The 57671-nt window shown below is 66.5% G+C and carries 48 protein-coding genes and 1 tRNA gene (2 of these 49 running past the window's edge); 30 read left to right on the top strand and 19 right to left on the bottom strand.

Annotation, left to right across the window (positions count from 1 at the left end):
- The 3 genes in view from QFZ54_RS02335 to QFZ54_RS02325 are tightly spaced (each overlapping or abutting the next) and all read left to right on the top strand, a layout consistent with a single transcriptional unit that may run on beyond the window.
- Positions 1 to 560, top strand: the 3' portion of a protein-coding gene (locus QFZ54_RS02335) for a shikimate kinase (protein WP_307084062.1). The gene continues 4 nt to the left of window position 1, outside the view; 560 of the gene's 564 nt are visible here — the last part of the coding sequence; its start codon lies off the left edge, out of view; the stop codon is at positions 558 to 560.
- Positions 557 to 1657 (top strand): 3-dehydroquinate synthase, encoded by a 1101-nt coding sequence (gene aroB, locus QFZ54_RS02330; protein WP_307084060.1) that lies wholly within the window; start codon positions 557 to 559, stop codon positions 1655 to 1657. Before QFZ54_RS02335 ends, aroB begins: the two co-directional genes overlap by 4 nt.
- On the top strand, positions 1657 to 1797 hold the full coding sequence (locus tag QFZ54_RS02325; RefSeq protein WP_082444318.1) for a DUF2256 domain-containing protein: 141 nt from the start codon (positions 1657 to 1659) through the stop codon (positions 1795 to 1797). The genes aroB and QFZ54_RS02325 overlap by 1 nt, the downstream gene beginning before the upstream one ends.
- Before the next feature lie 82 nt (positions 1798 to 1879).
- On the opposite strand, the gene QFZ54_RS02320 is transcribed toward QFZ54_RS02325, so the two are convergent.
- From QFZ54_RS02320 to radA, 7 genes are all read right to left on the bottom strand, one after another.
- Positions 1880 to 2209: a DUF423 domain-containing protein gene (locus QFZ54_RS02320; protein ID WP_307084055.1), complete on the bottom strand. Its 330-nt coding sequence runs from the start codon at positions 2207 to 2209 to the stop codon at positions 1880 to 1882.
- On the bottom strand, positions 2206 to 3969 hold the full coding sequence (locus QFZ54_RS02315; protein ID WP_307084052.1) for a cation:proton antiporter domain-containing protein: 1764 nt from the start codon (positions 3967 to 3969) through the stop codon (positions 2206 to 2208). The genes QFZ54_RS02320 and QFZ54_RS02315 overlap by 4 nt, the downstream gene beginning before the upstream one ends.
- Positions 3969 to 4400, bottom strand: coding sequence for an iron-sulfur cluster assembly scaffold protein (locus QFZ54_RS02310; RefSeq protein ID WP_307084050.1), 432 nt, complete (start codon positions 4398 to 4400; stop codon positions 3969 to 3971). Before QFZ54_RS02310 ends, QFZ54_RS02315 begins: the two co-directional genes overlap by 1 nt.
- Entirely contained in the window at positions 4397 to 4963 is a 567-nt protein-coding gene (locus tag QFZ54_RS02305; RefSeq protein WP_307084048.1) for a CvpA family protein, read from the bottom strand. The genes QFZ54_RS02310 and QFZ54_RS02305 overlap by 4 nt, the downstream gene beginning before the upstream one ends.
- Positions 4964 to 5019: 56 nt before the next feature.
- Positions 5020 to 5580, bottom strand: a complete 561-nt coding sequence (locus tag QFZ54_RS02300) for a YkgJ family cysteine cluster protein (protein ID WP_307089223.1) — start codon at positions 5578 to 5580, stop codon at positions 5020 to 5022.
- Between the two features lie 48 nt (positions 5581 to 5628).
- Positions 5629 to 5961: a hypothetical protein gene (locus QFZ54_RS02295; RefSeq protein WP_373458577.1), complete on the bottom strand. Its 333-nt coding sequence runs from the start codon at positions 5959 to 5961 to the stop codon at positions 5629 to 5631.
- 467 nt (positions 5962 to 6428) lie between these two features.
- On the bottom strand, positions 6429 to 7799 hold the full coding sequence (gene radA, locus QFZ54_RS02290) for a DNA repair protein RadA (RefSeq protein ID WP_307084044.1): 1371 nt from the start codon (positions 7797 to 7799) through the stop codon (positions 6429 to 6431).
- A gap of 103 nt (positions 7800 to 7902) precedes the next feature.
- Between radA and QFZ54_RS02285 the strand changes: the two genes are divergently transcribed.
- Positions 7903 to 9054, top strand: a complete 1152-nt coding sequence (locus QFZ54_RS02285) for a glycosyltransferase family 4 protein (protein ID WP_307089221.1) — start codon at positions 7903 to 7905, stop codon at positions 9052 to 9054.
- A 129-nt stretch (positions 9055 to 9183) separates the two neighbouring features.
- Here the strand turns inward: QFZ54_RS02285 and QFZ54_RS02280 are convergent, their stop codons facing one another.
- On the bottom strand, positions 9184 to 9474 hold the full coding sequence (locus QFZ54_RS02280; RefSeq protein WP_307084042.1) for a DUF2218 domain-containing protein: 291 nt from the start codon (positions 9472 to 9474) through the stop codon (positions 9184 to 9186).
- Positions 9471 to 10055, bottom strand: a complete 585-nt coding sequence (locus QFZ54_RS02275) for a PadR family transcriptional regulator (RefSeq protein ID WP_307084040.1) — start codon at positions 10053 to 10055, stop codon at positions 9471 to 9473. The genes QFZ54_RS02280 and QFZ54_RS02275 overlap by 4 nt, the downstream gene beginning before the upstream one ends.
- Before the next feature lie 299 nt (positions 10056 to 10354).
- On the opposite strand from QFZ54_RS02275, the gene QFZ54_RS02270 reads away from it, so the two are divergent.
- The 3 genes from QFZ54_RS02270 (at position 10355) to QFZ54_RS02260 (ending at position 12656) form a co-directional block, all read left to right on the top strand.
- Positions 10355 to 11674, top strand: coding sequence for a replication-associated recombination protein A (locus QFZ54_RS02270; protein ID WP_307084037.1), 1320 nt, complete (start codon positions 10355 to 10357; stop codon positions 11672 to 11674).
- Positions 11667 to 12539 (top strand): hypothetical protein, encoded by an 873-nt coding sequence (locus QFZ54_RS02265; RefSeq protein WP_307084036.1) that lies wholly within the window; start codon positions 11667 to 11669, stop codon positions 12537 to 12539. Before QFZ54_RS02270 ends, QFZ54_RS02265 begins: the two co-directional genes overlap by 8 nt.
- Positions 12540 to 12580: 41 nt before the next feature.
- Positions 12581 to 12656: transfer RNA gene (locus QFZ54_RS02260), tRNA-Thr, on the top strand.
- 174 nt (positions 12657 to 12830) lie between these two features.
- On the opposite strand, the gene QFZ54_RS02255 is transcribed toward QFZ54_RS02260, so the two are convergent.
- Positions 12831 to 15935, bottom strand: a complete 3105-nt coding sequence (locus QFZ54_RS02255) for a TonB-dependent receptor domain-containing protein (protein WP_307084034.1) — start codon at positions 15933 to 15935, stop codon at positions 12831 to 12833.
- Positions 15936 to 16181: 246 nt separating this feature from the next.
- On the opposite strand from QFZ54_RS02255, the gene QFZ54_RS02250 reads away from it, so the two are divergent.
- From QFZ54_RS02250 to nagE, 6 genes are all read left to right on the top strand, one after another.
- Positions 16182 to 17156, top strand: coding sequence for a N(4)-(beta-N-acetylglucosaminyl)-L-asparaginase (locus QFZ54_RS02250; protein ID WP_307084031.1), 975 nt, complete (start codon positions 16182 to 16184; stop codon positions 17154 to 17156).
- Entirely contained in the window at positions 17153 to 17953 is an 801-nt protein-coding gene (locus QFZ54_RS02245) for a copper homeostasis protein CutC (RefSeq protein WP_307084029.1), read from the top strand. The genes QFZ54_RS02250 and QFZ54_RS02245 overlap by 4 nt, the downstream gene beginning before the upstream one ends.
- Positions 17954 to 18034: 81 nt before the next feature.
- The gene (locus QFZ54_RS02240) at positions 18035 to 19111 is read left to right on the top strand and encodes an SIS domain-containing protein (protein ID WP_307084027.1); all 1077 of its coding nucleotides are present in this window, start codon (positions 18035 to 18037) and stop codon (positions 19109 to 19111) included.
- Positions 19108 to 20250 carry an N-acetylglucosamine-6-phosphate deacetylase gene (nagA, locus tag QFZ54_RS02235; RefSeq protein WP_307084025.1) on the top strand — a complete coding sequence of 381 codons (1143 nt, stop codon included), beginning with the start codon at positions 19108 to 19110 and terminating at the stop codon, positions 20248 to 20250. The genes QFZ54_RS02240 and nagA overlap by 4 nt, the downstream gene beginning before the upstream one ends.
- Before the next feature lie 77 nt (positions 20251 to 20327).
- Positions 20328 to 22823, top strand: coding sequence for a phosphoenolpyruvate--protein phosphotransferase (gene ptsP / locus QFZ54_RS02230; RefSeq protein ID WP_307084023.1), 2496 nt, complete (start codon positions 20328 to 20330; stop codon positions 22821 to 22823).
- Positions 22820 to 24523, top strand: coding sequence for an N-acetylglucosamine-specific PTS transporter subunit IIBC (gene nagE, locus QFZ54_RS02225; RefSeq protein WP_307084021.1), 1704 nt, complete (start codon positions 22820 to 22822; stop codon positions 24521 to 24523). Before ptsP ends, nagE begins: the two co-directional genes overlap by 4 nt.
- 48 nt (positions 24524 to 24571) lie before the next feature.
- Here nagE and galA read toward each other — a convergent pair whose 3' ends face one another.
- Together galA and QFZ54_RS02215 are read right to left on the bottom strand one after the other, a co-directional pair.
- Complete coding sequence (galA, locus tag QFZ54_RS02220; protein WP_307084019.1) at positions 24572 to 27484, bottom strand: beta-galactosidase GalA; 2913 nt, start codon at positions 27482 to 27484, stop codon at positions 24572 to 24574.
- Positions 27485 to 27506: 22 nt separating this feature from the next.
- Positions 27507 to 28244, bottom strand: a complete 738-nt coding sequence (locus QFZ54_RS02215) for a GntR family transcriptional regulator (protein WP_307084017.1) — start codon at positions 28242 to 28244, stop codon at positions 27507 to 27509.
- A gap of 251 nt (positions 28245 to 28495) precedes the next feature.
- On the opposite strand from QFZ54_RS02215, the gene QFZ54_RS02210 reads away from it, so the two are divergent.
- From QFZ54_RS02210 to QFZ54_RS02165, 10 genes are all read left to right on the top strand, one after another.
- Positions 28496 to 30817 (top strand): beta-N-acetylhexosaminidase, encoded by a 2322-nt coding sequence (locus QFZ54_RS02210; protein ID WP_307084014.1) that lies wholly within the window; start codon positions 28496 to 28498, stop codon positions 30815 to 30817.
- A complete protein-coding gene (locus QFZ54_RS02205) occupies positions 30817 to 33402 on the top strand; it encodes a beta-mannosidase (protein WP_307084012.1) in 2586 nt (861 codons plus the stop codon). Before QFZ54_RS02210 ends, QFZ54_RS02205 begins: the two co-directional genes overlap by 1 nt.
- The gene (locus tag QFZ54_RS02200) at positions 33399 to 35795 is read left to right on the top strand and encodes a glycoside hydrolase family 3 C-terminal domain-containing protein (RefSeq protein ID WP_307084010.1); all 2397 of its coding nucleotides are present in this window, start codon (positions 33399 to 33401) and stop codon (positions 35793 to 35795) included. Before QFZ54_RS02205 ends, QFZ54_RS02200 begins: the two co-directional genes overlap by 4 nt.
- Positions 35792 to 35935, top strand: coding sequence for a hypothetical protein (locus tag QFZ54_RS02195; RefSeq protein WP_307084008.1), 144 nt, complete (start codon positions 35792 to 35794; stop codon positions 35933 to 35935). Before QFZ54_RS02200 ends, QFZ54_RS02195 begins: the two co-directional genes overlap by 4 nt.
- An 11-nt stretch (positions 35936 to 35946) precedes the next feature.
- Positions 35947 to 37377: a glycoside hydrolase family 125 protein gene (locus QFZ54_RS02190; protein WP_307089220.1), complete on the top strand. Its 1431-nt coding sequence runs from the start codon at positions 35947 to 35949 to the stop codon at positions 37375 to 37377.
- The gene (locus tag QFZ54_RS02185) at positions 37374 to 39671 is read left to right on the top strand and encodes a GH92 family glycosyl hydrolase (RefSeq protein WP_307084006.1); all 2298 of its coding nucleotides are present in this window, start codon (positions 37374 to 37376) and stop codon (positions 39669 to 39671) included. Before QFZ54_RS02190 ends, QFZ54_RS02185 begins: the two co-directional genes overlap by 4 nt.
- Before the next feature lie 19 nt (positions 39672 to 39690).
- The gene (locus tag QFZ54_RS02180) at positions 39691 to 41613 is read left to right on the top strand and encodes an alpha-L-fucosidase (protein WP_307084004.1); all 1923 of its coding nucleotides are present in this window, start codon (positions 39691 to 39693) and stop codon (positions 41611 to 41613) included.
- Positions 41614 to 41664: 51 nt separating this feature from the next.
- Complete coding sequence (locus tag QFZ54_RS02175) at positions 41665 to 41958, top strand: DUF1330 domain-containing protein (protein WP_307084002.1); 294 nt, start codon at positions 41665 to 41667, stop codon at positions 41956 to 41958.
- 128 nt (positions 41959 to 42086) lie between these two features.
- Positions 42087 to 42377 (top strand): hypothetical protein, encoded by a 291-nt coding sequence (locus QFZ54_RS02170; protein WP_307084000.1) that lies wholly within the window; start codon positions 42087 to 42089, stop codon positions 42375 to 42377.
- Positions 42378 to 42455: 78 nt separating this feature from the next.
- Positions 42456 to 43007, top strand: coding sequence for a glycine zipper 2TM domain-containing protein (locus QFZ54_RS02165; RefSeq protein ID WP_307083998.1), 552 nt, complete (start codon positions 42456 to 42458; stop codon positions 43005 to 43007).
- Positions 43008 to 43141: 134 nt separating this feature from the next.
- On the opposite strand, the gene QFZ54_RS02160 is transcribed toward QFZ54_RS02165, so the two are convergent.
- Entirely contained in the window at positions 43142 to 45271 is a 2130-nt protein-coding gene (locus QFZ54_RS02160) for a prolyl oligopeptidase family serine peptidase (RefSeq protein ID WP_307083996.1), read from the bottom strand.
- A 57-nt stretch (positions 45272 to 45328) separates the two neighbouring features.
- Here QFZ54_RS02160 and QFZ54_RS02155 point away from each other — a divergent pair, with 57 nt between their 5' ends.
- A complete protein-coding gene (locus tag QFZ54_RS02155) occupies positions 45329 to 46744 on the top strand; it encodes an MFS transporter (protein WP_307083995.1) in 1416 nt (471 codons plus the stop codon).
- Between the two features lie 157 nt (positions 46745 to 46901).
- On the opposite strand, the gene QFZ54_RS02150 is transcribed toward QFZ54_RS02155, so the two are convergent.
- Positions 46902 to 48641: a DUF885 domain-containing protein gene (locus QFZ54_RS02150; protein ID WP_307083993.1), complete on the bottom strand. Its 1740-nt coding sequence runs from the start codon at positions 48639 to 48641 to the stop codon at positions 46902 to 46904.
- A gap of 125 nt (positions 48642 to 48766) precedes the next feature.
- Here QFZ54_RS02150 and QFZ54_RS02145 point away from each other — a divergent pair, with 125 nt between their 5' ends.
- Positions 48767 to 49591 carry an alpha/beta fold hydrolase gene (locus QFZ54_RS02145; RefSeq protein ID WP_307083992.1) on the top strand — a complete coding sequence of 275 codons (825 nt, stop codon included), beginning with the start codon at positions 48767 to 48769 and terminating at the stop codon, positions 49589 to 49591.
- Positions 49592 to 49767: 176 nt separating this feature from the next.
- Here the strand turns inward: QFZ54_RS02145 and QFZ54_RS02140 are convergent, their stop codons facing one another.
- Positions 49768 to 50094: an FtsB family cell division protein gene (locus QFZ54_RS02140; RefSeq protein ID WP_307083990.1), complete on the bottom strand. Its 327-nt coding sequence runs from the start codon at positions 50092 to 50094 to the stop codon at positions 49768 to 49770.
- A 205-nt stretch (positions 50095 to 50299) separates the two neighbouring features.
- Complete coding sequence (gene eno, locus QFZ54_RS02135; RefSeq protein ID WP_307083987.1) at positions 50300 to 51580, bottom strand: phosphopyruvate hydratase; 1281 nt, start codon at positions 51578 to 51580, stop codon at positions 50300 to 50302.
- Positions 51581 to 51743: 163 nt separating this feature from the next.
- Between eno and QFZ54_RS02130 the strand changes: the two genes are divergently transcribed.
- The 5 genes from QFZ54_RS02130 (at position 51744) to QFZ54_RS02110 (ending at position 53713) form a co-directional block, all read left to right on the top strand.
- Positions 51744 to 52247, top strand: a complete 504-nt coding sequence (locus QFZ54_RS02130; RefSeq protein WP_307083985.1) for a hypothetical protein — start codon at positions 51744 to 51746, stop codon at positions 52245 to 52247.
- A 4-nt stretch (positions 52248 to 52251) separates the two neighbouring features.
- Positions 52252 to 52605 (top strand): phage holin family protein, encoded by a 354-nt coding sequence (locus tag QFZ54_RS02125; protein ID WP_307083984.1) that lies wholly within the window; start codon positions 52252 to 52254, stop codon positions 52603 to 52605.
- Positions 52602 to 52874, top strand: coding sequence for a phosphatase (locus QFZ54_RS02120; protein ID WP_307083982.1), 273 nt, complete (start codon positions 52602 to 52604; stop codon positions 52872 to 52874). The genes QFZ54_RS02125 and QFZ54_RS02120 overlap by 4 nt, the downstream gene beginning before the upstream one ends.
- Before the next feature lie 67 nt (positions 52875 to 52941).
- Complete coding sequence (locus QFZ54_RS02115) at positions 52942 to 53421, top strand: hypothetical protein (protein ID WP_307083980.1); 480 nt, start codon at positions 52942 to 52944, stop codon at positions 53419 to 53421.
- 64 nt (positions 53422 to 53485) lie between these two features.
- On the top strand, positions 53486 to 53713 hold the full coding sequence (locus QFZ54_RS02110; protein WP_187504180.1) for a DUF4170 domain-containing protein: 228 nt from the start codon (positions 53486 to 53488) through the stop codon (positions 53711 to 53713).
- A 594-nt stretch (positions 53714 to 54307) separates the two neighbouring features.
- Here QFZ54_RS02110 and QFZ54_RS02105 read toward each other — a convergent pair.
- From QFZ54_RS02105 to carB, 3 genes are all read right to left on the bottom strand, one after another.
- Positions 54308 to 54958, bottom strand: coding sequence for a rhomboid family intramembrane serine protease (locus tag QFZ54_RS02105; protein ID WP_307083977.1), 651 nt, complete (start codon positions 54956 to 54958; stop codon positions 54308 to 54310).
- Positions 54959 to 54962: 4 nt separating this feature from the next.
- Positions 54963 to 55439 (bottom strand): transcription elongation factor GreA, encoded by a 477-nt coding sequence (gene greA, locus QFZ54_RS02100; RefSeq protein ID WP_056052861.1) that lies wholly within the window; start codon positions 55437 to 55439, stop codon positions 54963 to 54965.
- A gap of 75 nt (positions 55440 to 55514) precedes the next feature.
- Positions 55515 to 57671 carry the 3' portion of a carbamoyl-phosphate synthase large subunit gene (carB, locus tag QFZ54_RS02095; protein ID WP_307083975.1) on the bottom strand. 1176 nt of this gene lie beyond the right edge of the window, so 2157 of the gene's 3333 nt are visible here — the last part of the coding sequence; the start codon falls outside the window, past its right edge; the stop codon is at positions 55515 to 55517.

The raw sequence follows: 57671 nt of genomic DNA, 5'->3' as shown, positions 1-57671 counted from the left end.
TGCAAAGCCACAACCCTTCCGGCGGGCCTTCAGGCGGTCGCCGCCCTGCCCCGATCGATCGCCCGATCGTGCTCGTCGGGTTGATGGGCGTCGGCAAGACCACCGTCGGCCGGCGCCTCGCGCTGCGCATGAACCTGCCGTTCGTCGATGCCGACCATGAGATCGAGGCAGCGTCGGGCATGACCGTCGCCGAAATCTTTGCCAAATACGGCGAGGAATATTTCCGCGACGGCGAGCGCCGCGTGATCGCACGGCTGATCGACGGCACGCCGAAGGTCATCGCAACCGGCGGCGGCGCGTTCATCAACGACGACACGCGCGAGCTGATCCTGCGCGACGCGGTGTCGGTGTGGCTCAGTGCGCATCCCGACATCCTGGTCGAGCGCGTCGGGCGGCGCGACACGCGGCCGCTGCTCCGCAACCGCGATCCGGGCAAGGTGCTCGCCGAACTGGCGCGCGTCCGCAACCCGATCTACGCGCAGGCGCACATCCATATTGTCAGCAACAAGACGCCGCACGAAGCGACCGTCGCCGCTATCCTGAAGGCGCTAGGCCGATGAAGACCGTTACCGTCGAACTGGGTGCGCGGACCTATCCGATCCATATCGAGGCCGGCTTGCTCGCGCGGGCCGGCGAGTTCCTTGCGCCGCTTGCGAAGAGTCGCCGCGTAGCGATCGTTACCGACAAGAATCTGGCGATCCACCTGGTGACGTTGCAGACGTCGCTGACGGAGGCCGGAATTGCGTCCGAGGCGATCGTCCTGGCGCCGGGCGAAGGCAGCAAGAGCTGGGCGACGCTGGAGATGCTGTGCGACCGGCTGCTCGAACTGGGTGTCGAGCGCGGCGATCATGTCGTGGCGCTGGGCGGCGGCGTGATGGGGGACCTCGTCGGGTTCGCGTGTTCGGTCCTGAAGCGCGGCTGCAACTTCGTGCAGATCCCGACGAGCCTGCTGGCACAGGTCGACAGCTCGGTCGGCGGCAAGACCGCGATCAACACGAAGGCCGGCAAGAACCTGATCGGCGCGTTCCACCAGCCGGTGATGGTGCTGATCGACCCGGAGGTGCTCGACACGCTGCCGATCCGCGAGTTGCGTGCGGGGTATGCAGAGGTCGTGAAATACGGACTGATCGACGACTTCGCGTTCTTCGAATGGTGTGAGGCGAACGGGGCCGCGTTGCTGGCGGGCGACCTGGCGCTGCGCGAATACGCGATCGCGCATAGCGTTTTGGCGAAGGCACGGATCGTCGCGGCGGACGAGCATGAGACGAATGGGACGCGCGCATTGCTCAATCTGGGGCATACGTTCGGACATGCGCTGGAGGCGGAGACCGGGTTCTCGCAGGCGCTGATCCACGGCGAAGGTGTCGCGGCAGGCTGTTCGCTGGCGTTCGCGTTTTCCGCATCGCAGGGGATTTGTTCGGGCCAGGATGCACAGCGTGTCGCGGCGCATTGGCGTGACGCGGGTCTGCCGGACGGTCTCGCGGCGGCGGGTATCAGCGCGAGCGGTGCGCGGCTCGTCGATCACATGCGGCACGACAAGAAGATGGCGGCGGGGACGCTGCCCTTCCTGCTAGCGCGCGGGATCGGCCAGACCTATCTCGACAAGACCGTCGACCTCGCCGATGTCGAAGCGTTCCTCGACGCGCAGCCCCGCTGATGCCGAACGGGGTCGCCAAGCAGAACCTGCCGACCAAGGTGTGCCCGGCGTGCGAGCGGCCGTTCACGTGGCGGAAGAAATGGGCCCGGGATTGGGACAGCGTGATCTACTGCTCCGACGCTTGTCGGAAGAAGCGCTGACGTTGAACTAGTAAAGTATATTGTTCACCGGCGAAGGCGGGTGCCCAGTCTGGGCACCCGCCTTCGCCGGTGAACAAGAAGGTCAGGGTCGCGCCGCACTCCAAGCCAGCCAAAGCCAGCCGCCGATCAGCAGCGCCCCGCCAATCGGCGTGATCGCCCCGAACCAGCGTGGTGCCCCCAGCGCCATCGCGTAGAGCGTCAGCGCAAAGATCGCCGCCCCAACCACGAACAGCCACGCCGGCCCCCGCGCGTCCATCCGGACCGCCACCAGCGCCGCAACCACGTGCACAAGCTGATACTGCGCACCGGTCTTCAGCCACTCCGCCGCCGATCCGCTGGCACCGTGCGCTCCGAACGCTCCCGCCGCGACCGCGACCGCGCCCGACAAGGCTGCAAGAACAACGATGATCATTGCGAATCATTTCCCCAGGGAAAGCGCTTGGCGGTCTCGGCACGTGCCGCCCGCATGTCGCCCGAATCGATCTGGAGCTGCAACCGCTCCTTGTCGCGCGCGCGGTACGTTTCCTCCGCACGATCGATATCGGCAGGCGCGATCTCGAGCCCGCGCATGATCAGGCGCGCCATTTTCACCGCCGATTCGAGCACCTCGCGCACAACCGCGGTCGCGGACGTGTTCTTCAGCTTCACCAGCGCGCGGCGATCGAACGCACGGACATATATCGCGGCGTTCGGAAATGCCTCGTGCACACCCTCGATCGTGTCTGGATCGAGCTGGTCGCCGTCCATGCAGAAGCAGATGATCTCGGCCTCGGCCGCACCCGCCTGCCGCAACAGGTCCAGCCGCGTGCCGTCGCCGTAGTAGACCTTTGCGCCGAACTCGCCGGCGATGTCGATCATCTCGATATCGGTGTCGATCAGCGTCACCGGGATATCTTGCGCGAGCAGCATCTGGCCGACCGTCTGGCCGAACCGCCCATAGCCGACGATGATCGCATTCGCGCCGTCCACCTTGGGGCCGTCGCGCTCCTGCCCCTCGGCGATCGGCTCGGTGCGGAAGCGCTTCGTGATCCCCATCAGGAACGGCGTCGTCGCCATCGACAGCGTGATGATCGCGCCGAACAGGCTCGCCGCCTGCGGTTCGATCAGCAGCCCGGCCTGCGCCTGCGCGAACAGGACGAAGCCGAACTCGCCGCCCTGGCTCAGTAACAGGCCAAGCGCGAACGCCTGCCGCCACGTCATCTTGAACGCCATGCCGATCAGCGTGATCACGCTAGTCTTGGTCGCGATCAGCGCCGCCGCCATCGCCATCACGAAAATTGGCCGCTCGGCGATCGCGTTCAGATCGAGCACCATGCCGACCGCCAGGAAGAACAGGCCCAGCAGAATCGAGCGGAACGGCTCGACATCGGCCTCCAGTTCATGACGATACGGACTGTCCGCGAGCATCACGCCGGCGATGAACGCACCGAGCGCGGTCGACAGCCCGAGCCATTCCATGATCGCGGCGCTGGCGATCACCGTGAAGAGGCCGGCGAACACGAACATCTCGCGCTCGCCAAGATTGCCGATCAGCCGGAAGAACGGACGCAACAGGAAGCGCCCCGCGACGACCAGCCCGACAACTGCGAGCACGGTGTAGATCGCCAGCAACCAGCCGGGAGGCGCGTTGGCATCGGCGGGGTTGCGGCTCATCGCCGCGACGATCGTGATCAACGGCACGATCGACAGGTCCTGGAACAACAGGATCGAGAAGGCGCGCTCGCCGAACGGCGTCCGCATCCGGCCCGAAGACCGCAGCATCGGCAGAACCTGCGCGGTCGACGACAGCGCGAGCGGGAGTCCGAGCGCGAGCGCTGCGGGAAGCGAAAACTTCGCGCCGACCCAGACGATCGCAGTGATCGCCAGCCCGCAGATCACGACCTGGAGCAGGCCGAGACCGAAGATCTCCTCCTTCATCTTCCACAGGCGTGACGGATTGAGTTCGAGCCCGACGATGAACAGCAGGAGCGTAATACCGAGTTCGGCGAACCCGAGTTTGGACTCGGCATCGCCAACCAGCCCGAGCACATGCGGCCCAACGACCGCGCCTGCGACCAGATACCCGAGTGTTGCGCCGAGCCCGAGCCGCCGGAACAACAGCACGAACATCAGTCCGAAACCGAGCAGTACGACGCCGTCGCGAAGCAGCGACGGTGCCGTGCCCTCAGCCATCAGACTTTCGCCTTTGCAGCGGTGTCGGCAGCCTCGGCCGCGGCTTCGAACGCGAGCCGGATCGAGGGGTGGCGCGCGGTGTAGTCGAGCGCGGGGGTGAAGATGTCCATTCCCGGCCAATCGGGCGCATCGCCCTCGCGCGCAAGCCACGCGGTCAACGCATCGCGGGTGGCGGCGAGTTCGGCGGGCGTGCGGCCTAGGATGTTGGACGCCAACAACGACGACGACGCCTGCCCGAGCGCACACGCGCGGACCAGCAAGCCAACCTCGCTGACGCGCCCCTCATCATCGACCGCGACGTCGATTGTGACGCGACTGCCGCAAATCGGCGAGCGTTTCTCCGCGGTCGCCATCGGCTCGGGCAGGCGTTCGTGGTGCGGGATCGTCGCGGCAAGGCGCAGGATATCGGCATTGTAGAGGGGCGCGCTCATGGCTTCGGCTCGCTTGCATTATCGGAAGAGGAAGGCGGTGTATTGGCGCCGAAGACGGGTTTGCCGCGACGGCGGCGGTCGACGAAATCGGCGATGCTCGCGCTGGTCGCGTTGAGCAGCGGGTAGGTGCGCGATGTCGTCATCCAGCCGGGCCGGCGCGAGGCTCCGCCGCCCATCGTGTCGATGACGAGCGTCGCGAGCAGGAAGACGAGACTGGCGAGGATCAGCCCCTTCAGCGCGCCGAACCCGAACCCGAGCGCACGATCGACCGGGCCCAGGATCGAGGTCCGCGTCCGCGCGCCGATCGCGTTGGCGACCAGCCGCCCGCCGATATAGGTGACGCCGGTGATGATCGCGAAGGCGAGCACCGCGGCGCCGCCGACGGTGCCGACCACCGACGACAGCGCGGCGGCGAGCGGGATGTGGAACAGCTTCAACATAGCGACCATCGCCACCCAGGCGAACATCGACAGCACCTCGGTCACGAACCCGCGCACGAGCCCCAGCACCGCGGAGCCGGCGACGGCGATCAGGACGACGATGTCTAGGGCAGTGAGGTTCATGCGCTCTGGAATAGGGACGCGGGCGGCGAACCGCTAGTGCATGCCGAAACCAGGGCTTAGCCGTTCGCCCCGAAAACACCGTAGCGTTCGCGCCATGCGGCGACTTCGTCCTGCAGATGCGCGGGGGCGGGGTCGCCCGAGAGAACGAAGCGAGCGACGTCGCTATCGGGATGCATCAGCATTTTCTTCGACCCGTCGCTGAACCAGACCGGGACCAACTGGTCGCACACGCTGTCCAATACGGTCGCCGCCATGCCGTTCGCGATCGCGTCGCTGCCAGCGAGCACGCGGACGTTGATCGAGACGCCTTCCAGGCAATTCTGCGGTTGGCTGACGAAATTGAGCGAGACGAGCAGCCCGGACCGATCGGGCCGTGCTTCGTCAGGCAGGCTCGCTACCCGTCGCCAGGCACAGAACCAAGTTCGGCAGATGCGCGGCCGGATTGCGTGGATTCCGCACCCCTGGCCGGACAGATGGACGCACGGCGTTCCCGCGGGTTTGGCGAACTCGGGCGTATCTACCGTCAGTTCGGTGCAGCACGCGGTGCAATCCCCGCACTCCCGATCTGGCAGGATCGGCCCCAGCAGCGTGGTTTCCAGATCGGTGTGGGGCTGCATCCGCGTGCGCGCGTCCGTCGGGGTCGGGGTTTCACGCCGATCCACGGTTCAATTCCCTTCGGAATCCACCGTGAAGACCATCGGCTTGCCCCGCGACATCGGCTCCCAACCCGCGGCCAACGCTGCCCGCACCCCGCGGGAAATCGTCGCGTCGTCGATCTGGAGCCGTCCGCGCGGCAAGCCCTTCAACAGGCGTTTCGGCGCGGGGAACTCGAGCAGGGCTTCGCGTTTGGCATCGTCCTGCAACAGCGAGATCGTCATGCCCTTCCAGCCATCGGCATCCGTGTGCTGCGGCTCGCGCTGGAGGTGCCAGTCGTATCGGGTGCCGTCGACCTCGACGGTACCGGTATTGCTTCGCGTGTTCGCCATGCGGGTGGCCATAGCATAGCTGTCGCGAGAGGCCATGCGTTCGGGTTCTCGCGGATTTGCCGACTGGGATGCCGTTGTGTGCATGATCGACCGGTGCCTGACGAACGCAGTCAGTGCACCACCCCTAATGCTCCACCCCGGCGGAGGCCGGGGCCCAGTTGGAAAGGTCGTGGTAATTAAGCGCAGCGGTCGCCAGCAACGTCCCCCAATTGGGCCCCGGCCTCCGCCGGGGAAGTGCTTTTCTTTTCGTATCCTTGCCAATCACGTCCGCGATGATGCGGTACGCTGGTTTGGAACGCATCTATTCGGATCGGAAATGTGCCCGAAGCTCAACACAGTCACGACCGCCCCCCTGTTCTCCCGCGAAGGCGGGAGCCCAGTCTGGATCCCCGCCTTCGCGGGGAAACACGCTTTGCCCATAGGAGAGGGTACCCGCTCCAAGAATACCAATCCCGCGCCGCCGCCGCCGACGCCCCCGCCTACCCACGCCCCATCATGTGATCGACGAACGACGCCAGCGTCTTGAACCCCGAGAGTTTCATCCCGCTCTTCTCCCCGGTCATAGACGCCGGCACCAAAGCACGTTCGAAGCCGAGCTTGCTCGCCTCCTTCAACCGCAGCGGGCCATGCGCTACCGGACGAATCTCGCCCGACAGCGCAACCTCGCCGAACGCGACCGCGTCGACCGGTACCGGCCGCTCCGACATCGCCGAGATCAACGCCGCCGCCACCGCGAGGTCCGCCGCGGGGTCCTGGACGCGGTAGCCGCCCGCGATGTTGAGATACACTTCGGCGTTGGAAAAGCTCAGCCCGCACCGCGCTTCCAGCACCGCGAGGATCATCGCGAGCCTTCCCGAATCCCAGCCGACCACTGCGCGCCGTGGCGTCGCGCCCGACGCCAATCGCACGGTCAACGCCTGGATCTCGACCAGCACCGGCCGCGTCCCCTCCAGCGCCGGAAACACCGTCGCCCCGGTCATCGCATCGTCGCGGTGCGTCAGGAACAGCGAGGAGGGGTTGCCGACCTCCGCCAGTCCTTCGGTTTGCATCGAGAACACGCCGATCTCGTCCGTCCCGCCGAAGCGGTTCTTGATCGCGCGAAGGATTCGGTACTGGTGACTGCGCTCGCCTTCGAACGACAGCACCGTGTCGACCATGTGCTCCAGCACGCGCGGTCCGGCGATCGAGCCGTCCTTCGTCACGTGCCCGACCAGCACTACCGCCGTGCCGCGCTCCTTGGCGAAACGGATCAGCTCCTGCGCCGACGCCCGCACCTGGCTGACCGTCCCCGGCGCACCCTCGATCAGGTCGGAGTGCATCGTCTGGATCGAATCGATCACCAGCATTGCCGGCGGCTTCGTCTGCAACGTCGTCAGGATGTCTCGCGTCGAGGTCGCCGCCGCCAACTGGACCGGCGCGTTGCCGAGGCCAAGCCTTCGCGCACGCAAACGAACTTGGTCCGCTGCTTCCTCCCCGGAGACGTACGCGACCGACTGCCCCGCCAGTGCCATCTTCGCCGCCGCCTGCAACAACAAGGTCGACTTGCCGATCCCGGGATCGCCGCCGATCAGCGTCGCCGAACCCTCGACGAAACCGCCGCCCAGCGCCCGATCGAGTTCGGCGATGCCGGTGGCCATCCGGTCGGGCAGCTTGATCTCCGCATCGAGCCCGACGAGCTGGATCGCACGCCCCCCTGTCTGGAGATTATGCTTCGAATGGAACGGCGTAGCGGCGGTGTTCGCCTCCTCGACCATCGTGTTCCACTCGTTGCAATCGGCGCACTGCCCCGCCCAGCGGTGCGAAACCGATCCGCAGGACTGACACACGTAACGTTTCTGGGGTTTCGCCATGCGCCCGATGTACGAGAACGATACGGGAACATCAATGGCAGCCCGCCGGGCTATGTTACAGATTCAGTGGCGCTTGACGGCACACCGCGTTATCCGCGCGACGATGCACGCCACCGACCTGCGCATCGCCCTGTTCAGCGGCAACTATAATTACGTTCGCGATGGCGCAAACCAGGCGTTGAATCTGCTCGTCGGTCATCTGCTGTCGAAGGGCGTGACGGTGCGTGTCTATTCGCCGACCAACGCCAAGCCGGCCTTCCCGCCGACCGGCGATCTGGTCGCGGTGCCGTCGCTGCCGCTGCCGGCGGGGCGAGGTGAATACAAGATGGCGCGTGGGCTTCCTGCGGCGATCCGGCGCGATCTTGATGCGTTCGCACCGAACATCGTCCATGTGTCGGCGCCCGATTTCCTCGGCCATCGCGCGATCAGTTATGGCCGGCGCAACGGCATCGCCACGGTCGCGTCGTTGCACACGCGCTTCGAGACGTATTTCCGCTATTACAAGATGGCGTTCTTCGAACCGATCATGGTGAAGATCCTGACGCGCTTCTACAACCGCGTCGACGAAGTGCTGGTGCCGGGGCGCGGCATGGCGGAGATCGTCCGCGACTGGGGCGTGACGACGCCGACCGCGATCTGGTCACGCGGTGTGAACCACGATCGCTTCACGCCGACGCGTCGCGACCTGGCGTGGCGACGCGCGCGCGGGATTGCCGATGGCGAAGTCGCGGTCGGGTTTCTAGGGCGGCTGGTGAAGGAGAAGGGTCTCGACGTCTTCGCCGACGTGATCCGGGAGTTGGAGCAGCGTGGCGTGCCGCACAAGGTGCTGGTGATCGGCGAAGGCCCCGCGCGCGACTGGTTCGCCGCCCGCGTGCCCGGCGCGGTGTTCGCCGGGTTCCAGTCGGGTGACGATCTCGGTCGCGCCGTCGCGTCGATGGATGTGTTCTTCAACCCGAGCGTTACCGAGACGTTCGGCAACGTGACACTGGAGGCGATGGCGGCAGGCGTTCCTGTCGTCGCGGCGCGCGCGTCTGGCGCGGTCGGGCTAGTCGACGACGGGGTGACCGGGTTTCTGGTACCGCCGACCGACATCTCCGGATATGCTGACGCGATCGGGCGGATCGTTTTTGAGCCGGGGCTGCGCGAGACGATGGGCTGGGCCGGGCACGACAAGGCGGCCGGGTATCTGTGGGATACGATCAACCAGACCGTGCTGGACACGTATCTAGAGGTGATGACGCGGCGGGGAGCGTAGCTCACGTTGCTCCCCCCTGGAAGGGAGGGGTTGGGGGTGGGTCGGGTTCCGCGAATTCGAGGCTTGGTGGCTCAGACCGGCCTACCCACCCCCAGCCCCTCCCTTTCAGGGAGGGGAGCAGGTTGTGCCTCAGACGGTCGCCCAATCGAACGTCAGCGGCGCCTCGCGAAACGCAAACCGGTCGAGGTGGCTCGATACCACCCCGCGCATCCGGTCGACGTCCTCGCCCTCCGGCACCGTCAGCGCGACGTCGAGCGTTTCGCTGTCGGCACGCATCTCCAGCACCGCGCCGTTCGGGAAGGCGATGCGGCCCTCTTCCTCCGAGGAGGTGACCTCCATCTTGTGGCTCCAGTGCTTCGCCAGTTGCTGGAGATACTTGCTGGCCGAATGCGTCGGCACGCGTGCGACCGAGACGCTCATTTGAGGCGCTCGATCTTCTGCGCGGCCTCGTCGAGCAGCGCTGCGACGTCGTGCAGCGTGTCCTCGTTGACGTCTTCGCTCATCAGCCGGTGCTGGAGCACCTGCCGAAGATTGCCCATCGCCCGCCGAATCGGCGCACCATCGGTCCGCTCGGACTCCGCCCCGACTGCGGCCAACCGCGCAAACAAACCGTCCACCACGGCCGCGTTCTCGGCCAGGTGCGCTCGCCCCTCGTCGCTCGCCGCAAAGCGCTTCTTCGCGCCTTCCGACTGCTGCTCCTCGATCATCCCCATTTCGTCGAGCATGCTGAGCGTCGGGTAGACGACGCCCGGGCTCGGCGCATAGCCACCGCCCGTGAGCCCCTCGATCTCGCGGATCAAGTCGTAGCCGTGGCGCGGCGCATCCGCGATCAGCTTCAGCATGACGAGCTTCAATTCGCCGCCGTCGAACAGCCGCCGCCGACCACCGGGGCCGCCGCGATGGCCGTGGCGACCATGACCTTCGTGGCTTCCCCGGCCGCGGCCTTCACCGTCGGCGCGCGGGCCGCCGGTCCAGGCTCCATATCCCATACCAAAACGCATTTGAGTGTTCTCCGATATATCTTCGTTCGTAGGTGCCGATATATCGCAGACTGTTTCGGGGTCAAGGGGGCGGGCGCGAAAACATCCGCCTGCTTGAGTCCGTCATCCCCGCGGAGGCGGGAACCCAGACCCTCGGACCGAGCAAACTGGCATTGCCGTCAGCCAGTATGGATCCCCGCCTGGGCGGGGATGACGGCTGGTTCAGGGTGACGACACGATTATGAGGCGTGGGAGAATGACGAGCGCGCGTGGAGTGCGGATGGATGGGCAAACCGGCCCCCCGCCCCTATCTTCCAAGCATGGCCGACCTCTTCGCGGGCTTCGAACCCGCCGCCCCCACCGAAACGCACCCCGAAAACGCGCCGCTCGCCGACCGCCTGCGCCCGCGCACGCTGGACGAGGTGGTCGGGCAGGATCACATCACCGGCCCCGAAGGCGCGATCGGCAGGATGGTGTCCGCGGGACGTTTGTCCTCGATCATCCTCTGGGGCCCGCCCGGCACCGGCAAGACCACGATCGCGCGGTTGCTCGCCGACGCGGTCGACCTGCGGTTCGTCGCGATCTCGGCGGTGTTCTCCGGCGTCGCGGACCTCAAGAAATCGTTCGCCGAAGCGCGCGAGCACGCCAAGATCGGCAAGCGCACCTTATTGTTCGTGGACGAGATCCACCGCTTCAACCGCGCGCAGCAGGACGGTTTCCTGCCCTATGTCGAGGACGGTACCGTCACGCTCGTTGGCGCGACCACCGAGAACCCGTCGTTCGAACTCAACGCCGCACTGCTCAGCCGCGCGCAGGTTTTGATCCTCGAACGCCTCGGCCGCGGTGCGCTCGAACTGCTGCTCGACCGGGCCGAGACGGAGATGGAGCGCCCCCTGCCCCTCACCCCGCCTGCCAAGGACGCGCTGATCGCCAGCGCCAATGGCGACGGCCGCTTCCTGCTTAACCAGGCTGAGACGCTGTTCTCGGTGAACATGCCCGAACCACTCGATCCCGCAGGTCTCTCGAACTTCCTGCAACGCCGCGTCGCGGTGTACGACAAGGATCGCGAGGGGCATTACAACCTCATCTCCGCGCTCCACAAATCGATCCGCGGGAGCGATCCACAGGCTGCGCTCTATTATCTCGCGCGGATGCTGACGGCGGGCGAGGAACCGCTGTTCCTGCTTCGTCGCCTGACGCGGGCGGCGGTCGAGGATATCGGCCTCGCCGACCCGCAGGCGCTGGTCCAGTGCATCGCCGCCAAGGACACCTACGACTTTCTCGGCAGCCCCGAAGGTGAACTCGCGATCGCGCAGGCCTGCCTGTATCTCGCCACGGCGCCCAAATCGAACGCGGTCTATCAGGCGCAGAAGGCGGCGTGGAAATCGGCGCGCGAGACGGGGTCGCTGATGCCACCCGCATCGATCCGCAACGCGCCGACCAAGCTCATGCGCGATATCGGCTACGGCAAGGGTTACGCGTACGATCACGATGCGGAGGATGCGTTCTCCGGCTCGGACTATTGGCCAGAAGAGATGACCCCGCAGACATTCTACACACCGACCGAACGCGGCTTCGAAAAGCGGCTGTCCGAGCGGCTCGCCTATTGGGACGGCCTGCGCGCCGAGAAGAATGGCTGAACCACGGTTTTCGCGGTTTGCGGCGATCGATTGGTCCGGCGCGCAGGGGCATCGTCACAAGGGCATAGCGGTCGCGGTTTGTGCGACGGGCGACGCCGCGCCGACTTTGGTCGCCCCGCCAGGCGCCAGCGCATGGTCGCGCGACGACGTCCTGGACTGGTTGCTCTGTCAGGATACGTCGACGCTGATCGGGCTCGACCTCTCCCCCGCCTTCCCGTTCGTAGACCAGGACGGGTACTTCCCCGGCGCGCCCGACAGTCCGCTCGACGCCCGTGCGCTATGGAAGATGGTCGACGATGCCTCAGCCGCCGATCCGCATCTCGCCGTCTCCAGCCTGCTGACCGACCCGGAAATCCGTCGTCATTTCCGCCAGCATCGCGATTGCGGCGACCTGTTCCCCGGCGGCGCAGGCCGCATGCGCGTCTGCGAACACGGCCAGCGCACAATGGGCCTGTCGCCGACGAGCTGCTTCAACCTCGTCGGTGCGGCGCAGGTCGGCAAGTCGAGCCTCACCGGCATGCGCGTACTGCACCGCCTCGCCGGCCGCTTGCCCGTCTGGCCATTCGATCCGCTGCCACCGCATGGTCCAGCAATCGTCGAAATCTACACCACGATCGCCGCCCGCGCCGCCGGCATCCGCAAGGGCCTCAGCAAGATGCGCGACGCGGTCTCGCTTGATACGGCGCTCGCGAACCTCGGCAGCCAACCGCACCGGCCGCTCGCCCGCTACGACGATCATGCCACCGACGCGATACTCACCGCCGCCTGGCTGCGTGCAAACGCCGATCGCGCCGAACTCTGGCGCCCGCAGGCAATGACACCGCATATTGCCCGAACCGAGGGCTGGACCTTCGGCGTTTCTTGAAGCATTGGGGCGCGACGCACCGGGCAGCGCCCGACGCAAGGGCCGGTTTAGCTCAGTTGGTAGAGCGCCAGTTTTGTAAACTGGATGTCGCGGGTTCGATTCCTGCAACCGGCACCATTTCCGATACATGACGCAGCACGACCGCTACCGCGCGTAGCCGAGCGCCTCGGTGTCCATGCCGTAACGCCAATATCGACAGGCACGAAAAATCCCCCGCGCCCGGAGGCACGGGGGATCTTCATTCGACGCCCATGGCGCGTGTCGATCGACACGCGCCGTGTCACGCAAGCATCAGAACCGAACGGTCGCACCGACCGCGAGGTTGCGGCCCAGCGAGTCGTAGCGCTGCGGGATCGTGTTCGTGCGCGCGAGGGCGACGTTGTACGAGTCCGGAACGATCGGCGCGCTCTTGTCGAGCAGGTTGTTGGCGATCAGGCGCAACGAGAACTGCTTGTCGATCGCGAAGTTGAGCGCGAGGTCGAAGTAGCTCTTCGGCGAAACCCGGTAGTAGCTGGTCCGCTCCCGCTCCGGCGTGCCACCGATCGCCGGATCACCCGAATTGTCCGCGTTGGTCAGCGAACCGACGTAACGCCAGTTGAACGAAGCGCTGAAGCCGCGGTCGACCGTCGTGTAGGTCGCGCGCAGGCCGTGCGACCATTTCGGGAGCAGCTGACCGCAACCGTTGCCGTAGTAGCCCGCGCAGTTGCGCTCCGGCTGGACCGGCGAGTCCTGGCCACCGGCGAAGGTCGCCAGCGACCCGTTGAAGTTCCAGTCGATCTTGCCGGCGCCGGCAAGGTCGAGCGTGTACTGCGCCTGGAAATCATAGCCCCGCGCGATCGACGTGTAGTAGTTCGTCGTGCCCTGGCGGATGAAACCGGTGGTCGGGTTGCTTCCGGCGGTCGAATACAGCGTACCGGTGCCGGGATTTCGGACGATGCCCTGGCAGAAGAACGCATCGCCGTTCGAACGCTGGCAGCCATCGGTGTAATAGCTGAAGTCGTTATAGCCGAGCGAGTCGTTGATCTTGATCTGGTAGCGATCGACCGAGAACACCAGCCCCCGCACGAACCGCGGCTTCACGATCAGGCCGTAAGTCTGCGTGTAGGCAGTCTCCGGATCGGCGGTGAAGCCACCCGAGCGTACCGTGCACGCCGCCGAGCCGTTCGGGGTCGTGCCGTTGCTGCACAGCAAAGTCTGGCTGCCGTAGAGCGCATCGGACAGGCCGGTTGCACGACACACTTCACGCGACGCGATCGGCGCGCCGTATCGGATCGTACCATCCGGGTTGTTGACGACAGTACCATCGGTGTTCCGGATGGCGGTGGGTGCGCAGAAATCGTTGAACGTGCCTGCACCGCCGGACGCGAAGTCGACGTTGGTCGCCTGCCGGATTTCGGTCACCGTCGGTGCGCGCTGCGCCTTGTTGAACGACGCGCGGAACGTCAGGTCGCTGATGGGCGCGTAGATGCCCTCGACCTTCCACGTGTTGAACGTGCTCGAATTGCTGTTGTACTTCGACACGCGGTAGCCGCCGTTCACCTGCAACAGGTCGGCAAAGCGCTTATGCTCGACCAGCGGCGCCTGAACCTCGATGTTGGCCTCCCAGACGTCCTGCTTCAGATAGCTGTCGGTGCCGCCAAGTCCTGCGCGATACACGCTGTCGGCCGTCGATTTGAGTGTGTCCTTGCGATATTCCGTACCCAGCGCGATCGCGACGCCCTGCTCAGCGAACGGCGACGTGATGCCGTATTTGCCGAGGTCGCCGGTGAGGTTGGCCTGCACGTCGTACAGCGTGCCGGTGGTCGCCGACGTGCCCTGGTCATACAGATAGTCGATCAGAGCAGGATTGGTGTTGCCTGCGCTGAAAATGTCGAAGGGAACGCAGGCGGCATCCGTGGTAGTGGCGCAGGTCGGTGCTGCACGCGTGCCACCGACGTTGATCGAGTTCTGCAGGTTGGCCGCATTGACGAAGCTGGGCGTGTAGTCCTGATGATTGCGAGCGTAGACGCCGCCCACGTCGTACGTCCACGCGCTGCCGACCTTACCGCGAACGCCGCCTGTCAGGCGAACACCGGTGTTCAAATAAGAATCGGGCTGATCGTTGCCCTCGCCGAGACGATAGCGCAGGTCGATCGGAACGGACGTCCCCGTGCCCGCATTGGCGCCGCAAAGCGCGGTAGCCTGAGAACCCGACAGGAATGGGTTGCTGCAGTTTACCTGAACCTTCCCGCCCGCGATCGCCGGGTAATTGTTGTACGATTTGTCACGGAACCAGATACCTGATGCATAGACTTCGGCGTCTGGCGCGATGTCCAAGCTCACAAAGCCACCCGCATTTATGCGTTCGGACGGACGCTGATAGGCATAATTGCTGAAGTAGTTTGAGGCGTTGCCGGCGCCCGGACCGAAGGGCACGAAATCCCGCGTCCCATTCGGATTATTGACGTACTGCGGCCCCAGCTGATTGCCCTTCGCGTCCAGAGGCGAAATGAGGCCGCTCGTCGAGCTGTTCGGGGTGAGCCCGCACGACAGCGGCGCGTTCAGCGTCGTTTGCGTCAGGTAGCAGCCCGAGTTCGAGCGCTCCGACAACAGCACCGGATCGGTGTGCTTGTAGTTGACGAAGCCGTTGATCCGCAGCGCGCCGTCGAACAGCTTCTTGCCCGCGGTCACCGTCACGTCGGCACGACCGCCGTCGTTGGTCAGGCCGCGCGGGCTGTTGAAGCCCGACGCGCGTGCCAGCGAGGACACCACCGTGTCCTTGTTGTTATGGTTGTAGAAATTGTAGTTGCCGTCGATCTGAACGCCTTCGAAATCCTTCTTCAGGACGAAGTTGACGACGCCCGCGACTGCGTCCGAGCCGTAGACCGACGATGCGCCGCCGGTCAGCACGTCGACCCGCTCGAGCAGCGACGGCGGGATGATGCCGACGTCCTGGCCGTTCTGCGTGCCGAGGCGCTTGCCGTCGATCAGGACCAGCGTGCGCTCGAACCCGAGGCTGCGCAGCTTGATGCGCTGGCGGCCGTCGGAGTCGTTATAGGTCTGCTGGCTGTCCGGCGCGATCTGCGGAAGGCGGTTCAGCACGTCCTCGACATTGACCGCAGCCTGCGCGCGAATGTCCTGCGCGGTGACCGAGGTGATCGGCGCGGCCGACGTCATGTTCGGACGCTGGATGCGCGATCCGGTGACGACGATCGTGTCGTCCGTCGGCGTGTTGCGATCGACAGCGGTGGTTGCGGTGGTCGCATCCGCCTCGACCTTGGCTTCCGCGGGCGTGCTCGCGGCAGCCTGGGCGGGCGTCACGGCCTGCGCGGGCACATCCTGTGCGAACGCCGTGGTAGCGGAAAACACGAGAGATCCGACGAGCGCGATCCGCGAAACAGAATGGCCGAAGTTCATACCTACCCCTAAAAAAGCTCGGTTGCGTGATAGCGCTATACCGGTTGCCCGTACTGGTTTGGTCAAAACGCGCCGTCAGTCAATGCCGAAGCAATACCGGTCTAGAACATTTGCGTCGGAATGTTGCAAATCGGCGTCACTACTGGCGGTCGCCATCTCCTTGCGATAGCGTGCGTACAAGAACGCAAGGGGGATCTGATGGAGAACACGCGACGGTCGTTGCTCGCCGGCTTGGGCGGCCTGGGCATGATACCATTCGTAACGAATCGAGCGCATGCCCGATCGGGCGCAGCCACGGACGCTTCGGCGACCGGTGCGATGGTCCTGTCGACATGGGACTTCGGCGCCGCCGCCAACGCGGTGGCCTTCGCGCAACTCGCCAAGGGCGGATCCTTGATCGACGCGGTCGAGGCCGGCGCGATGGTACCCGAAGCCGACCCTACCAATCATAGCGTCGGCTATTCCGGCTATCCCGACCGCGACGGCCACGTCACGCTCGACGCGGTCATCATGGACGATGTCGGCGGAGTCGGCGCCGTTGCCGCGCTGGAGAACACGATGCATGCGATTTCCGTCGCGCGCCGCGTGATGGAGCGGACGCCGCACACCTTCCTCGTCGGCGAAGGCGCGACACGGTTCGCGCGCGACCAGGGCTTCCCGCAACAATCGCTGCTGACCCCGGAATCGGAAAAGGCATGGCGCGACTGGCTCAAGACCGCGAAATACCAACCCGAAGCCAATAGCGAAAACCGCATCACCCGCACGCCGGGCGGTGCGCTCGACCACGATACCATCGGTCTGCTCGCACGCACCGCCGACGGGCGGATGGCCGGCGCCTGCACGACGTCGGGCATGGCGTTCAAGATGCGCGGCCGCGTCGGCGATTCGCCCCAGGTCGGATCGGGGCTGTACGTCGAGGCGGGTGTCGGCGGTGCCACCTCGACCGGGCTCGGCGAAGAAGTGACCCGCGTCGCAGGCTCGGCGCGCGTCGTAGCGTCGATGCGCGGCGGATCGACGCCGCAACAGGCCTGTGAGGAAGTCGTTCGCCACATCGCCAAGTTGCGCGGCGATGCGATCCGCGGCGTGCAGGTTGGCTTCCTCGCGCTGGATACCAAGGGGAATGTCGGCGCGTTCTGCCTGTTGCCCGGCTTCACCTATGCGGTCACCGACGCGCGCGGCAAGACGACGGTGCTGAAGGCGCGGTCGCTGTTCCAGGCGTGAGCGGTCCGGAAGACATGGCGCGCGGCGCACGACCGATCCTCGAAGTCTGCGTCGAGGACCTCCAAGGTGTCGACGCGGCGATCGCCGGCGGTGCGGATCGCATCGAACTGTGCGCGGCGCTGGCGGTCGGCGGACTCACGCCGCCCGCGTCCCTGATCCGGGTCGCGGCGTCGGCGTCGGACGCTTCGGGCGTGCCCGTCCACCTCCTGGCGCGGCCACGCGAAGGCGGCTTCGTCTATACGACGCGTGAGCAAGCGCTGATCGCCGACGACATCCGCACCGCGGCCGACGCCGGATTGGCGGGAATCGTCATCGGTGCGCTCGATGCCGACCACCGTCTCGACCTGCCCGCCCTCGCCGGCTGGGCCGCGCACGCCAAGTCGCTGGGCGATGCTCGCGGACGTCCGCTATCGCTGACGCTACACCGCGTCTTCGACCTGTGCCGCGACATGCCCGACGCGCTCGAGTCCGCCGTCACGCTCGGCTTCGACCGAATTTTGACCTCGGGCGGCACACCCAAGGCGATCGACGGAGTGAAGATGCTGGCGGCACTGCACCGACAAGCCGCCGGTCGGATCATCGTGCTCGCAGGCAGCGGCGTCTCCCCGGAAACGCTGCCCGCGATACTCGTCACCGGTGTCCGCGAAGTCCACGCCTCCTGTCGCGCGCCCATAACGACCCCCGCCGATCCGGCCGAACTACGCTTCGGTTTCACATCGGCTGGACGGTCAGCGACAGATCGCGACGCGGTAGAGCGACTGGCGAACATGGTAGCCGGACATCCAGCGCTTGAATAATACCAATCCATAACTTACTCAAACCGGTCTGGGTCGGGGGGCCTCTCGCTCCTCGCCGAACGCCAATCGAAGCGAGCCGCTATGCACGAAGCCTCCCCGCCTCCGATCACACCCCCGCCGATTGCGGAAGCGGCAACGCTGATGTTCCGTGAGGCTGCGGAATCGTCCGAAGCGGTCGCGCGTATGCTCGCTACCAACGCGGCGGCGTTCGCGGCGCTCGGTGCACGCCTTCGCGCCGCACCGCCCGCGGTCGTCGTGACCTGCGCGCGCGGCTCGTCGGATCACTCGGCGGTCTACGGCAAATACCTGATCTGGACGAAGACCGGCATCCCGGTCGCCGCCGCCGCGCCCTCGGTCGTGTCGATCTATGACGCACCGCTCGGCGCGCGGAACACGCTGTGCATCGCGGTATCGCAGAGCGGTCGCAGCCCCGACCTGCTCGCCGCGGTCGCCGCGCAGAAGGCCGCCGGCGCGCATGTCGTCGCGTTCGTGAACGACGAGACTTCGCCGCTCGCCGAAACCGCCGATACGCTCATCCCGCTGTGCGCCGGACCGGAAAAGTCGGTCGCGGCGACCAAATCCTATATCTGCTCGCTCGCCGCCTTCGCCGCATTGACCGCCGAATGGGCCGACGACGACGTGCTGCGTAGTGCGGTCGCAGCGCTCCCCGCCGATCTCGGCCGCGCCTGGGCACTCGACTGGTCGGACGCCGTCGCGCCGCTGCGGACCGCGACCAATCTGTTCGTGATCGCGCGCGGCGTGGGCTTCGGCATCGCCAACGAGGCAGCGCTGAAGATGAAGGAAACCTGCGCGCTGCACGCCGAATCGTTCAGTTCGGCCGAAGTCCGCCACGGCCCGATGCAGTTGGTCGAGGACGGCTTCCCGCTACTGGCGCTCGCGACCTCCGACGCGGCCGGCAACGGCGTGCGCGAGGCGGCCCGCGAGTTCGCCGAGCGTGGCGCGGCGGTTTTGCTCGCCGATGCCGGGCTCGACGGCAGCAGCGACGACGGCGTCCTGCCTGCGCTGAAGGCCCATCCGGCGATCGAGCCGATCCTGATGATCCAAAGCTTCTATCGCATGGTCAACGCCCTCTCCCTCGCGCGCGGGTTCAACCCCGACGCACCGTCGCATCTCAGCAAGGTGACGCGCACGCTATGACGATCTTCCGGTTTTCGAATGGCCATGTGGTCACTCCCACAGGCGTGCTGAACGACGCGACGATCGTCGTCGAGGACGGGCGGATCGCGCGGATCGGTGCGTCCGACAGCCAGGATTCGTCCGCCACGGCGATCGATCTCGACGGCGGCTGGCTGATGCCGGGGTTCGTCGATACGCAGGTCAACGGCGGCGGCGGCGTGCTGTTCAACGATACGCCCACGGTCGAGGGCATCGCCGCGATCGGCGCGGCGCATCGTCCGTTCGGCACCACCGCGTTCCTGCCGACACTGATCAGCGACACGCCCGACGTGATCGCGCTCGCGCTCGACGCGGTCGACGCGGCGATCCTCGCGGGCGTCCCCGGCGTGCTCGGCATCCATATCGAGGGGCCGGTGATCAGCCCCGCGCGCAAGGGCATCCACGACCCCACGCGCTTCCAGGATCTCGACGACGAGCTGCTCGCGCTGCTGACTCGTCCCCGCCTCGGCCGGGTCATGGTGACGCTCGCGCCCGAGCGCGTGACTGCGGCGCAGATCGCGACGCTGACCGCGGCGGGCGTGCTCATCAGCATCGGCCATAGCGACGCCGATCACGCCACCGCGAGCGCCGGCATGGCCGCTGGCATCACCGGCGTGACGCATCTGTTCAACGCCATGTCACCGCTCGTCCACCGTGCCCCCGGCGTGGTCGGCGCGGTGCTCGACGATCAGGCGGTGTATTGCGGAATCATCGTCGACGGCTTCCATGTCGATGACGCGGTTCTGCGGATCGCGTTGCGCGCACGGCCGCATGACCGGTTCATGCTGGTATCCGACGCGATGCCCTGCGTCGGTGCGGCCGAGAAGTCGTTCGTGCTGCAGGGTCGCGAGATTTACGTCGAGGGTGGCCGCTGCGTCGGCGCCGACGGCACGCTGGCGGGCTCCGATCTCGACATGGCAGCGGCGGTGCGCAACACCGTCGACCGCCTCGGCGTAGCCCCCGAGATCGCCGCGGCGATGGCAGCGACCTATCCCGCGGCGTTCCTGCGGCTGTCGCAAGAGCGCGGCACGTTGCAGGTCGGCCGCGCCGCCGATTGGGTCGTGCTCACGCGCGACCTGCATCCGGTCGGCACGTGGATCGGCGGGACGAGCGCGGCCTGACCGGTCGCGCCCAACCCATTCCCGCGCCCACTCCTTCCGGCATCGAGCCCATCCCTTCTGGTATCGAGAACGCACCCATGGCCTCCATACTCCTGACCGCGCCGATGCAGGGCTGGGCAACGCCGATCGACGAGGTGCCCGACGCGGTGTTCTCGGAGCGGATGCTGGGGGACGGCGTCGCGATCGATCCGACCGGCGACTGCCTCTACGCTCCCTGCGCCGCCACCGTGCTGACTTTGTTGCCGAGCGGCCACGCGATCACGCTCGCCACCCCAGAGGGGGCTGAGATCCTGATCCATATCGGCCTCGACACGGTCGCGCTCGGCGGACGCGGGTTCAGCCCATGCGTCGCGGTCGGCGACACGGTCGAGCGCGGCGCGCCGCTGATCCGCTTCGATCTAGATTTGCTGGTGCGAGAGGCCCGCGCGGTCGTCACGCCGATCGTCGTCGTGAACCCCGACCGGTTCAGAATCGTCCACGCCGTCTCCAGCGAACTGGTCGCGATAGGCGATCCGCTGATGACGCTGGAACCCAGCGATGCGGTCGCGCACCGCGAGACGAGCGAGGACGGCACGACACACGAACGCACGGTCGTCGTGCCCCTGCCCCATGGCATCCACGCACGCCCCGCCGCGCGCCTTGCCGCGACCGCCAAGCACTTCGACGCCGACGTGACGCTCGCCTGCGGTGACAAGACCGCGAATGTCCGCAGCCCGATCGCCCTGCTCGCGCTCGCGATCCGCCGCGACGACACGATCGTCGTGACCACAGCGGGCGCCGATGCCGCCGCCGCACTCGCCGCAATCTGCGACCTGATCGAGAGCGGCATGGACGAACCAGCCGAGGCGCCTGTCCGCGCGCCCGCCGTCGCTCCCCTGCCGCCCAGTTCCGCGGTCGACGGCGCGCTCACTGGTGTCACCGCGGCGCCCGGCCTGGCAATCGGCCGGGCACGCTGGTTCCGTCCCGCCGACATCGTCGTCCCCGAACAGGGCGAAGGCATCGCCGTCGAGGAGGCACGCTTCGATGCGGCCGTCACCACGCTGTCGACCCGGTTCGCAGACCGCGCCCGCACGGCGACCGGTCCCGAGCGCGCGATCGTCGAGGCGCATGCGGCGATGCTCGACGACCCCATGCTCCACGATACGACGCGCGGCGGCATCGCTCGCGGCGAGAGCGCAGGTCATGCCTGGCGCGCTGCGATCCGCCCACAGGCCGACGTGTTGCGCACCAGTACCGACCCGCGGCTTGCGGAGCGGGCCGACGACATGCTCGATCTCGAACGCCAGTTGCTCGCGCTGATCGCGGGCGTCGAGACCACGCCCTTGTCGTTCCCGCCCGACACGATCCTGCTCGCGGACGATCTGCTGCCGTCGCACGTCCTCTCGCTCGACCGCGCAAACATCGTCGGCTTCTGCGTCGAGCGCGGCGGCCCGACCTCGCACGTCGCGATCCTCGCCGCGACGATGGGCCTCCCCGCGCTGGTCGCAATCGGGTCGTCGTTGAACGCCATCGCCGACGACACGTCAGTCATTCTAGACGCCAGCGAAGGCCTGTTGCGGATCGATCCCGACGCCGACACGCTGGTCGAAACGCAGGTCCGGATCGTCCAGGCGCAAGTCCGCCGCACCGAAGCCCTCGCCCGCGCCGGCGAACCCTGCCGCATGGCCGACGGCACCCGGATTGAGGCGTTCGCCAATCTCGGCGCGCTCGGCGATGCCCATCTCGCGGTCGAAAACGGCGCGGAAGGCTCGGGCCTGTTGCGCACCGAATTCCTGTTCCTCGAACGCGACGCCGCACCGACGGTCGCCGAACAGACCGCCGATTACCAGGCGATCGCCGACGCACTTGATGGTCGCCCGCTGATCGTCCGCCTGCTCGACATCGGCGGCGACAAGCCCGCGCCGTATCTGCCGATGGCGCCGGAAGAAAACCCCGCACTCGGCCTGCGCGGCATTCGCGTCGGCCTCGCGCATCCGCAGCTCCTGGAGGATCAGGTCCGTGCGATCCTGTCGGTAAAGCCCGCCGGGCAATGCCGGATCATGGTGCCGATGATCGCCAGCCTCGACGAACTGCGCGCCGTTCGCGCGGTGGTCGATCGCGTCGCCGCAGAGATCGGCATCGCCGACCGCGTGCCCGTAGGCGTGATGATCGAGACCCCGGCCGCCGCCGTCACCGCCGACCTGATCGCCGCGGAAGCCGATTTCCTGTCGGTCGGTACCAACGACCTTACCCAATACACACTCGCGATGGACCGCGGCAACGCAGCCGTCGCGAGCGGGATCGACGGGCTCCACCCCGCCGTCCTTCGGCTGATCGCGCAGACCTGCAAGGGTGGCGCAGTCCACGGTCGCTGGACCGGGGTATGCGGAGGGCTCGCCTCCGACCCGCTCGCCGTCCCTATCCTGATCGGGCTGGGCGTCACCGAACTCTCGTCTGCACCGGCGCTGGTGCCCGAGATCAAGGCGCTGGTCGCCACGCTGACGATGGAGGCGTGCCGCGCGCATGCCGCCGCCGCGCTGCAATGCGGGTCCGCCGCCGACGTCCGCTCGCTCGCCCGGGAGTTCACCGCATGAAATCGATCCTCGAAGCCCTCCAGCCGCTCGGCCGCGCGCTGATGCTGCCGATCGCGGTGCTGCCGATCGCCGGTCTGCTGCTCCGTCTGGGCCAGCCCGACCTGCTCGACATCGCCTTCGTCGGCGCGGCGGGCGACGCGATCTTCTCGCATCTCGGACTGCTCTTCGCGATCGGCGTCGCCACCGGGTTCGCGCGCGACGGCAACGGTGCCGCGTGTCTCGCCGGCGTCGTCTGCTTCCTGGTCGCGACGGAGGCGGGCAAAGTCCTCATCACCGTCGCACCCGAAGTATCTGCAGGCCTGACCGGCGTCTCCGCCGACCTCGCCATCGCGGCGTGGAAGGCCAAGGCGATGGCGCGGCTCGACGTGCCGATCGGCATCCTGTCGGGGCTCGCGGGGGGACTGCTCTACAATCGCTATTCGACGATCAAGCTCCCCGAATATCTCGCCTTCTTCGGCGGACGCCGGTTCGTGCCGATCGTCAGCGGCGTGGCGGGTCTCGTGCTCGCGGCGGTGTTCGGCTTCGGCTTCACGCTGCTGAGTCAGGGCGTCGACCTATTGAGCGTCGCGATCACCGGCAGCGGCGCGATCGGCGTGTTCGTGTTCGGGCTGCTCAACCGCCTGCTGCTCGTCACCGGGCTGCATCATCTGCTCAACAACATCGTCTGGTTCGTGGCCGGCGATTACCAGGGCACCTCGGGCGACCTTCGCCGGTTCTTCGCAGGCGATCCCACGGCCGGGATCTTCATGGCCGGATTCTTCCCGGTGATGATGTTCGGCCTGCCCGCCGCGTGCCTCGCCATGTACCACGCCGCGAAGCCCGAGCGGCGCAAAGCGGTAGGCGGCATGTTGCTCAGCCTCGCGCTCACCTCCGCGCTGACCGGCGTGACCGAGCCGATCGAGTTCAGCTTCATGTTCCTCGCGCCCGTGCTGTACGCGGTTCACGCGGTGCTGACCGGCCTGTCGATGGCGTTGATGGACCTGCTCGGCGTCAAGATGGGCTTCGGCTTCTCGGCGGGACTGCTCGACTATGTCCTGAACTTCGGCAAGGCGACGCGACCGCTCGTCCTGCTACCGGTCGGCGCGGTGTATTTCGTGCTGTACTACGGGCTGTTCCGCTTCTTCATTCGCAAGTTCGACCTCGCAACCCCCGGACGTGAAGCCGAGACCGTCGCGGCCGTAGCGCCTCCCGCAGCAGGCGGTCGCGGTGCGGCATTCGCGCAGGCGCTCGGCGGCCAGGCGAATCTAACGACGGTGAGCGCCTGCACGACGCGGTTGCGGCTGATCGTGGTCGACCAGTCCGCGGTCGACGATGCCGCGCTGAAGGCACTCGGCGCACGCGGTATCCTGCGCCCGTCGAACTCCGCGCTCCAGGTCGTGCTCGGGCCGATCGCAGACGTCGTCTCGATGGAGATCCGCGATGCTCTGGCGCTGGGTGGCGAAGTGGCAACCAAGCCCGCGCCAGCTGTCGCGGAGGATACGGTCAGCCTTTCGTCGGCAACCGAGAATGCACTGGGAGGGGCGACGAATGTCCTGGCCGCTAGCCGCCATACCGGGCGACTGCGCGTCGAACTGGGCGATATCGCGCTGGCGGACGAGGCGGCGCTGGTGCAGCTCGGTATCCGCGCGATCGCTCGGCCCACGCCCGGCCAGCTTCATATGCTGGCGACCGACGCAGTCCTGACGACGCTGGCCCGATAATCCGCTGATCCTCCCCCGCCAGGGGGAGGATTGAGCGTTTAGCGATTTTCAGCGCGCTAACGGCTCCATCGCAACCCCACCGAGAATCCCCGAAACCCCGTCCGCGGCGGCTTCCACCACAAGCACGATCTGGCGCACCCCGCTGCCCGCCGGCAACGCCGCCTCGAGCGGCCCCGTCTCGGCGCCGGCCTTCGACGCAAGCCGCCGGCCGTCGACCCACAACTCCGCCTTCCCCGCGATCGAGGCGAAACGGATCGTGCCGCCCTCCGCACCGATCCGCCGCCACGGCGTCACGCTCGCGCGGTAGAGCCGCCAACGCCCCTCCGCCGCCGCCTGCACCGGCGTGCCGCTCCGCACGAACGCCCAGCTGTTATTATCCCCATCGATCGGCGCCAGCGCAGGATCCGGCCGCGCGGCGAACGCGGGCGAGCGTCGCCACTCGCGGATCGCCTGCCCACCATAGGTCGCAGGAACCTGCGTACGCGGTACGATCGCGGCCCGGTCGATCACCAGCCGCGCCGGCTTGAGCCCCGGCGCGGTCGCGGACATCACGATCCACCCTCGCCCCGCCCCGGCCTGCACGATGACCTGCGCCAGCCCGTTGAACAACGACCGCGCATTGCCCTTCTCCGACTCATGGCTGTTCGGATCGCCATTGCCGACCCCGATGATCGCCGCGCCGTCGACCGAGAACCGCGTCGGCAGATTGGCAGTCGGCACATGACGCCCGGCCGCATCGATCGCATCGATCGTCACCGGCTGCGTATCCTCGTCGTCGCCCGCCATCACCGTCCGCGCCGGGGTCAGTCGCAGCGCGACCGGCTTGCCCACAGTCTCGTGCGCCGCCGTCGCGACGACCTTGCCGCCGCGCATCGCGACAACCTCGATTCGCCCCGCTGCGTAAGGCACGCTGAACTCGTTCCCCATGATCCGGTCGACCGCCTGCTCGCCGATCTTCCGCCCGTTGAGCCGCAACTCGACCCGCTCGGCGTTGCTCATCACGAGCACGACAACCGGCTGCCCTTCGCGCCCCGGCCACGTCCAGTGCGGCGTCAGGCTCACGACCGGCACATCGTCGACCCAATGCGCGCGGTGGATATCGAAGGCGGTCTTCGGGAACCCACACAGGTCCAAGATGCCGAAGAAACTGGAGATCGTGGGCCATTCATGCGGCGTCGGTTCGCCGTGATAATCGAACCCGGTCCACACGAACCCGCCCGCGACGAACGGGCGATCGGCGATCTTCTTCCACGTCGCGCGGTGCGTGTCGCCCCAGCTCGCCGCCTCAACGTCGTAGGACGACTGGACATGAGCGGCCGGATTACTCGCGAATGCACCCCGCGTTTCGTAGGCGCTGGTATCCTCCGAGCTCGTCATCGGCTTGGTCGGGTTGAGCTGGTGGAAGCGATCGTAATCGCCCTGGTAATAGTTGAAGCCGACCACGTCGAAAATGCTCGATACGTTGATCGGATCGAAGAACGCGCCGTTCATCGCGCCCGTCACCGGCCGGCTGTCGTCGAGCGCATGCGCCGCGTGCGCCATTCGCCGCAGCATCTCGACCCCCGCCTCGGTGCCCTGCATCGGCTCCTCGTTGAACACCGACCACAGGATGACGCTCGGGTGGTTGCGGTCGCGGCGGACCATCCATTCGAGCTGCGCCATGTAATCGGGTGCCGGATTGAACTGCCGGTTCTCGTCCATCACGACGAATCCCATCTCGTCGCACAGGTCGAGCAGTTCGGCGGCAGGCGCGTTATGCGAACAGCGGATCGCGTTGCAGCCCATCGCCTTCAACCGCTCCAACCGCCAGCGCAGCAGTGCATCGGGAATTGCGGTGCCGACGCCGGCATGATCCTGGTGCAGGCACACGCCCTTCAGCTTCACCGACTTGTCGTTGAGCAGGAAGCCCTTGTCGGCATCGAAGCGGATCGTGCGGAACCCGACCGGAATACGCCGCTCATCGACGATCGCCCCGTCGCGCAGGACGTGCGTCACGACGGTATAGAGCGTCGGCGTCTCGATCGACCACGCGCGCGGAGCTGGAACAGCCAGCGTCAGGGTTGCGGTGGCGTGCTCCAATGGCAGGACCGTCGCGGCAGCCTGCGCCCCCGCCACGCGCTTACCGTCAGGAGCGAGCAGCGCGACGTCCACCGTCACGCCGACCGCCGCACGATCGATGCTGCTGAGCGTCACCGCCACCGGCACGCTCCACGCACCGTCAGCACCGCGCCTCGGATCGCAGTGCACCCCGTCGGTCATGATCGCCACAGGCGCACGGCGGATCAGCCACGCATGGCGATAGATCCCCGCGCCTTCGTACCACCAGCCCTCCATCGCCTGCGCATCGACGCGCACCGCGATCACGTTCAGGTCGTCGCCGAACCGCGCGAACGGCGTCAGGTCGATCTCGACGCTGTTATACGCCGACCAATTATGCGCGACGACGCTGCCGTTGACCCAGACCGTCGCGTTGGTCGCGATCCCGTCGAACTGCAGCCCGATCGTCTTGCCACGGTCCGCTGGGTCGAGCCTAAGCGTCCGCCGGTACCAACCGATCCCCCGCACACGATAGCCTTGCGAGATATTGGCGGTCTTCACGAACGGCTGTGCGGACGCCCAATCGTGCGGCAAGCGCACCGACTGCCAGTCTGAATCGTCATACGCCATCGCCGCCGCACCCAGCGCATTGCCCGCCTTTACGCTCAGATACGTCGCGTTGTGACCGTCGGGCGCAGGCGCGATCACGTCGCCTTCGTGGAACAGCCACCCGCGCTCGATCAGCGTCCGCGACGGATCCTGCACCAACGCGCGCGTCGGCAAGGTCCGCGACGGCTGCGGCATCGGCAGCGCGCCAGCCGAACCCTGCGCCTTGACGCTGGCCGCGAACCCGGTCTCGATCGGCCCCACGACCAAAGAAGCACCCGCACCCGCCGTGCCAACAAGAAGCTCACGTCGGTTCATCGAATGCTCTCGGTATTGAAGGTCAGATATCGGCGAGTTCGGCGACGAAGTCGTACGCATCGCCGCGGTAATAGGAGCGCGTGAACTCCGCCGCCCGGCCATCGCGCAGGAACCCGCGACGCTCGATCAGCAGACCGGCATGGCCCGCGTCGACGCCCAGCATCCGCGCATGTTCGCTTCCGAACGGGACCGCCCTCAACCGTTGCAATGCGCGTACCGGACGACTGCCCGCAGTCTCGAGCGCGGTGTAGAGCGAGTCGTCGACCACTTCGATCGACGGCAGGCAATATCCCGCGATGGTCGAGAATTCGAGCGCCATCGCCTCTTCGTCGGCATAGCGGATGCGGTTGAAGCGGAACACCGCCGCGCCCGGCGACAACCCCAGCGCCATTGCTTCCTCCGGGTTCACCTGCCCCGCCGAACGCGAGATCCAGCTGCTGCTCGACGTGCGCCCACGCGCCGCCATGTCCTCGCTGAACGACGACAGTTTCGAGAAGCTCTTCTCGACGCGCCCGGCGACGAACGTCCCTGCGCCACGCCTGCGCGTGAGAAGCCCCTCCTCGACCAGCCCGCCGATCGCTTTGCGCACGGTAATCCGCGAAACGTCGTACTCGATCGCGAGATCGCGCTCGGCCGGAATCGCATTGCCTTGTACCAACAGCTTCTCGCCGATCGCGTTGCGGATCAGTTCCTGCAACTGGAGGTATAGCGGCGATGGATTTCCCTTGCGAAAGCGTCCGATGTCATCGGAAAACGCCATGTATTCCCCCTCCGACCGGCAGCTCAAAGCGAGCCTTGCCGTGTCCCTTGCGGCAGCCTAGCCAAGGACCGCTCGCTGGGCAACCAGACTAAATCCATGGGCCATATTGGTACGTCTCGAGACCGCGTCGACTGCAATCTTCAGTCATAGCAGGACGACCTAGCTGTCAAATGACGGGGTTGTGTCTGGACTTATATTGGTTACATTCCTCGACCAGCGGCCGTCAGGAGCCGATACAGGGAGCAGTCGACATGCGTGCAACCGCGAACCGAAATGCCGGGCGCTTGCTGGCGGCGACGGCGCTGCTTCCCGCCCTTCTCTGCGCGATCCCGGCACGGGCGCAGGATCGCCTTCCACTGGTACCGCAACCTTCGGCAATCACGCGCACCGCCGGCAGCTTCACGATCGCCAACGGCGCGACGATCACAGCGGATGCGTCCGACACCGGTGCCGCCGCCGCAGCGCGCCTGCTCATCGCACACGTCAAGACCGAGCGCGGACTTGCTCTCCAGACGTCGCCGAAGGGCACGATCCGTTTCGTCCGCGATGCCGCGATCAAGGGCGCCGAAGCGTACCGGCTGACCGTCGACGCGTCCGGCGCCAAGATCACCGCATCGGGCGACGCTGGGCTCCTTTACGGCGCGATGACGCTCGCCCAGCTCATCAGTCCCGATCGCGCGTTCGGCCAGCCGTTCCGCATCCCGGCGGTCACGATCGACGACGCCCCGCGCTTCGGCTGGCGCGGGCTGATGGTCGACACCGCGCGGCATTTCCAGTCGCTGCCGTCGATCTACGCGATCGTCGACCAGATGGCGTCGGTGAAGCTCAACACGCTGCACCTCCATCTGTCGGACGACCAGGGCTGGCGCTTCGAAGTGAAGGCCTATCCCAAGCTCACCGAGATCGGCAGCATCCGCACCAGCCCCTCGACCGGCGAAAAGCCCGGCACGCGCGTCGGCGGCTTCTATACGCAGGACGAACTGCGCAAGCTCGTCGCCTACGCCGCCGAACGCGGGATCGTGATCGTCCCCGAGATCGACCTCCCCGGCCATGCGCAGGCACTCGTCGCAGCCTATCCAGACCTCGGCGTGATCGGCGACACGCCCGAGGTCAGCAACGCATGGGGCGTGAACCCCTACCTCTTCAATCCCGGCCCCAAGGGCATCGCCTTCGTCAAGACGGTGCTCGACGAACTCATGGCGGTGTTCCCCGGCACCTATATCCACCTCGGCGGTGACGAGGCGGTCAAGGACCAGTGGGAACGCAGCCCCGAGGTCCAGGCGCAGATGGCCAAGCTCGGCATCAAGGACGAGAACGGCCTGCAAAGTTGGATGATCGACCAGTTCGGCACCTATCTGGCCAGCAAGAAGCGTCGCCTGATCGGCTGGGACGAGATCCTCGAAGGCGGCCTGCCCGCGTCCGCGTCGGTGATGTCGTGGCGTGGTGAAAAGGGCGCGGTCGAGGCCGCCAACCAGAACCACGACGTCGTGCTGTCGCCCGCACCGACGCTGTATTTCGACAGCCTGCAAAGCGACCGGCGCGACGAACCGCCCGGCCGCCTTTCGATCCAGTCGCTCGCAACGGTCTATAACTACGAGCCGATGCCGGCGGGGATCGGCCCGGACAAGGCGCAGCACGTGCTCGGCGCACAGGCCAATCTGTGGAGCGAATACATCGTCACCCCGTACCAGATGCAGCACCTGATCTTCCCGCGCGCCGCCGCGCTCGCGGAGATCACCTGGTCGGGCAAGGACAAGCGCGATTTCGCCGGCTTCCTCGACCGGGTCCAGCCGCAGATCCAGCGCTGGCGCAAGTCCGGGCTAGAGGTCGCGGACAGTGCGTTCGCGGTCGGCTATACGCTCGACGGCACGCACGGCGATGCGCTCCGCACCAACCGCGCGAAAGTCGTCCTCGCCACGCAGGCACCCTACGGCACGATCCGCTACACGCTCGACGGCAAGGTGCCGACCGCACGCTCGCCCGCCTACACCGCGCCGCTCTCGGTGAAGCCCGGCGTGTCGATCCGCGCCGCCGCGTTCGATGCGAGTGGCCAGCCGGTCGCCGAGCCCCGGCTGTTCGAGACCGGGCGCCAAGCGCTGCTGACCCGCACCGCGTCCGACATGATCGCCTGCCCCGAGGGATCTCTCGGCCTGCGCCTGCCGTTGACGTCCGAAGCGCAAGGCAATGCCCCGGTGTTCAACGCCGACATCTTCGACACCTGCACCGCCTACCCCGCCGCGCCGATAGATGTCGCAAAGGGGTTCACGATCGATATCGCCCGCCTGCCGCGCAACTGGGGCCTAGCGCACGACTTCAAAAAGGTCCGCCAGCACTACAACGTGACGCCGCACGGCGAATTGCTCGTGCTGGTCGACTGCACCGTAAAGGGCGCAAAACCGGTGATCGCGGGCACCTTCCCGCTGCCCGATCCGAAGACCGCGCCGACCCGCTTCACCGTGAAGGGCGCGCTTCCGGCGATAACCGGAGACCGTGACATCTGCCTCCAATTCACCTCCCCCACGTCCGACCCGTTCTACGCGGTCGAACGCATGACCCTGTCGGAGACACGCTGATGCGTCGCTGGTTCGTCCTTCCCCTGATCGCTCTCGCGGCGCCCGCGCTCGCATCGCCCAAGACCGTCGTCCCGCTCGACGGCGCGTGGCAGGTGCGGATCGATCCGACCGACACCGCCGCGACCGCCGCACACAAGCGCGAGGCCAAGTGGCTGACGGCGACCGTCCCCGGCTCGGTGCAGCAGGACCTGATAGCCGCGCACCGCGTGCCCGATCCGTTCAAGGGCACCAACGAAGCCGCGATCCAGTGGGCCGGGCTGACCAAATGGCAGTTCCGCCGCGTGCTCGACGTCACCCCGGCGATGCTCGAGCGCAATCATCTCGACCTCGTGTTCGACGGGCTCGACACGTTCGCGACGGTCAGCGTCAACGGCACGACGTTGCTCACCACCGACAACGCGCACCGGCGCTGGCGCGTGGATGCGAAGTCCGCGCTGAAGGTCGGCCGCAACGAGGTGCTGGTGACGATCGCCTCGCCGATCCGCACGCTCCAGCCGATGGTGCTTGCGCAGAAAAACACGCTGCCCGGTGAATATGACAGCGCGTTCGGCGACGAGCCGAAGGGCAAGCAGACCTCGCCCTATATCCGCAAACCCAAATATCATTATGGCTGGGACTGGGGTCCCCGCATCGTCAACACCGGTATCTGGCGGCCGGTCCGGCTGGAGATCTGGGACGACGCGCGGATCGACACGCTCCGCGTCGACCAGGAGGCGCTCACGCCAACCGAGGCGCGGCTGACGGCCAAGCTCGACATCGCCGTCGAGACGCCCGGCGTCGCGACGATCCGCGCCGCGGTCACCGGGCCGGACGGCAAGACGGTCTCGGTCGACCGGACGGTGACGCTGGCCGCGGGCGCCAACGCGGTGACGATCCCGCTGACGATCGCCGATCCCAAGCGCTGGCAGCCGATCGGCTACGGCGCGCAGCCGCTCTACACCGTAACCGCATCGCTCGGCGGCGCGGAGCCGACGCCCGAGGACAGCGTGACCAAGCGGATCGGCCTCCGCACGGTCGAGCTGATCCGCAAGGACGGCAGCTTCGGGTTCAAGGTCAACGGCACGCCCATTTTCGCCAAGGGCGCGAACATCATTCCGTTCGACAGTTTCCCGTCGCGCGTCACGCCCGCCTATATGGAGACGATCCTGAAGGGCGCGCGCGACGCCAACATGAACATGGTCCGCATCTGGGGCGGCGGCTATTATCTCGACGACGCGTTCTACGACATCGCCGACCGCATGGGCCTGATGGTGTGGCAGGACTTCATGTTCGGCGGCTCCGTCACGCCGCCCGACGCCGCCTTCCGCGAGAACGTCCGGATCGAGGCCGAGGAACAGGTCGCGCGGCTGCAGGCGCATCCGTCGATCGTGCTATGGGCGGGCAACAACGAAGTGCAGGCCGGCTGGGACAATTGGTCCGATCGGAAGGCGTTCAAGAAGGCTGTCGGCCCCGACGAGCAGGAGCGGATCGGCACCGGCATGACCGTGTTGTTCGACCGCGTGCTGCGCGATGCGGTCCTGAAGAAATCGCCGGGCACGCCCTATTGGCCGGGCTCGCCGTCGAGCGATTACGAGGGGCCGACCGACACCGACAAGGACGGCGACCGCCATTTCTGGGACGTCTGGTCGGGCTCCAAGCCGGTCGAGCGCTATCTCGACAGCTGCCCGCGCTTCATGTCCGAATACGGCTTCCAGTCGATGCCCGACCTGTCGACGATCCGCGAATTCGCCGGCAAGGGTACGCTCACCGCGGACAGCCCGGTGATGAAGGCGCACCAGAAATTCCTCGCCGGCGAAGGCAATGAGCGCCTGATGATGTACCTGCGCGATCGGTTGCGCCCCGCGCGCGACTTCGCCGATCTCGTCTACCTGACGCAGGTCAACCAGGCCGAGGCGATCCGCATCGCAGCCTCGCATCACCGCGCCTGTCGCCCGGTGACGATGGGCTCGCTCTACTGGCAGCTGAACGACGTCTGGCCCTCGATCAGTTGGGCCAGCATCGATCATGCCGGCCGGTGGAAACTGCTCAACTACGCCGCCCGCCGCTTCTTCGCGCCGCAAGCGATCGTCGCCGAGCATAAGGACGGCGCCACCCGCATCTCCCTGATCTCCGACGCGACGACGCCGATCGCCGCGCGCTGGCGAGTGCGGACGATGGCGATGGACGGCACCGTGTCGAAGGACACCACAGCCGCCCTGTCGCTACCGCCGCTATCCTCGACCTTGGCTGCGACGCTATCGGACGAAGCCCTGTTCGGTGCCGCGCCGCCGGCCGCGAGCTATGCAGTCGCCGAACTGCTGGTCGGCGATACGGTCGCCAGCCGTGCGATCATCGAACGCGCGCTCCCGAAGGACATGGCCTATCCCGACCCAGGCCTGAGCGTCCGCTGGACCGGCAACGATGCGACGATCACCGCAAAGAACTTTGCCCGCGCGGTCATGCTCGATTTCGGCGCGGTCGCCGCCCAGCCGTCCGACGACGGCTTCGACCTGTTGCCCGGCGAGAGCGTCACCATCCATGTCGTCTCCGACGCCTCCGCCGCCACCTTGCGCAAGGCGCTTACCCTGAGGACCCTCGCCCGATGATCTGGCTCCTGCTCGCCTCCGCCGATCCCGTCGCAACAGCCGTCGCGCAAATGTCGCTCGAACAAAAGGCGGCGCAGTTGCAGAGCACCGTCCCCGCCGATCCCAAGGCCGGTCTGCCCGCCTATGATTGGTGGAACGAGGGGCTGCACGGTCTCGCGCGCAACGGCCACGCCACCGTCTTCCCGCAGGCGATCGGCATGGCCGCGACCTGGGACACGGCGCTGGTCGCAAAGATCGGCGACGTCGTGGCGACCGAGGCACGCGCGCGCTTCAACGCGCAGGACGTCGGCGCGAACCGAAAGATCTACGAGGGGCTGACGATCTGGTCGCCCAACATCAACATCTTCCGCGATCCACGTTGGGGCCGCGGCCAGGAGACCTATGGCGAGGACCCGTACCTCACCGGCCGGCTGGGCGTCGCGTTCATCGGCGGGTTGCAGGGGCCCGACCCGCTCCACCCCAAGGTCATCGCCACCCCCAAGCATTTCGCGGTGCATAGCGGCCCCGAAGCCGGACGCGACAGCTTCGACGTCGATCCAAGCCCGTATGACCTGGAGGCGACCTACTTCCCCGCGTTCCGGCTCGCCGTCACCGAGGGCAAGGCGCAGTCGCTGATGTGCGCATACAACTCGATCCACGGCGTCCCGGCCTGCGCCTCCGCACCGTTGATGATCGACCGGTTGCGGCGCGATTGGGGGTTCAAGGGCTTCACCGTGTCGGATTGCGACGCGGTCGCCAACATCTACCTCTACCACCACTACCGCCTCGACGGCCCGGCCGCCGCCGCCGCCGCGATCAAGGGCGGCACCGACCTGAATTGCGGCAACGCCTATGCCGGCCTCCCCGCCGCGGTCCGCCAGGGCCTCGTCACCGAAGCCGAAGTCGACACCGCACTGATCCGCTCGCTCGAAGCCCGCCGCGCGCTCGGCACCGTCTTCGGCGCGGCCAATCCGTGGCGCAGCATCGGCACCGACCAGGTCGACACCCCCGCGCACCGCGCGCTCGCACTCGACGCCGCGCGGAAATCGATCGTCCTGCTGAAGAACGACGCGAACCGCCTGCCGCTGAAACCCGGCAGCCGGATCGCGGTGATCGGCGCGGACGCGGACGATCTCGGCGTGCTGCAAGGCAATTACCATGGCACCGCGGTCGCGCCCGTCACCCCGCTGGAGGGCATCCGCAAGCAGTTCGGCGCCGCCAACGTCCGGTACGCGCAAGGCTCCTCGCTCGCCGATGGCGCCGCCGTACCCGTCCCCGAAACCGTCTTCGCCGGCGGCCTGAAGACCGAGTATTTCGCGGCGCAGGCCGGCGTCGGCGCCCCGACCCTGACGCGCACCGATCGCCACATCGACATCGACCACAACCGCGCGAGCCCCGCCCCCGGCCTCGCCAAGACGTTCGGCGTCCGCTGGACCGGCACGTTCACGCCCCCCGCCGCCGGCACCTATCCGCTGGTCGTCGATGTCCCCGCCTGCTGGAAGGATTGCTCGACGCACGACGCGGTCCGGCTCTGGATCGGCGATCGCCAGCTCTCCGCCGGCGAGGTCAAGAAGGGCCGTGTCGAGGTCACGCTGACCAGCGACGGCAAGCCCGTCCCGTTCCGCCTCGAACTCGATCACCGCAGCGACGACGAAGGCATCCGCCTGCTCTGGAGCCCCCCCGCACAGCCGTTGCTCGACCAGGCCGTAGCGACCGCCCGCGACGCCGACGTCATCGTCGCGGTGATGGGCCTGTCACCCGATCTCGAAGGCGAAGCGCTCTCGGTCAGCGTCCCCGGCTTCGTCGGCGGCGACCGCACCGACATCGGCCTGCCGCTCGCACAGGTCCGCCTGCTCGAAGCGCTGAAGGCCACCGGCAAGCCCATCGTCCTCGTCCTCACCAGCGGCAGCGCAGTCGCGGTCGACCCGGCATCGGCCGACGCAATCCTCGCCGCCTGGTATCCCGGCCAGTCCGGCGGCACCGCGATCGCCGAGACGCTGGCGGGGCTCAACAACCCGTCCGGCCGCCTCCCCGTCACCTTCTACAAGACCACCAGCGACCTGCCCGCCTTCACCGATTACACCATGAAGGAGCGCACCTACCGCTACTTCACCGGTACACCGCTCTGGGGCTTCGGGCACGGCCTGAGCTACACCAACTTCGCCTATTCCGCGACGAAGCCAGCCCTCAGCGTTGCGGCCGGACAACCGCTCACCGTTACCGCCAAGCTCTCCAACTCGGGCAACCGCGCCGGCGAAGAAGTGGTCCAGGCCTATCTCATAGCGCCCGCCGCGAAGGCCGGCGGATCGACCACCCCCGTCCTCCAGCGCCAGCTCGTCGGCTTCGGCCGCGTCGCGCTGAAGCCCGGCCAGTCGCGCAGCGTTTGCCGATCACGATCGATCCGCGATCGATGAGCAGCGTCGCCCGCGACGGCACGCGGACGATCGTCCCCGGCGCCTATCGCCTCTACATCGGCGGCGGCCAGCCCGGCGACGGCGCAGGCCAGTGGAGTGACCTGACGATCACCGGCACGACGGTGGAGTTGCCAAAGTGAGCGCGTCGACCATGGACCGCCGCACCGTCATGGCGGGCGGCGTGGCCGGGGGCCTCGCGCTCGTCGGCACGCCCGCCTTCGCCGCCCGCCCCTCGCTCCCCAGCAAGCGCCCCGCGCTCGCCGACCGCAACTTCACCAGCCGCTCGGTCGAACGCGAGATCGCGCGCGTCTCGGCCCGTATCGGCGACCCGAAGCTGCGCTGGATGTTCGGCAACTGCTACCCGAACACGCTCGACACCACCGTCCGCATGTCGACCATCGGCGGCGCGCCCGATGCGTTCGTCATCACCGGCGACATCCCCTGCCTCTGGCTCCGCGACTCCTCCGCGCAAGTCCGTCCGTATCTCCATCTCGTCCGCGACGATCCCGCGTTGCGCACGCTCTTCCGCGGCCTGATCGCACGCCAGTCGCGGTCGATCCTGATCGACCCCTACGCCAACGCGTTCATGGAAAGCCCGACCGCCAAGACCGACCTCAGCTGGGCGCTGAAGGACCAGACCGAGATGAAACCCGGCGTGGCGGAGCGCAAATGGGAGATCGACTCGCTCTGCTATCCGATGCGGCTAGCATACGGTTATTGGCAGGCGACGCGCGACGCGACGCCGTTCGACGCGACCTGGGCCGAGGCGGCGCGCGCGAGCATCCGCACCTACCGTGAGCAACAGCGCAAGGACGGTCGCGGCCCCTACAGCTTCCTCCGATCCTCGAACCGCAACACCGAGACGATGGCGCTCGAAGGCTGGGGCAATCCCGCCAAGCCCAACGGCCTGATCCAGTGCGGCTTCCGCCCGTCGGACGATTCCTGCGTCTACCCGTATCTGATCCCGTCCAACCTGTTCGCGGTCACCACCCTGCGCGAACTTGCGGTCGTCGCGAGCGAAGCGCGTCACGACACCGCGCTCGCCGCCGATGCGACCGCGCTCGCGAACGAAGTCGAGGCGGCCCTCGTCGCACACGGCCGCATGCGGTTGCGTGACGGCCGCGAGGTCTGGGCATACGAAGTCGACGGCTTCGGCAACGCGATCTTCATGGACGACGCCAACGTGCCGTCGCTCTCCGCGCTCGCCTATATGGGCTGCGTCCCCGCCACCGATCCGCTCTGGCGCCGCACCGCGCAAGCCGCTTGGAGCGACGCAAACCCGTATTTCTTTAAGGGCAGCAAGGCCGAGGGAATCGGCGGACCGCATGTCGGGCTCGGCCAGATCTGGCCGATGTCGCTGATTGTCCGCGCGCTGGCGGGCGCCGACGATGCCACGGTCCGCGCGTGCCTGCGTATGCTGCGCGACACCGATGCCGACACCGGCTTCATCCACGAGGCGTTCGACAAGGACGATCCCGCCAAGTTCACCCGCTCCTGGTTCGCCTGGGCCAACGGGCTGTTCGGAGAACTGATCGTTCAGCTTGCCAACACCCGCCCCGCACTATTGGCGAGCGCATTATGAAGATTACCAGGCGCGCCCTGCTAGGCTCCAGCGGTGCGCTGGCGATCGCCGGTGCGGTCCCCGCCGCCGCGCGCTCGGCACAAGCAAAACCCGACCTCTGGATCGGCACCGGCGGCGACGGCCATACCTATCCCGGCGCGACGATGCCGTTCGGCATGGTCCAGGTCAGCCCCGATACCGATACCGAGAATTGGGCGAACTGCTCAGGCTATCATCACGGCGACCCGACCATGATGGGCTTCTCGCACACGCATCTGTCGGGCACCGGCATCGCCGACCTGATGGACGTGCTGGTCGTCCCCGGTCGCGGCGCCGTGAAGCTGTTGCCCGGCGCACCCGACAAGCCCGGCGAAGGCTATCGCCAGACCTACACGCAGGAGGTCACCGAGCCCGGCTATTACGCCGTCACGCTCGGCAACGGCGTCCGCTCCGAACTGACCGCCGAGACGCGCGTCGGGTGGCAGCGTCACCACTTCCCCGCCGGCCCCGGCCATCTCCTGGTCGACCTCGGCAACTACCGCGACAGCCGCCCCGGCGAGGGTCCGCTGATCGACGAGAGCCGGATCGAACTCGATACCGACGGCACGCTCACCGGCAGCCGCCGCACGTTCCGCTGGGCCAAGGGCCGCCGCATCCATTTCGCGATGCACGTCTCACCCAAGCCCGACCGGATCACGCTCCACGCCGGCGAGCAAAGCGTCAACGGCGCGATCGTCACCGCAGACCGCGTCCGGGCAGTTCTGCACTATGACGACGCCGGAAAAGCGCCGATCGTCGTCCGCACCGCCGTCTCGGCAGTCGACATGGCCGGCGCCCGCACCAACCTCGCCGCGTCCTATTTCCGCGACTTCGACATCGCGCGGCGTCAGGCGATCCGAACCTGGGCCGACACGCTGAAGGTCGTGAAGGTCGAGGGCGGCACCGACGATGCGCGCGTCATCATGACCACCGCGCTCTATCACGCGATGATCGCCCCGACGCTCTTCTCCGACGTCGACGGCCGCTATATCGGGCTCGATCGCGAGATCCATAGCGTGCCCGCCGGCGAACAGGCGTACAGCACCTATTCGACCTGGGACACGTATCGCACGCTCCACCCGCTGCTGACGCTGGTCGCCCCCGACCGCGCGAAATCGCTGGTCCGCGACCTGATCCGCCAGACGCAGCAAAGTGCGTACGGCCCGCCCTGCTGGCCGCTCCAGGGGGTAGAGACCGGCACGATGATCGGCTGGCATTCGGTCGCGATCATGGCCGAGGCCGCGTCAAAGGGCATCGACGCCGACTATGCCGCGGCATGGCCCGCGATCCGTACGCGCGCGTTCGATCCCGCGGCGCCCGATCTGGTCAACAGTCGCGCACGTGGCACGTATATCGAGCGCGGCTACCTCCCTGCCGATACGGTCGACGAGTCGGTCAGCCGGACTCAGGAATACGCCTATGACGACTGGGCGATGGCCACGCTCGCGCAGAAGGCCGGCGCGAAAGACGACGCCGACCGCCTGCGTCTCCGCAGCCGCAACTACCGCAACGTGCTCGATCCCACGATCGGCTTAGCGCGGCCAAAGCTCGCCGACGGCAGTTGGCTGACGCCCTACGACCCGATCCAGCTCAGCCACACCAAGCGCTACCGCGACTTCACCGAGGCGAACGGCTGGCAGACCACGTTCCTGAACCAGCACGACCTCTACGGCCAGATCGCGCATTTCGGCGGCGACGCGAAATTCGCTGCACGGCTCGACGCGCTGTTCACCGCACCGTCGACGCTGCCGAAGGACGCGCCGCCGGACATCTCCGGGCTGCTCGGCCAATACGCGCACGGCAACGAACCCGATCAGCACGTGCCCTATCTCTACGCCTATGTCGGCCAGCCGTGGAAGACGCAGGCGCTGGTCCGCAAGCTGCTCGACACGATGTACCGCAACGCACCCGACGGGATCATCGGCAACGACGATTGCGGCCAGATGAGCGCGTGGTTCGTGATGTCCGCACTCGGCTTCTACCCGGTCGATCCGGTGGCGGCGGTCTACGTGTTCGGTTCGCCGCTGTTCACCCACGCCGAAGTCCGCGTCGGCAAGGGTCGCAAGCTGGTCGTCGAAGCCCCCGGCAACCGCGCCGACACGCCCTACGTCGCGGCGGTCCAGTGGAACGGCAAGCCGTGGACCAAGAGCTGGATATCCCACGCCGATCTCGCGACTGGCGGCACGCTCCGTTTCACCATGTCCGCCACGCCGAACCCTGCATTCGGCGCGAAGCTCGCCGACCGACCGCCCTCGTTCGGCCAGCCCGCTGCCTGAGCCTCTCCCGGAGACGATGATGACCGAAGTTTCCCGCCGCCTGCTGCTCGCCTCGGGTCTAGCCGCCACCGCCACGCCAGCGATAGGTGCCGGCCGCGACACCGCGCCGAAACCCTGGGGTGCGACACCCTCGAAGCGCCAACTCGCCTGGCACGCGCGAGAGCAATACGCGTTCGTCCATTTCTCGATCAACACCTTCACCGATCGCGAATGGGGATACGGCGACGAGGATCCGAAGCTCTTCGACCCGACCGACTTCTCGCCCGACCAGATCGTCGCGGCAGCCAAGGCGGGCGGGATGCGCGGCATCATCCTGACCGCCAAGCATCATGACGGCTTCTGCCTCTGGCCGACGATGCTGACCGAACACTGCATCCGCAACAGTCCCTACAAGGACGGTAAGGGCGACATCGTCGGCGAGATGGAGCGCGCGACCCGCCGCGCCGGCCTCGATTTCGGCCTCTATCTCTCGCCTTGGGATCGCAACCACGCCGAGTACGGCCGCCCAGCCTATGTCGAATATTTCCGCAAGCAGGTGGTCGAGCTCTGCACGCGCTATGGCACGCTGTTCGAATTCTGGTTCGACGGCGCGAACGGCGGTGACGGCTATTACGGCGGCGCGCGCGACACGCGGAAGATCGACGCCCCGAAATACTATAATTGGCCGTCGATCGTCGCGCTGGTCCACCAGCATCAGCCGATGGCCTGCACCTTCGACCCGCTCGGCGCGGACCTGCGCTGGGTCGGGAACGAGGATGGCGTCGCCGGCGATCCGTGCTGGCCGACGATGCCGAACCATCCCTATGTCCAGTCCGAGGGCAATTCGGGCGTGCGCGGCGCGCCGCTCTGGTGGCCCGCCGAGACCGACGTCTCGATCCGGCCCGGCTGGTTCTATCACGCCGACGAGGATTCGAAGGTCAAGACGCCCGCGCGCCTCATCAAGCTCCACGACGAGTCGGTCGGCCGCGGCACCAACCTCAACCTCAACCTGCCGCCGGACCGCCGCGGTCGCCTCGCCGACATCGACGTCGAGACGCTGAAGTCGTTCGGCACCGCGCAGGCCGCGACCTTCGCCACCGATCTCGCAAAAGGTGCGGTCGCATCGGCAACCCACGTCCGCGGGAAGACCTATGCGGCCAGCACGGTGCTCGACGGCAACCGCGACACCTATTGGTCGACGCCCGACGCCATCACCACCCCGACGCTTACGCTCGACCTCCCGCCGGGCCGATCGTTCGATCTCATCCGCCTCCGCGAGTATCTCCCGCTCGGCATACGCGTCACCCGCTTCGCTATTGATGCGGAGATCAACGGACGATGGGAAAAGCTCGCCGAGCATTCGGGAATCGGCCCCCAACGGATCGTTCGTCTCGAAAAACCGATCGCCCCCCGCCGCCTCCGCCTGCGAATCCTCGAAGGCACAGCCTGCCCCGCGATCAGCGAAGTCGCGCTGTTCCGCCAGGTCGCGCCCGCTCCGGTCGCACCGGTCCGGAACACCGACACGACCACCGTCGTCACCAGCCGCTGGTCGATCGTCACCGCCACCGCACCGGGCGCCAAGGCGCTGCTCGACGACGACAGCGCAACCGCCTGGACCATGCCCGCACCCGCACCCGGCATACCCGCCTCGGTCACGATCGACCTCGGCGCGACCGAGACACTCGCCGGGTTCGTCCTCATCCCATCCCGCGCGGTGATGGCGAAGACCGCCCCGCCCAAGGGCTACCGGGTCGAGGCGAGCGCCGACGGCAAGACCTGGCAGGACATCGCCAAGGGTGAACTCCCCAACATCGCCTACGCGCTTGCCGCCCAGCGTATCGCCTTCGCCCGACCGACCGCCGCGCGCTACCTGCGCTTCTCGTTCGCCGAGACCGCCATCCCCGCGCAACGCCTCGCGATCGCAGGCCTCGGCGCGTTCAGGCCGAAACCAGGCGCATTGTGACGGGCATAGGTATATCCACCGCCACCCTGCCGCCGCAGAAGGAGAATCCAGATGACCGCCTATGTCGTATTCGTGCGCAACGAGATCACCGATGCCGCCGAGATGAAGCAGTATCAGGCCAAGGCACCGCTGGCCCGCGAAGGACGCACGCTGACCCCGCTGGCGTTCTACGGCGCGATCGAGACGCTCGAAGGTCCGACCGTCGACGGCGCCGTGATCCTCGAATTCCCGGACGTGGCCGAGGCGCATGCCTGGTACGACAGCCCCGCCTATCAGGACGCATTGCAGCACCGTCTCAAGGGCGCCGATTACCGGGTGTTCGTGATCGAAGGCCTCCCCAGCTAACTTCGGGCCAATCGATCCTCGGCTGGCGCGCCCAACCTGTACGCCAGCCGACAACCCTGTTCAGGAACGATGTCTTTCGATAGCCGTACAACGGCGCATCCCGATTGTCGGGTTCGAGAGGACATCTCATGAAGTTTACGCATCTCATCGCCGCCGGGTTGGCTTTCGCAACGCTCGGCCTCGGCGCCGCCGCTCCCGCAGAAGCGCAGCGCGGGTACAGCCAGCAGTATCGCGACAACGACCACCGCGGGGATCATCGTGGCGACCGTCGCGACTATCGCCGGAACGATCACCGCGGCGATCGCCACGACAACCGCCGCTATCGTGGCCGCGACAACGACCGTCGCAACTGGAACAACAACAATCGCCGCTGCCGCACCGAATGGCGCCATAACCGCCGCGTGCAGATCTGCCGCTGATAGGTCTTGAAATCGAGTGGGCGGTGGCGCGATGCTGCCGCCCACTCTCGTTGTGACTCCCCCAGAAGGATCCGGATCATGAAGCGTTTCCTCGGTACGGCCGCACTGATCGCCGCTACCTGCCTCTCCGCCGCCACCCCCGCGCTCGCCCAGTCGCAAGCCGACGACGCGCGTTTCGCCGCCGCCCAGTCACGCCTCGACAGCGAATTGCAGATCTTCCGCCAGGAATTCGATCGCTACCAGTCGCTCCGCGGCAATCGCGGCGGCTATGCGCCACAGGGCGGCTACCGCACCGCACCCGATCGGAGCGGTGGCTATCAGGAAGCCTATCCGGACGAGCGCGACGAAGGCAATTACGATCCATCACGCTATTACCGCGCAGGCCCGAACTACCAGGAACGCACGCTGGCAACCAACGACCGCGTCTATGCGGGCCAGGACGGCCAATATTACTGCAAGCGCAACGACGGCACGACCGGGCTGATCGTCGGTGCAGCGGGTGGCGGCATTCTCGGCAACGTCATCGACGGCGGCCGTTCGCGCATCGTCGGTTCGCTGCTCGGTGCAGCAGCGGGCGGCCTGGCCGGACGTGCGGTCGAGCAGAGCAACAACCAGGTCCGCTGCCGCTGACGTTGAAACTAACGCCTCACGGTTCCCCCGCGAAAGCGGGGGCCCAGGATCACAAGCGGTACCGTTCGTAACCCTGGGCTCCCGCGTTCGCGGGAGAACGGCATGGAGTAGCGGGAGACGGTAGGAGCCGCCCCCTACTTCGCCGGCCCGACCAGCTTCTGCGTAAAATACGTCATCTGCAGAGCCTGCAACCGAGCCCCCTGCTCGATATCCGCATCCCCCGAATGACCACCCGCGGTATCCTCATAGTAAAGATACGGCAGCCCATATTCCTTCAACCGCGCCGCGAACTTCCGCGCATGCTGCGGCCCGACGCGGTCGTCCTTGGTCGTCGTCCAGATATACGGCTCCGGATACGCGACGCCCTTCTTGATGTTCTGATACGGCGAGATCTTTTCGAGGAACGCCTTCTCCTCCGGCACCGTCACCGAGCCATATTCGTCGACCCACGACGCGCCAGCCGCGATCCCCTCATACCGGATCATATCGAGCAACGGCACCTGGATCGTCACCGCCTTCCACAGGTCCGGATGCTGGTTGAACTCGACCCCCATCAGCAGCCCACCGTTCGACCCGCCATAAATGCCGAGCTTGGCCGGACTCGTCAGCTTCCGCGCAAACAGGTCCTTCGCCACCGCGGCGAAGTCGTCGTAGATGACCTGCCGCTTGGTCTTCCGCCCAGCATCATGCCATTTAGGCCCGAACTCCCCGCCACCGCGGATGTTGGCAAGCACATAAGACCCGCCCCGCTCCAGCCACAGCTTGCCGGTGCTCCCCGAATAGCTCGGCGTCATCGACACCTGGAAGCCGCCATACGCCGTCATGATCGTCGGCGTGGTCCCGCCGAGCGTGATGCCCTTCTTGTGGACCACGAAGTACGGCACCTTCGTCCCGTCGGTGGAGGTCGCCTCGAACTGCTCGACCACGTCGTTCGACGCATCGAATTTCGGCGGCAACGTCTTGATCGGTTTTGGTGCAGCGAAAGACGCCGCATCCAGCGAATAGAGCGACGTCGGCGTCAGGAACCCCGTCACCGTCAGATACGCATCGTCGCTACGATCGGTCGTGCTCGCGACGTCGATCGAGGCATTGTCTGGCAACGCGATCGGCTTCGCAGTCCAGCCCCCCGCCCCGTGCGTATAGACCGACGCGCGGCCGCGGACGTTGTCCGACACCACCAGCAGCAGCTTCGATTTGGTCAACGCCATCCCGTCGACCGACTGGCGCGGCCCCGGTGCGAAGACGATCGTCGGATTGATCGTCCCCTTTTCGACCTCGGCAAGCGGTGCAGAGGCAACCGCCCCCTCGGGAATCTTGCCCCAGGGATCGCTGGTCGAGAAAATTACCTGCCCGTCGATCATTCCCGCCGGAAACGTCCGGTCGGGCAACGCGAGCGGCCGCGTCCCCGCCGGCGTCCACACCAGCTTGTCCGCACCGAAGAACGTCTTCCGCCGCTGGATCACGACCAGCCGGTTGCCCTTCTCGTCGGTCAGCACGTCGGCGCCGGTCGGCCCCTGGTCGGTCGCCGCGCCGCGATACACCTCGATAGCGGCGGTCAGCGGCTGGCCGCGCTTCACCTGCTTCAACACGAACGCATAGCCCGACTGCGTCGTCGTCCCCGCGCCCCAATCGCGCGCGACCAGCAGCGTATCCTTGTCGACCCAGCTCGCATCCTGCTTCGACTTCGGCAACATGAAGCCGTTCGCGACGAACGCTCCCGTCGACAGGTCGAACTCGCGGTACGTCACCGCATCCTCGCCACCCTCCGACAGCGCGACCAGGCACAGCCGCTCCTCGGGCTGGAGGCAAGTCGAACCCTTCCACACCCACTGCTTGCCCTCGGCCTTGCCCAGCGCATCGAGATCGAGCGCGGTCGTCCATTTCGGCGTTGCGCTCGCGTAATCCGCCGCGCTGGTCCAGCGCCAAAGCCCATGCGGATGCTCGGCGTCGCGCCAGAAATTATAGATCCGCCCGAACATCTGGTTCGGCATCGGAATGCGATCCTTCGCCGACGCGATCGCCAGCGCCTCGGCGTAGAAGGTCTTGTAGCGCGGATCGTTCTGCAGCCGCGGGAGAGTCTTCGCATTCTCCGCCTCGACCCAGGCCAGCGGCTTCGCGCCGTCCTTGTCCTCGAGCCAGATATACGGGTCAGCGGCTGTATCGGTTTTGGTCATCGGCGCGACTTGGGCAAGCGCAGCGGCGCCTGCAAGGCCGGTCGTCCCGCTCAATATCGTCGCCGCAAGCATCGAAGTCAGAACCCGCATACCGTATCTCCCTGAATTGCTTGGCGAGCTTCATGCCGGGGTCTATCGCCGTCCGCAATGCAACCGGACCAGATATCGGCGGCCGACGGCCTGCCCAAACCCCGCCGCTTCATCGCCATCGCCGCGATCTCGGCGGGCACGGCGCTGACGATTATCGACGGCGGTATCGCCACCGTCGCGCTCCCGACGATCGCGCGCGACCTGAACGTCGGCAGCAGCGCGGTGGTGACCGTCGTCACGGTCTACCAGCTGATCCTGGCAATGGCGCTGCTCCCGTTCTCGGGACTCGGCGACCGGATCGGGCTGAAGCGGATGTACCAATACGGCCAGCTGCTCTTCACGGTGGCGACGTTGCTCTGCTTCTTCGCGAAGAGCCTGCCGTTCCTCCTGGTCGTCCGCGCGGCACAAGCGCTCGGCGCTGCGGCCGCACTAAGCGTCTCATCCGCACTGATCCGCTCGATCTACCCGACCAAGCAGCTCGGCCGCGGGCTCGGCATCAACTCGGTCGTCGTTTCCAGTTCGGCGGCCCTCGCACCGACGATCGGCGGCTTAGTGCTGGCTATCGCCCCCTGGCCCTGGGTGTTCGCCAGCGCAGTACCGTTCGCGATCGCCAGCCTGCTACTCGGCCGCGCGCTGCCCGAACCGCAACGCCGTGACGAACCCTTCGACGTCCTCGGCGCAGTGATGTGCGCGGCGATGATCGGCCTCGTCATCGGCGGCGCGGAAAGCGCGGTCCACGGCGACAGCCCGATCGTCTCCGCCGCGATCGTGCTGACCGGCGCGGTGATCGGCTGGTTCTTCGTGAAGCGCGAACAGGGCGAGACCAAGCCGATCCTGCCGATCGACCTGCTCGCGCGCCCGGTGCTCGCGCTGTCGGCGATCGGTGCCTACACCGCGTTCATCGCGCAGATGACGCTGTTGCTCTCGACGCCTTTCCGCCTGACGCACGCCTACGGGTTCAGCGCGGCGGAAGTCGGCGCAGCGATCGCGCCGTGGCCGCTGGCCAACATGTTCGTCGCGCCACTCTCCGGCTGGTTATCGGATCGCTACCCCGCAGGCCTGCTCGGCGGCATCGGCATGGGCGTATCGATCTGCGCGCTGCTGCTGATCGCGTACATGCCCGCAGACCCCGGCTATTTCGACATCGCCTGGCGAATGGCTGTGTGTGGGTCGGGCTTCGGCATGTTCATGGCCCCGAACGCGCGCCTCATCATCGGCTCCGCCCCCCGCGAACGCGCCGCGGCAGCGGGCGGGTTGGTCTCGACGGTCCGCCTGGTAGGCCAGACCACCGGCGCCACCTTGGTAGCCGCCCTCCTGGCCATGGGCGTAGGCGCCGGTATGACCCCGCCGCTGGTCGCTGCCGGCCTAGCACTAGTGGCAGGCCTATGCAGCCTAAGCCGCCTCCGCCCCTCGATCCGCAACCCGCCGACCGAGGAAACCCAAGACGTTCAACCCGCACAACAGACGCGGTAACTCCTACTCCCTCTCCCCCCCGGGGAGAGGGTCGGGGAGAGGGGCAGCCCAGCAATGCTCCCCCCGGAAACAACCCCTCACCCCAGCCCCCCCCCCAAAGGGGAGAGGGAGCAGCAAGAAGCCAATCCTCCCCGTCCCGGGGAGGATTAGCCCCAAATCAAAACGCCGCGCCAGCCTCAGCCTCCCCCATCATAGCCTTCCGCACCAACGGAATCGGCGGCCCCCCATAACTCAAGAACTGGTCATGGAACGCCTTCCAAGCCTTCCGCCCACCCCGCGTCGCGGTCCAGTCCGCCCGCAGTTTCCGGATCATCAACTTACCCATCGTATAATTCAGATACGCAGGATCATACGTCCCCCGCGCAGCCTGCTGCTTCGCATTCCCTTCGTCCTGGTAACACTCGTCGACGAACATCCGGAAAGACTGCTCCTGCGTCATCCCCTTGGCGTGCATCCGGATCGCCGACAGATACCGGCAATCCCGCAACAGAGCGTTCGAGATCTGACCGACATGAGTCTCAGGATCACCGTCGTTAAGCCCCGCCTCCCACATCATCTCTTCGGCATAATGCGCCCACCCCTCGGCGAACGCATACCCGACGAACAGCCGCCCGAGGAGCGAAGGCGACCGGTTCGCATGCAGGAACTGGACGAAATGCCCCGGCATGACCTCGTGCACCGACGTGAACAGCAGGTCGTTCTTGCCCGGCACGAACGCATCCTGCACCGCCTTGGTCCAGCTCGGGTCGGGCGGCGAGATGTAATAGATCGACGGCACCCCCGTCTCGAACGGTCCCGGCGGATCGATATACGCCGAGTTCTGCCGGTTATACGGCGGCGATTCCTCGACCAGCGCCTGCTCGGTCCCCGGAATCGTCAGCAGGTCGTGATCCACGACGAACTTCCGCAACGTCGGGATCTGCCGCCGAGCCTCCGCAACTGGGCCGCCGACCGGCTTGTTCGCGTTCATCTTGTCCATGCACGCCGTGATCGACAGCCCCTTGGCGAATGCCCCGCACGCCTGCGCCAGCGCCGCCTGGTTGCGCTTCAGATCGGCGACACCCGCCGCCTCGAGCTGGTCGAGCGGCGTATCGACACCCTCGGTCATCGCCACCATCCGCGAGAACTTGTCCGCCCCCAGCGCGAAATCCTGCGTCGCAGTCGCGCGCTGGCCCTCGGTCCACGTCCCCAGATCGCGCATCGCCGCCGCCGCTGCCGTCGCCACATCGGTCAGCTGCTTCTGCGCCGCCGCGTCCTTGACGCCCGCAAACGCCTTCACCGCATCGCCGCTGTAATAATCCGCAAAGCCGTTGAACGCCGCCGCCCCGAAATTGACGTAGCTCAGCGGCATCGGCGCCTTGAGGTTCGCCTTGATATTGCCCGCCGCCGCCGGGATCTTCTGGAAGAACGCGGTCAGCGCCTTCATCCGCGTCGGCGCATCGGCATAGTTGCGCGCGATATAGACGTTCGGATCGAGCCCCGCGCCGACATACCAGGACGGGTTATGATGCGGCTGGTCAGCGTCCTCCAGCCAGAACAGCTTCCCCTTGGCGACCTGCACCAGATAGTCGCGCTCGAACGCCTCGGCAGGCTTGAGGTCCTTGAACGCCCCCGCCTTGTCGATCGCGCCATGCAGGAAGTCCGCCTGCCGCTTCAGCCCCGCAGCGCTCCAGTCGCCCAAGCCACCGTCGTATTCGTGCTTGCCCTGATACACCGCGTTGGCCGGATCGATCTTGAACCATCCGTCGATGAAGCCATCGCGGAACCCCGCCCAGTCGCTCGTCGCAGCGGTCGTAGACGCAGCGGGAGCCTGCGTGTTCGAAGGAGTCTGCGCGGGGCCGCACGCGCTCAAGGCGAGGACCGCGCCGAGCGCCGTCGTCAAAAGTCCGATCCGCATCCTGTCTCCGATTCCGATTCGTCTGGTACCATGCTGCCAGTCGAAGCCTCGGTACGCCAGCGTGCGGAACGGCGCGTACGATGAGCCGTTGAACCGTCACCTCCCTCGAGAGACTGGATAGCTTCATGCCCTACGTAAAAACCCGCGACGGTACAGACATTTACGTCAAGGACTGGGGCACGGGTCGCCCGGTGATCCTGACGCACGGCTGGCCGCTCAACGCCGACAGCTGGGACGCGCAGGCGATGGCGCTCGCCAATGCCGGCTTCCGCGCGATCGCCTACGACCGCCGCGGCTTCGGCCGCTCGGGCCAGCCCTGGACCGGCTATAATTACGACACGCTGACCGACGATCTGGCCGACGTGATGGAAGCCACCGGCGCGCAGAACGACGCGACGATCGTCGGCTTCTCGATGGGCGGCGGCGAGATCGCACGCTACATGAGCCGCTACGACGGCAAGGGCGTGGTTGCAGCCGGGCTGATCTCGTCTGTCGTGCCGTACATGCTCAAGACCGACGACAACCCCGATGGCGTCGACGAGGAGACGCTCGCGAGCATCGGCGCGGGTATCGAGGAAGACCGCCCGGCGTTCTTCAAGACATTTCTCCAGCAGTTCTTCGGGGTCGGGTTCATCACTTCGCCGGTCAGCGACGAAGTCGTCGACTGGGCCTGGAGCCTTGCGATGCAGGCCGGCCTGCACCCGACTCTGGAATGCGCCAAGGCGTTCGGCCACACCGACTTCCGCGCCGACCTCGCCGCCTTCCGCGTACCGACGCTCGTCGTCCACGGAACGAGCGACAAGACGGTGCCGATCGACGCCACCGGTCGCGCCGCGGCCAAGGGCATCGCCGGCTCGCAACTGGTAGAATATGACGGCGCCCCGCACGGCCTGACGATCACGGAGAGCAGTCGCTTCACGAACGACCTGCTGACGTTCCTGGGTCGGTAGACACTTGATCGGAAGCCGACCCCTCTTCTCCCCTCCCTGGAAGGGAGGGGTCGGGGGTGGGTCGGCTTCCGCATATTCGAACGGTGGCGACCCAAGCCGGCCGACCCACCCCCAACCCCTCCCTTTCAGGGAGGGGAGCAAAAGATCCCCTCCCTTCCAAAGAGGGGTGCAGAAGCTCAGTTCCCCAGCGGAACGATCACCTCGTCCGGATGCGCCACGTTAAGCTCCCGCCGAACCATCTCGTCGACCATGTCCGGGTTCGCATGATCCGGGTTCAGCAACGCCACCCGGTTCTTCAGAACCTCGCGCTTGCGATCGAGCACGGCATAGTCCCGCTCCCGCTTCGCGAGCTGGCGTTTGTAATCGCCATACGCGAACATCCCGTTCGGCCCGAGCACGGCATACGCGCCGAAGAACGCCATCAGCGTCAGCCCCAACGCCGGCCACGCGGCCTTGCGCATCGTCTTCCGCAGTTTGCTGGTCTTCGTCGTCACGCGTGCCATGTCGTCCTCCGGTACCTCTGTCGCAATCCGTTCGTCATCACCGACTGATTAGGCACCTATACCCGTCAAACACCCACCCGTCATTCCCGCGCAGGCGGGAACCCATACTGGCTGGCCTTGCAGCAGGAACACTGCCGTTCAAAAAGTATGGGTCCCCGCCTCCGCGGGGATGACGAGAGGGACTTACCGAAGCGGCTAGACCTAATCAGCCGCCGATCAGGATGTCGCGACCCGCATAGCGCGCCGCATCGCCCAGCTCTTCCTCGATACGGATCAGCTGGTTGTACTTGGCCAACCGGTCCGACCGCGCGAGGCTGCCCGTCTTGATCTGACCGCAGTTCGTTGCGACCGCCAGATCGGCGATCGTCGAATCCTCGGTCTCGCCCGAACGATGCGACATCACCGCGGTATACTTCGCGCGCTGCGCCATCGACACCGCTTCGAGCGTCTCGGTCAGCGTGCCGATCTGGTTGACCTTCACCAGCAGCGAGTTGGCATAGCCGCCATCGATCCCGCGCTTCAAACGCTTCGGGTTGGTCACGAACAGATCGTCGCCGACCAGCTGGACCTTGTCGCCGATCAGGTCGGTCAGCGTCTTCCAGCCCTCCCAATCGTCCTCGCCCATGCCGTCCTCGATCGAGAAGATCGGGTAGCGGCGCGTGAGGTCCGCCAGATACTCCGCCATCTCGCCGCTATCGAGGATCCTGCCCTCGCCCGAAATGTCGTACTTGCCGTTCTTGTAGAACTCGGTCGCCGCGCAATCGAGCGCGAGCATCACGTCCTCACCAGGGGTGTACCCAGCCTTCTCGATGCTCGACATGATGAAGTCGAGCGCCTCGGTCGTGCTGCCGATGTTCGGTGCGAAACCGCCTTCGTCGCCGACGCTGGTCGACAGGCCCTTCTCGCTCAGGCCCTTTTTCAGCGTGTGGAAGATCTCCGAACCGCAGCGGACGGCTTCGAGGATGTTCGACGCGCCGACCGGCACGATCATGAATTCCTGGAAATCGATCGGGTTGTCGGCATGCTCGCCGCCGTTGATGATGTTCATCATCGGCACCGGCAGCAGATGCGCCTGCACGCCGCCGATGTAGCGGTACAGCGGCAGGCCGCGCGCTTCGGCCGCAGCCTTGGCGACGGCGAGGCTCACGCCCAGGATCGCGTTCGCGCCCAGCCGGCCCTTGTTCTCGGTGCCGTCGAGCTCGATCATCGCGCGATCGAGGTCCGACTGGTCCTCCGCGTCCATGCCCAGCACGGTGTCGGTGATCTCGTCGTTGACCGCGTCGATCGCGCCATCGACGCCCTTGCCGCCCCAGCGAGCCTTGTCGCCGTCGCGCTTCTCGACCGCCTCGTGCGCGCCGGTCGATGCGCCCGACGGGACTGCGGCACGGCCGAAGCTGCCGTCTTCGAGCAGCACGTCGACCTCGACGGTCGGATTGCCGCGGCTGTCGAGGATCTGACGTGCATGAAGGTCAATGATTGCGGTCACGTAACGATGCTCCTACCATTTCTGGGTACCGTTCCGGGGACTGGGCCTCGGACCGTTCGCGATGCCTCTATCGTCTCGCGTCATAACGGGCAATCGCACCAGTTATCGGGAACCGCGCTTCGGCGACGGTGTTGAGAGCGTAACAATTTCGAAAGGGATGGCCATGGCCGACACGAACGCAACACCGATGAGCGATGCAGATGTTTCGAACGCTGCCGATCTGAACCCGTCGGAACCCCTGAAGGGCGCGACCATCGGCGGCACGACCGACACTGTCGGTGAGAAGGCCACGGACGCCAAGCAGTTGATCAAGGACAATGCCGGCAAATACACCGCGCAGGCGACCGACAAGGTCCGCACCTTCGCCGAAGACGGGAAGGCGCGCGCTAGCGGTGCCCTGGAGCAGGTAGCCCAGCTGCTGACCGACGCCGCTGGCCAGGTCGATGAAAAGCTCGGCTCGCAATATGGCGGCTATGCCCGCAGCGCCGCCGACACTGTCTCGGGTTTCGCCGACCAGGTAAAGGCCAAGGACATCGACGAGCTGTTCGACGACGCGCGCGAACTCGTCCGCAAGTCGCCGGCTATTGCCGTCGGTGCCGCTGCCGCGGTCGGCTTCGTCGTTGCACGACTGGTTCAGTCGGGCGTCGACGCCAACTCGAAGGGCTGACGCGTTGTCCGAGCCACTGACGTTCGCAACCGCGGACGACGAGAGCCTCGTTTCGATCGTCGGTCGCCTGGCGACCGAGACGAAGAGCCTCGCGACGGCGGAAGTTGCTGTCTACAAGGCGAAGTTCGGCGAGACGGCGACGGCGTACAAGTCGGCCGCGATGTTCTTCGCGGTCGCCGCCGTACTGGGTCTCGCCGCGCTGATCGCACTGCTGGTCGGTGCGATCTTGACGGTAGCGACGCTGGTGGGGCCAGGATGGGCGACCGCCATCGTCGTGGTGGCCGTCCTCGCAGTGGCGGCGATCCTGGCGATGATCGGCAAGTCGAAGCTTCAGACGAAGAGCGAGCCCGTATCATGACATCCGCCAAAGTCGCCGCCGCCGAGATCGAATCGGCCCTCGCTCGCCAGCGCGTCATGATGACGCTCGGGCAATTGCAGGACCGGCTCAACCCGCGGAAGCTCGCGCTGAACGCAAGCCGCGACGTCGCCGATGTCGGCACCGCCGCGCTCAACGCCAGCGTAGAGACGGTGAAGCGCAATCCGGGGCCGACCGCAGGATTTGCCGCGGTCGCCGGATTGTTTTTCGCGCGGCACCGGATCGTCGGACTGTTTCGCCGCGGCCGCTAATCGTTGAAACCTTGAAGTCCCGGCTCGCGTTGAACGACGAGCAGCTTGCCATCAGAAGGACCGTTCCATGACCGACGCAAAGACCACCGCAAACGAAACCGCGCACGAGACCGAGAGCCGTCTGCGCGAGGGCCTCGACACCGTCCGTGAGACCGCGTCGAAGGTCTATCACGACGCCGGCGACAAGGCTTCCGAGGTTCTCGAAGTTTCGCGTGAGAAGACCAAGCGCGTCGTGAACAACCTCGAATCCAACCCGCTCGGCATCCTCGTCGGCGGCCTCGCCGTCGGTGCGCTCGCCGGTGCGCTGATCCCGCGCTCGGCCCGCGAAAAGGAATTGCTCGCCCCCGTCGGCAAGCGTCTCAGCGAAACGATCGTTGCGGCGACTGCGGCTGCAAAGGACGCAGGCCGCTCGGAATTGGGCGAACTGGGCCTGACCAAGGACAATGCGCGCGATCAGGCCAAGGGTTTGCTCGAGGGGATCGTCAAGGCGGCCACGACGGCTGGTACCGCAGGTGCGAAGGCCGTTTCGCAAAAGCCTACTGTCTAAGGGTTCAAACCGCGGGTCGAACACGCTAGGGAGGCGGCAACCCCCTCCCTAGGAAAGCAAGCGCATGAGCAAGCTCCACCTCGTATTCGGCGGCCGCGTCAGCGACCCGCGCACCCTGGATTTCAACGATCTGAGCAAGATCGAATTCGTCGGCGTGTTCCCCGACTATGCCAGCGCCGAGAAGGCCTGGCGTGCTGCGGCGCAGCGTACGGTCGACGATGCCGAGATGAAGTTCGTCGTCGTGCATCTCCACCGCATGCTCGAGCCGAACCTGGGCGCGACCGCGGCCTGAACTACCCCTGAGCCGTCATTCCCGCGGAGGCGGGAACCCATATTGGCTAACGTCGCGAACTGATCGCAACGGCATAGGCTATGGATTCCCGCCTGCGCGGGAATGACGGCGCTAAGCGTCGGCACGTCTGCCTTCGTCGACCTGAGCTTGTGCTCAAGAATTAGCGAAACCGGCAGAGCGCAAAATACTTGCCCTCACCCGTCCCACGGCAAAGCAGCCGCGGGCCCCTTCCCTCTCCCGGCGGGAGAGGGAGAGACGCCAAAGGCGGCGATGGGTGAGGGCACGCCAAGCAGTGCTGCGGTACACGTCGCGCCGGCTTGTTGACTGACGCACTCTGCTCACCCGCTGCCCCCGCCAAAATACGTGGGCACAGCAGACGATGGCGCAAAAGCGCGACCTCCCCCCACCCGTTCGTGCTGAGTAGAGACCGAGTAGGCTCGAAGAGCCGTATCGAGGGCTCGTATCGAAGCACAGGCCCCACACCCCAACCTATCCTTCGATACGCCACTTCGACAAGCTCAGCAGCTGCTCAAGACGAACGGTGCTGGTGCAAATAGGCGTGGAGAAAGTGAAGGGTCGCCAGGACCCAGCCACTCAAGCCGCCCGGTAATGCCAAAGCAACAGAGGCCGAGCCAAAACCAACCCCGCCAGAAACCCGCCGATATGCGCGCCAATAGCAATCGGCCCACTAGCCCCAACCGAAGCCCCAAACCCGGCCAGCCCCATCAGCAACTGGATCCCGATCCAAGCCGCCGCCAGCCAGACCACATGCACGACCCCAGCCGGCACCGGCCCGATAGCCTGCGCCCGTCGCTCGCCATACAACAGCGCATAAGCCCCGACGACCGCCGAAATCGCGCCCGAAGCGCCAATCATCGGCGCGGTGGAGTCAGACCCGAACGCCCAATGCCCCGCCGCCGCAGCATACGCCCCCAGCACGTACAGAACGACCAGCCCGACCGTCCCCAGCGCCTTCTCGACAAACTGCCCGCAATACACCAGCATCACGAGGTTCAGCGCAATATGCGCCCACCCCCCATGGATCAACGTCGCGGTCAGCGGCGTCGCCCAAGACGGCACGATAAACATATGTTCGCTGGGAATACCGAGGTCGGTCATCCGCAACGGAATAAACCCGGCGTTCACCGCCCAGTACCCGAGCGACCCGCTCAGCACCAGAAATCCCGAGACGATGACCGTCACGATCGTGATGATCGCCGTCGCCCGCGTCTCGAAAAACTTCATGGGATCAAATGAACTCGATCTTGGAGACGACGTAATAACGCTCGCCGGCCGGCACCGTGACCTCGACTTCTTCGTCGAGCTTGCGCCCGATCAGCCCACGACCCAGCGGCGAATTATACGAAATCCGCCCCGTCTTCGCGTTAGCCTCGGTCTGGCCGACGATCTGATACTTCACCGGCTTGTCGTTCTCGTCGAGCAACGTCACCGTCGCACCGAACACGACCTTGTCGCCCGACAGGTCCTTCGGGTCGATGATCTGCGCACGCGACAGCTTGTCCTCGATGTCGGAGATCGATGCCTCGACCTGACCCTGGCGCTCCTTCGCGGCATGATATTCCGCGTTCTCGCTGAGGTCGCCGTGCGCGCGCGCCTCTTCGATCGCGTCGACGATCGTCGGACGTTCGGCCTTCAGGCGCTTGAGATCCGCACTGAGCGTCTCATAGCCTTCCTGCAGCATCGGCATCTTTTCGACGGTCGCCATCATCTCGTCCCCAAATTCATTTCCCCGCGCGGGGCGCCATAACGGCCCCGCCCACACATCACGCTTATGTCGGGATCAGTTGTGCGACTGCGAATAATAGGATTGCAGGGGCCGTACTTCAAGGCTGTGCGTCGAAAGCTTGGCAATCGCCTTCGCCGCCTCGAGCGAAGCCGGCGCGGTCGTGAAGTACGGAATGCGTTGCCCCAGCGCCGAAGCACGGATCGGCTGCGAGTCCTTCAGGCTCTGCCACCCCTCGGTGGTGTTGAAGATCAGCGCGATGTCGCCGTCCTTGATCCGGTCGACGATATGCGGCCGCCCCTGCGCGACCTTGTTGACCTTCTCTACCGGCAACCCGGCGCGCGCCAAGTGATCCGCGGTGCCGCCGGTAGCGACGATCGAGAAGCCGGTGTCGACCAACGCCTTCACCGCCTCGACGATCATCGCCTTGTCGCCGTCCTTCACGCTGACGAAGACATTGCCCTTGGTCGGCAGGATCGTCCCCGCGCCAAGCTGGGCCTTGGCAAACGCGATCGTGAAATCGGGATCGATTCCCATGACTTCGCCGGTGGACTTCATTTCCGGTGACAGGACCGGATCGACGCCGGGGAACTTGTTGAAGGGGAACACCGCCTCCTTCACCGCATAATAGTCGATATGCCGGTCGATCTTCGGCAGGTTTGCGAGCTTCTCCCCCGCCATCACGCGTGCCGCGATCTTCGCGATCGGCGCACCGATCGCCTTGGCGACGAACGGCACGGTGCGCGACGCGCGCGGGTTCACCTCGATGAGGTAGACCAGCCCATCCTTCACCGCGAACTGGATGTTCATCAGGCCGACGACAGACAAGGCATGCGCGAGAGCTACCGTCTGCCGCTCGATCTCGGCGATGATCTCCGCCGACAGCGAGTAAGGCGGGATCGAGCACGCCGAGTCACCCGAATGGACGCCCGCCTCCTCGATATGCTGCAACACGCCCGCGACCACCACGTCCGTGCCGTCGCAGATCGCATCGACATCGACTTCGATCGCATCGCGCAGATACTGGTCGATCAGCACCGGCGAGTCGCCCGACACCTGCACCGCGGTCGCGATATAGTGTTCGAGCTGCCCCAGCGTATCGACGATCTCCATCGCCCGTCCGCCAAGCACATACGAAGGCCGCATCAGCACCGGATAGCCGATCCGCTCCGCCGCCGCGACCGCCTCGTCCCGGCTCCGCGCCAGGCCATTGGCCGGCTGCCGCAACCCGAGCTTGGTGATCAGCGCCGCGAACCGCTCACGATCCTCCGCCAGATCGATCGCGTCCGGCGTCGTCCCCAGAATAGGAATCCCCGCAGCCTCGAGCGAGCGCGCAAGGTTCAGCGGCGTCTGCCCACCGAACTGCACGATCACGCCCACCAGCTCTCCCTTAGACGCCTCGACATGCAGGATCTCCAGCACGTCCTCGGCGGTCAGCGGTTCGAAATACAACCGGTCCGACGTGTCGTAATCGGTCGACACCGTCTCCGGGTTGCAGTTGACCATGATCGTCTCATAGCCCGCATCCGCCAGCGCGAAGCACGCATGGCAGCAGCAATAATCGAACTCGATCCCCTGCCCGATCCGGTTCGGCCCGCCGCCCAGGATCACGATCTTCTTCCGATCGGTCGGCTCGGACTCGTTCTCGGGCTCGCCGAAGCTCGGCGCCTCGTAGGTCGAGTACATATACGGCGTCTTCGCATCGAATTCGGCCGCGCATGTGTCGATCCGCTTGAACACCGGCCGCACGCCGAGCTTCAGGCGATGCTGGCGCACCTCCTCCTCGGTCACGCCGCCGGTCATCGCCTTGACGACCTCGTGGATCAGCCCCGAGCCGCGCGCGATCCCGCGGTTCATGCCCCGCAGATTGGCGGATTGCAGCGCCAGCCACGCGAGCCGCTTGTCGCTGAACCCCATACTCTTCAGGCGCCGCATACCGGGAGCATCGATCGGCAGGCCGTCCTTCATCACCTCGGCCTCGGCCGCGATGATCTCGGCGATCCGCTCCAGGAACCACGGATCATACTTGGCGATCGCATGCACCTCGGCGACCGTGAAGCCCTCGCGCAACGCCTGCGCCGCCACCAGCAACCGGTCCGGCGTCGCGACGGCCAGCGCCGCCTCGATCTCCGCGCGCGGCGCACCGACCAGATGATCGACCTGGTTGAAGCCCGACAAGCCCGTCTCGAGCCCGCGCAAAGCCTTCTGCATCGA

This window comes from Sphingomonas faeni, assembly GCF_030817315.1.
Taxonomy (GTDB): Bacteria; Pseudomonadota; Alphaproteobacteria; order Sphingomonadales; family Sphingomonadaceae; genus Sphingomonas; species Sphingomonas faeni_C.
Note: the sequence above shows the minus strand (reverse complement) of the source record. Positions and strands in the feature narration are given on the sequence as shown.

Bases quoted from the DNA above. Each gene is read 5' to 3' on its own strand.
- aroB (WP_307084060.1), top strand. From the start codon at position 557: ATGAAGACCGTTACCGTCGAACTGGGTGCGCGGACCTATCCGATCCAT.
- QFZ54_RS02325 (WP_082444318.1), top strand. From the start codon at position 1,657: ATGCCGAACGGGGTCGCCAAGCAGAACCTGCCGACCAAGGTGTGCCCG.
- QFZ54_RS02320 (WP_307084055.1), bottom strand. From the start codon at position 2,209: ATGATCATCGTTGTTCTTGCAGCCTTGTCGGGCGCGGTCGCGGTCGCG.
- QFZ54_RS02315 (WP_307084052.1), bottom strand. From the start codon at position 3,969: ATGGCTGAGGGCACGGCACCGTCGCTGCTTCGCGACGGCGTCGTACTG.
- QFZ54_RS02310 (WP_307084050.1), bottom strand. From the start codon at position 4,400: ATGAGCGCGCCCCTCTACAATGCCGATATCCTGCGCCTTGCCGCGACG.
- QFZ54_RS02305 (WP_307084048.1), bottom strand. From the start codon at position 4,963: ATGAACCTCACTGCCCTAGACATCGTCGTCCTGATCGCCGTCGCCGGC.
- QFZ54_RS02300 (WP_307089223.1), bottom strand. From the start codon at position 5,580: ATGCAGCCCCACACCGATCTGGAAACCACGCTGCTGGGGCCGATCCTG.
- QFZ54_RS02295 (WP_373458577.1), bottom strand. From the start codon at position 5,961: ATGGCCACCCGCATGGCGAACACGCGAAGCAATACCGGTACCGTCGAG.
- radA (WP_307084044.1), bottom strand. From the start codon at position 7,799: ATGGCGAAACCCCAGAAACGTTACGTGTGTCAGTCCTGCGGATCGGTT.
- QFZ54_RS02285 (WP_307089221.1), top strand. From the start codon at position 7,903: ATGCACGCCACCGACCTGCGCATCGCCCTGTTCAGCGGCAACTATAAT.
- QFZ54_RS02280 (WP_307084042.1), bottom strand. From the start codon at position 9,474: ATGAGCGTCTCGGTCGCACGCGTGCCGACGCATTCGGCCAGCAAGTAT.
- QFZ54_RS02275 (WP_307084040.1), bottom strand. From the start codon at position 10,055: ATGCGTTTTGGTATGGGATATGGAGCCTGGACCGGCGGCCCGCGCGCC.
- QFZ54_RS02270 (WP_307084037.1), top strand. From the start codon at position 10,355: ATGGCCGACCTCTTCGCGGGCTTCGAACCCGCCGCCCCCACCGAAACG.
- QFZ54_RS02265 (WP_307084036.1), top strand. From the start codon at position 11,667: ATGGCTGAACCACGGTTTTCGCGGTTTGCGGCGATCGATTGGTCCGGC.
- QFZ54_RS02255 (WP_307084034.1), bottom strand. From the start codon at position 15,935: ATGAACTTCGGCCATTCTGTTTCGCGGATCGCGCTCGTCGGATCTCTC.
- QFZ54_RS02250 (WP_307084031.1), top strand. From the start codon at position 16,182: ATGATACCATTCGTAACGAATCGAGCGCATGCCCGATCGGGCGCAGCC.
- QFZ54_RS02240 (WP_307084027.1), top strand. From the start codon at position 18,035: ATGCACGAAGCCTCCCCGCCTCCGATCACACCCCCGCCGATTGCGGAA.
- nagA (WP_307084025.1), top strand. From the start codon at position 19,108: ATGACGATCTTCCGGTTTTCGAATGGCCATGTGGTCACTCCCACAGGC.
- ptsP (WP_307084023.1), top strand. From the start codon at position 20,328: ATGGCCTCCATACTCCTGACCGCGCCGATGCAGGGCTGGGCAACGCCG.
- nagE (WP_307084021.1), top strand. From the start codon at position 22,820: ATGAAATCGATCCTCGAAGCCCTCCAGCCGCTCGGCCGCGCGCTGATG.
- galA (WP_307084019.1), bottom strand. From the start codon at position 27,484: ATGAACCGACGTGAGCTTCTTGTTGGCACGGCGGGTGCGGGTGCTTCT.
- QFZ54_RS02215 (WP_307084017.1), bottom strand. From the start codon at position 28,244: ATGGCGTTTTCCGATGACATCGGACGCTTTCGCAAGGGAAATCCATCG.
- QFZ54_RS02210 (WP_307084014.1), top strand. From the start codon at position 28,496: ATGCGTGCAACCGCGAACCGAAATGCCGGGCGCTTGCTGGCGGCGACG.
- QFZ54_RS02205 (WP_307084012.1), top strand. From the start codon at position 30,817: ATGCGTCGCTGGTTCGTCCTTCCCCTGATCGCTCTCGCGGCGCCCGCG.
- QFZ54_RS02200 (WP_307084010.1), top strand. From the start codon at position 33,399: ATGATCTGGCTCCTGCTCGCCTCCGCCGATCCCGTCGCAACAGCCGTC.
- QFZ54_RS02195 (WP_307084008.1), top strand. From the start codon at position 35,792: ATGAGCAGCGTCGCCCGCGACGGCACGCGGACGATCGTCCCCGGCGCC.
- QFZ54_RS02190 (WP_307089220.1), top strand. From the start codon at position 35,947: ATGGACCGCCGCACCGTCATGGCGGGCGGCGTGGCCGGGGGCCTCGCG.
- QFZ54_RS02185 (WP_307084006.1), top strand. From the start codon at position 37,374: ATGAAGATTACCAGGCGCGCCCTGCTAGGCTCCAGCGGTGCGCTGGCG.
- QFZ54_RS02180 (WP_307084004.1), top strand. From the start codon at position 39,691: ATGACCGAAGTTTCCCGCCGCCTGCTGCTCGCCTCGGGTCTAGCCGCC.
- QFZ54_RS02175 (WP_307084002.1), top strand. From the start codon at position 41,665: ATGACCGCCTATGTCGTATTCGTGCGCAACGAGATCACCGATGCCGCC.
- QFZ54_RS02170 (WP_307084000.1), top strand. From the start codon at position 42,087: ATGAAGTTTACGCATCTCATCGCCGCCGGGTTGGCTTTCGCAACGCTC.
- QFZ54_RS02165 (WP_307083998.1), top strand. From the start codon at position 42,456: ATGAAGCGTTTCCTCGGTACGGCCGCACTGATCGCCGCTACCTGCCTC.
- QFZ54_RS02160 (WP_307083996.1), bottom strand. From the start codon at position 45,271: ATGCGGGTTCTGACTTCGATGCTTGCGGCGACGATATTGAGCGGGACG.
- QFZ54_RS02155 (WP_307083995.1), top strand. From the start codon at position 45,329: ATGCAACCGGACCAGATATCGGCGGCCGACGGCCTGCCCAAACCCCGC.
- QFZ54_RS02150 (WP_307083993.1), bottom strand. From the start codon at position 48,641: ATGCGGATCGGACTTTTGACGACGGCGCTCGGCGCGGTCCTCGCCTTG.
- QFZ54_RS02145 (WP_307083992.1), top strand. From the start codon at position 48,767: ATGCCCTACGTAAAAACCCGCGACGGTACAGACATTTACGTCAAGGAC.
- QFZ54_RS02140 (WP_307083990.1), bottom strand. From the start codon at position 50,094: ATGGCACGCGTGACGACGAAGACCAGCAAACTGCGGAAGACGATGCGC.
- QFZ54_RS02130 (WP_307083985.1), top strand. From the start codon at position 51,744: ATGGCCGACACGAACGCAACACCGATGAGCGATGCAGATGTTTCGAAC.
- QFZ54_RS02120 (WP_307083982.1), top strand. From the start codon at position 52,602: ATGACATCCGCCAAAGTCGCCGCCGCCGAGATCGAATCGGCCCTCGCT.
- QFZ54_RS02115 (WP_307083980.1), top strand. From the start codon at position 52,942: ATGACCGACGCAAAGACCACCGCAAACGAAACCGCGCACGAGACCGAG.
- QFZ54_RS02110 (WP_187504180.1), top strand. From the start codon at position 53,486: ATGAGCAAGCTCCACCTCGTATTCGGCGGCCGCGTCAGCGACCCGCGC.
- QFZ54_RS02105 (WP_307083977.1), bottom strand. From the start codon at position 54,958: ATGAAGTTTTTCGAGACGCGGGCGACGGCGATCATCACGATCGTGACG.
- greA (WP_056052861.1), bottom strand. From the start codon at position 55,439: ATGGCGACCGTCGAAAAGATGCCGATGCTGCAGGAAGGCTATGAGACG.